The sequence below is a fragment of the Woeseia sp. D3-10 genome (assembly GCF_055809415.1).
On the sequence record NZ_JBVVTW010000007.1, the window covers coordinates 2,073,925 to 2,130,950 of the forward strand.

At 58.7% G+C, this 57,026-nt stretch carries 50 protein-coding genes (2 of these 50 only partly in view); 23 read left to right on the forward strand and 27 right to left on the reverse strand.

The features are described from left to right. Positions 1-1,907: the 5' portion of a M3 family metallopeptidase gene (locus tag AC0L8N_RS09740; RefSeq protein WP_473667448.1), read on the reverse strand. 121 nt of this gene lie to the left of the window's left edge; only the first 1,907 of its 2,028 coding nucleotides appear in the window; its start codon is at positions 1,905-1,907; its stop codon lies off the left edge, out of view. Between the two features lie 81 nt (positions 1,908-1,988). Here AC0L8N_RS09740 and gorA point away from each other — a divergent pair, with 81 nt between their 5' ends. Beyond that, complete coding sequence (gorA, locus tag AC0L8N_RS09745; RefSeq protein WP_473667449.1) at positions 1,989-3,335, forward strand: glutathione-disulfide reductase; 1,347 nt, start codon at positions 1,989-1,991, stop codon at positions 3,333-3,335. Here the strand turns inward: gorA and aroE are convergent. Then, positions 3,322-4,152, reverse strand: coding sequence for a shikimate dehydrogenase (gene aroE, locus AC0L8N_RS09750; RefSeq protein WP_473667450.1), 831 nt, complete (start codon positions 4,150-4,152; stop codon positions 3,322-3,324). The genes gorA and aroE overlap by 14 nt on opposite strands. A gap of 89 nt (positions 4,153-4,241) precedes the next feature. Beyond that, positions 4,242-5,273: a porphobilinogen synthase gene (hemB, locus tag AC0L8N_RS09755; protein ID WP_473667451.1), complete on the reverse strand. Its 1,032-nt coding sequence runs from the start codon at positions 5,271-5,273 to the stop codon at positions 4,242-4,244. A 121-nt stretch (positions 5,274-5,394) separates the two neighbouring features. On the opposite strand from hemB, the gene AC0L8N_RS09760 reads away from it, so the two are divergent. The 4 genes from AC0L8N_RS09760 (at position 5,395) to AC0L8N_RS09775 (ending at position 8,082) form a co-directional block, all read left to right on the forward strand. Further along, complete coding sequence (locus tag AC0L8N_RS09760) at positions 5,395-5,910, forward strand: sigma-70 family RNA polymerase sigma factor (protein WP_473667452.1); 516 nt, start codon at positions 5,395-5,397, stop codon at positions 5,908-5,910. Next, a complete protein-coding gene (locus tag AC0L8N_RS09765) occupies positions 5,907-6,641 on the forward strand; it encodes a DUF3379 family protein (RefSeq protein WP_473667453.1) in 735 nt (244 codons plus the stop codon). Before AC0L8N_RS09760 ends, AC0L8N_RS09765 begins: the two co-directional genes overlap by 4 nt. A 99-nt stretch (positions 6,642-6,740) precedes the next feature. Then, positions 6,741-7,232, forward strand: coding sequence for an HvfA family oxazolone/thioamide-modified RiPP metallophore (locus tag AC0L8N_RS09770; RefSeq protein ID WP_473667454.1), 492 nt, complete (start codon positions 6,741-6,743; stop codon positions 7,230-7,232). A gap of 256 nt (positions 7,233-7,488) precedes the next feature. Next, a complete protein-coding gene (locus AC0L8N_RS09775; RefSeq protein ID WP_473667455.1) occupies positions 7,489-8,082 on the forward strand; it encodes a DNA-3-methyladenine glycosylase I in 594 nt (197 codons plus the stop codon). 6 nt (positions 8,083-8,088) lie between these two features. On the opposite strand, the gene AC0L8N_RS09780 is transcribed toward AC0L8N_RS09775, so the two are convergent. The 9 genes from AC0L8N_RS09780 to AC0L8N_RS09820 form a co-directional block, all read right to left on the reverse strand. Beyond that, positions 8,089-9,015: a dihydrodipicolinate synthase family protein gene (locus AC0L8N_RS09780; protein WP_473667456.1), complete on the reverse strand. Its 927-nt coding sequence runs from the start codon at positions 9,013-9,015 to the stop codon at positions 8,089-8,091. Then, positions 9,015-12,182 carry a S8 family serine peptidase gene (locus AC0L8N_RS09785; protein ID WP_473667457.1) on the reverse strand — a complete coding sequence of 1,056 codons (3,168 nt, stop codon included), beginning with the start codon at positions 12,180-12,182 and terminating at the stop codon, positions 9,015-9,017. Before AC0L8N_RS09785 ends, AC0L8N_RS09780 begins: the two co-directional genes overlap by 1 nt. A gap of 166 nt (positions 12,183-12,348) precedes the next feature. Then, complete coding sequence (locus AC0L8N_RS09790) at positions 12,349-12,912, reverse strand: peroxidase-related enzyme (RefSeq protein ID WP_473667458.1); 564 nt, start codon at positions 12,910-12,912, stop codon at positions 12,349-12,351. A 1-nt stretch (position 12,913) separates the two neighbouring features. Continuing rightward, positions 12,914-13,852, reverse strand: coding sequence for an oxygen-dependent coproporphyrinogen oxidase (hemF, locus tag AC0L8N_RS09795; protein ID WP_473667459.1), 939 nt, complete (start codon positions 13,850-13,852; stop codon positions 12,914-12,916). Beyond that, the gene (locus AC0L8N_RS09800) at positions 13,852-14,400 is read right to left on the reverse strand and encodes an L-threonylcarbamoyladenylate synthase (protein ID WP_473667460.1); all 549 of its coding nucleotides are present in this window, start codon (positions 14,398-14,400) and stop codon (positions 13,852-13,854) included. Before AC0L8N_RS09800 ends, hemF begins: the two co-directional genes overlap by 1 nt. Positions 14,401-14,405: 5 nt before the next feature. Continuing rightward, complete coding sequence (locus AC0L8N_RS09805; RefSeq protein WP_473667461.1) at positions 14,406-16,907, reverse strand: DNA topoisomerase I; 2,502 nt, start codon at positions 16,905-16,907, stop codon at positions 14,406-14,408. Between the two features lie 129 nt (positions 16,908-17,036). Next, a complete protein-coding gene (locus AC0L8N_RS09810; RefSeq protein WP_473667462.1) occupies positions 17,037-17,513 on the reverse strand; it encodes a Smg family protein in 477 nt (158 codons plus the stop codon). A gap of 28 nt (positions 17,514-17,541) precedes the next feature. Further along, a complete protein-coding gene (gene dprA, locus AC0L8N_RS09815) occupies positions 17,542-18,648 on the reverse strand; it encodes a DNA-processing protein DprA (RefSeq protein ID WP_473667463.1) in 1,107 nt (368 codons plus the stop codon). A gap of 87 nt (positions 18,649-18,735) precedes the next feature. Continuing rightward, positions 18,736-19,944 (reverse strand): LysM peptidoglycan-binding domain-containing protein, encoded by a 1,209-nt coding sequence (locus tag AC0L8N_RS09820; protein ID WP_473667464.1) that lies wholly within the window; start codon positions 19,942-19,944, stop codon positions 18,736-18,738. Positions 19,945-20,167: 223 nt separating this feature from the next. On the opposite strand from AC0L8N_RS09820, the gene def reads away from it, so the two are divergent. The 6 genes from def to AC0L8N_RS09850 are packed head-to-tail and all read left to right on the forward strand — an operon-like array spanning position 20,168 to position 27,165. After that, positions 20,168-20,692, forward strand: coding sequence for a peptide deformylase (gene def / locus AC0L8N_RS09825; RefSeq protein WP_473667465.1), 525 nt, complete (start codon positions 20,168-20,170; stop codon positions 20,690-20,692). Between the two features lie 33 nt (positions 20,693-20,725). Next, positions 20,726-21,676 carry a methionyl-tRNA formyltransferase gene (gene fmt, locus AC0L8N_RS09830; protein ID WP_473667466.1) on the forward strand — a complete coding sequence of 317 codons (951 nt, stop codon included), beginning with the start codon at positions 20,726-20,728 and terminating at the stop codon, positions 21,674-21,676. After that, positions 21,676-23,001 (forward strand): 16S rRNA (cytosine(967)-C(5))-methyltransferase RsmB, encoded by a 1,326-nt coding sequence (rsmB, locus tag AC0L8N_RS09835; protein WP_473667467.1) that lies wholly within the window; start codon positions 21,676-21,678, stop codon positions 22,999-23,001. Before fmt ends, rsmB begins: the two co-directional genes overlap by 1 nt. After that, complete coding sequence (locus tag AC0L8N_RS09840) at positions 22,998-23,585, forward strand: DUF4390 domain-containing protein (RefSeq protein ID WP_473667468.1); 588 nt, start codon at positions 22,998-23,000, stop codon at positions 23,583-23,585. Before rsmB ends, AC0L8N_RS09840 begins: the two co-directional genes overlap by 4 nt. Then, on the forward strand, positions 23,567-25,798 hold the full coding sequence (locus AC0L8N_RS09845; RefSeq protein WP_473667469.1) for a sensor histidine kinase: 2,232 nt from the start codon (positions 23,567-23,569) through the stop codon (positions 25,796-25,798). Before AC0L8N_RS09840 ends, AC0L8N_RS09845 begins: the two co-directional genes overlap by 19 nt. Further along, positions 25,795-27,165 (forward strand): sigma-54-dependent transcriptional regulator, encoded by a 1,371-nt coding sequence (locus AC0L8N_RS09850; protein ID WP_473667470.1) that lies wholly within the window; start codon positions 25,795-25,797, stop codon positions 27,163-27,165. Before AC0L8N_RS09845 ends, AC0L8N_RS09850 begins: the two co-directional genes overlap by 4 nt. 18 nt (positions 27,166-27,183) lie before the next feature. Here the strand turns inward: AC0L8N_RS09850 and AC0L8N_RS09855 are convergent, their stop codons facing one another. The 5 genes from AC0L8N_RS09855 to AC0L8N_RS09875 all read right to left on the reverse strand — a co-directional run bounded on the left by AC0L8N_RS09855 (position 27,184) and on the right by AC0L8N_RS09875 (position 33,018). Then, positions 27,184-28,356, reverse strand: a complete 1,173-nt coding sequence (locus tag AC0L8N_RS09855; RefSeq protein ID WP_473667471.1) for a CapA family protein — start codon at positions 28,354-28,356, stop codon at positions 27,184-27,186. After that, positions 28,349-28,927 carry an SPOR domain-containing protein gene (locus AC0L8N_RS09860; protein ID WP_473667472.1) on the reverse strand — a complete coding sequence of 193 codons (579 nt, stop codon included), beginning with the start codon at positions 28,925-28,927 and terminating at the stop codon, positions 28,349-28,351. Before AC0L8N_RS09860 ends, AC0L8N_RS09855 begins: the two co-directional genes overlap by 8 nt. 4 nt (positions 28,928-28,931) lie before the next feature. After that, complete coding sequence (argS, locus tag AC0L8N_RS09865; protein ID WP_473667473.1) at positions 28,932-30,683, reverse strand: arginine--tRNA ligase; 1,752 nt, start codon at positions 30,681-30,683, stop codon at positions 28,932-28,934. Positions 30,684-30,812: 129 nt separating this feature from the next. Then, entirely contained in the window at positions 30,813-32,864 is a 2,052-nt protein-coding gene (locus tag AC0L8N_RS09870; RefSeq protein ID WP_473670115.1) for a primosomal protein N', read from the reverse strand. Beyond that, on the reverse strand, positions 32,842-33,018 hold the full coding sequence (locus AC0L8N_RS09875) for a hypothetical protein (protein ID WP_473667474.1): 177 nt from the start codon (positions 33,016-33,018) through the stop codon (positions 32,842-32,844). The genes AC0L8N_RS09870 and AC0L8N_RS09875 overlap by 23 nt, the downstream gene beginning before the upstream one ends. 214 nt (positions 33,019-33,232) lie before the next feature. On the opposite strand from AC0L8N_RS09875, the gene AC0L8N_RS09880 reads away from it, so the two are divergent. The 4 genes from AC0L8N_RS09880 to AC0L8N_RS09895 are packed head-to-tail and all read left to right on the forward strand — an operon-like array spanning position 33,233 to position 34,973. Further along, positions 33,233-33,847 carry an RNA polymerase sigma factor gene (locus tag AC0L8N_RS09880; RefSeq protein ID WP_473667475.1) on the forward strand — a complete coding sequence of 205 codons (615 nt, stop codon included), beginning with the start codon at positions 33,233-33,235 and terminating at the stop codon, positions 33,845-33,847. Beyond that, a complete protein-coding gene (locus tag AC0L8N_RS09885) occupies positions 33,844-34,227 on the forward strand; it encodes a DUF3619 family protein (protein WP_473667476.1) in 384 nt (127 codons plus the stop codon). Before AC0L8N_RS09880 ends, AC0L8N_RS09885 begins: the two co-directional genes overlap by 4 nt. Next, on the forward strand, positions 34,220-34,465 hold the full coding sequence (locus AC0L8N_RS09890; protein WP_473667477.1) for a hypothetical protein: 246 nt from the start codon (positions 34,220-34,222) through the stop codon (positions 34,463-34,465). The genes AC0L8N_RS09885 and AC0L8N_RS09890 overlap by 8 nt, the downstream gene beginning before the upstream one ends. Then, positions 34,455-34,973 (forward strand): DUF3106 domain-containing protein, encoded by a 519-nt coding sequence (locus AC0L8N_RS09895; protein WP_473667478.1) that lies wholly within the window; start codon positions 34,455-34,457, stop codon positions 34,971-34,973. Before AC0L8N_RS09890 ends, AC0L8N_RS09895 begins: the two co-directional genes overlap by 11 nt. A gap of 49 nt (positions 34,974-35,022) precedes the next feature. On the opposite strand, the gene AC0L8N_RS09900 is transcribed toward AC0L8N_RS09895, so the two are convergent. The 3 genes from AC0L8N_RS09900 to AC0L8N_RS09910 are packed head-to-tail and all read right to left on the reverse strand — an operon-like array spanning position 35,023 to position 37,831. Next, the gene (locus tag AC0L8N_RS09900; protein ID WP_473667479.1) at positions 35,023-36,411 is read right to left on the reverse strand and encodes an NAD(P)(+) transhydrogenase (Re/Si-specific) subunit beta; all 1,389 of its coding nucleotides are present in this window, start codon (positions 36,409-36,411) and stop codon (positions 35,023-35,025) included. After that, positions 36,408-36,701: an NAD(P) transhydrogenase subunit alpha part 2 gene (locus AC0L8N_RS09905; protein ID WP_473667480.1), complete on the reverse strand. Its 294-nt coding sequence runs from the start codon at positions 36,699-36,701 to the stop codon at positions 36,408-36,410. The genes AC0L8N_RS09900 and AC0L8N_RS09905 overlap by 4 nt, the downstream gene beginning before the upstream one ends. Further along, positions 36,701-37,831 (reverse strand): Re/Si-specific NAD(P)(+) transhydrogenase subunit alpha, encoded by a 1,131-nt coding sequence (locus AC0L8N_RS09910; protein WP_473667481.1) that lies wholly within the window; start codon positions 37,829-37,831, stop codon positions 36,701-36,703. The genes AC0L8N_RS09905 and AC0L8N_RS09910 overlap by 1 nt, the downstream gene beginning before the upstream one ends. Before the next feature lie 243 nt (positions 37,832-38,074). On the opposite strand from AC0L8N_RS09910, the gene AC0L8N_RS09915 reads away from it, so the two are divergent. Continuing rightward, positions 38,075-38,755: an HNH endonuclease gene (locus AC0L8N_RS09915; RefSeq protein ID WP_473667482.1), complete on the forward strand. Its 681-nt coding sequence runs from the start codon at positions 38,075-38,077 to the stop codon at positions 38,753-38,755. After that, positions 38,743-39,627 (forward strand): 5'-3' exonuclease, encoded by an 885-nt coding sequence (locus tag AC0L8N_RS09920; protein ID WP_473667483.1) that lies wholly within the window; start codon positions 38,743-38,745, stop codon positions 39,625-39,627. Before AC0L8N_RS09915 ends, AC0L8N_RS09920 begins: the two co-directional genes overlap by 13 nt. A 41-nt stretch (positions 39,628-39,668) precedes the next feature. Here the strand turns inward: AC0L8N_RS09920 and AC0L8N_RS09925 are convergent, their stop codons facing one another. Then, positions 39,669-40,421 carry a hypothetical protein gene (locus AC0L8N_RS09925; protein ID WP_473667484.1) on the reverse strand — a complete coding sequence of 251 codons (753 nt, stop codon included), beginning with the start codon at positions 40,419-40,421 and terminating at the stop codon, positions 39,669-39,671. 18 nt (positions 40,422-40,439) lie between these two features. Next, entirely contained in the window at positions 40,440-41,549 is a 1,110-nt protein-coding gene (hemH, locus tag AC0L8N_RS09930) for a ferrochelatase (protein ID WP_473667485.1), read from the reverse strand. A gap of 112 nt (positions 41,550-41,661) precedes the next feature. Here hemH and AC0L8N_RS09935 point away from each other — a divergent pair, with 112 nt between their 5' ends. Beyond that, the gene (locus tag AC0L8N_RS09935; protein ID WP_473667486.1) at positions 41,662-42,093 is read left to right on the forward strand and encodes a hypothetical protein; all 432 of its coding nucleotides are present in this window, start codon (positions 41,662-41,664) and stop codon (positions 42,091-42,093) included. Between the two features lie 7 nt (positions 42,094-42,100). Here AC0L8N_RS09935 and AC0L8N_RS09940 read toward each other — a convergent pair whose 3' ends face one another. Beyond that, on the reverse strand, positions 42,101-43,810 hold the full coding sequence (locus AC0L8N_RS09940; protein WP_473667487.1) for an alanine/glycine:cation symporter family protein: 1,710 nt from the start codon (positions 43,808-43,810) through the stop codon (positions 42,101-42,103). A 69-nt stretch (positions 43,811-43,879) separates the two neighbouring features. After that, a complete protein-coding gene (locus tag AC0L8N_RS09945; RefSeq protein WP_473667488.1) occupies positions 43,880-45,166 on the reverse strand; it encodes an acetyl-CoA C-acetyltransferase in 1,287 nt (428 codons plus the stop codon). A gap of 116 nt (positions 45,167-45,282) precedes the next feature. On the opposite strand from AC0L8N_RS09945, the gene AC0L8N_RS09950 reads away from it, so the two are divergent. Continuing rightward, positions 45,283-46,641, forward strand: coding sequence for an MATE family efflux transporter (locus AC0L8N_RS09950; protein WP_473667489.1), 1,359 nt, complete (start codon positions 45,283-45,285; stop codon positions 46,639-46,641). A gap of 5 nt (positions 46,642-46,646) precedes the next feature. On the opposite strand, the gene AC0L8N_RS09955 is transcribed toward AC0L8N_RS09950, so the two are convergent. Then, a complete protein-coding gene (locus tag AC0L8N_RS09955) occupies positions 46,647-47,312 on the reverse strand; it encodes a DUF924 family protein (protein ID WP_473667490.1) in 666 nt (221 codons plus the stop codon). A gap of 278 nt (positions 47,313-47,590) precedes the next feature. Here AC0L8N_RS09955 and AC0L8N_RS09960 point away from each other — a divergent pair, with 278 nt between their 5' ends. The 4 genes from AC0L8N_RS09960 to AC0L8N_RS09975 all read left to right on the forward strand — a co-directional run bounded on the left by AC0L8N_RS09960 (position 47,591) and on the right by AC0L8N_RS09975 (position 54,788). Beyond that, complete coding sequence (locus tag AC0L8N_RS09960; RefSeq protein WP_473667491.1) at positions 47,591-48,055, forward strand: hypothetical protein; 465 nt, start codon at positions 47,591-47,593, stop codon at positions 48,053-48,055. Between the two features lie 34 nt (positions 48,056-48,089). Further along, positions 48,090-48,566, forward strand: coding sequence for an LEA/WHy family protein (locus tag AC0L8N_RS09965; protein WP_473667492.1), 477 nt, complete (start codon positions 48,090-48,092; stop codon positions 48,564-48,566). Between the two features lie 325 nt (positions 48,567-48,891). Further along, positions 48,892-53,349: a glutamate synthase large subunit gene (gene gltB, locus AC0L8N_RS09970; protein ID WP_473667493.1), complete on the forward strand. Its 4,458-nt coding sequence runs from the start codon at positions 48,892-48,894 to the stop codon at positions 53,347-53,349. A 2-nt stretch (positions 53,350-53,351) separates the two neighbouring features. Beyond that, complete coding sequence (locus tag AC0L8N_RS09975; protein ID WP_473667494.1) at positions 53,352-54,788, forward strand: FAD-dependent oxidoreductase; 1,437 nt, start codon at positions 53,352-53,354, stop codon at positions 54,786-54,788. 42 nt (positions 54,789-54,830) lie between these two features. Here AC0L8N_RS09975 and AC0L8N_RS09980 read toward each other — a convergent pair whose 3' ends face one another. Both AC0L8N_RS09980 and AC0L8N_RS09985 read right to left on the reverse strand, forming a co-directional pair. Then, positions 54,831-55,124 carry an encapsulin-associated ferritin-like protein gene (locus tag AC0L8N_RS09980; protein WP_473667495.1) on the reverse strand — a complete coding sequence of 98 codons (294 nt, stop codon included), beginning with the start codon at positions 55,122-55,124 and terminating at the stop codon, positions 54,831-54,833. 28 nt (positions 55,125-55,152) lie between these two features. Beyond that, positions 55,153-57,026: the 3' portion of an ATP-binding protein gene (locus AC0L8N_RS09985; RefSeq protein WP_473667496.1), read on the reverse strand. The gene runs 148 nt beyond the window's last position; the window shows 1,874 of its 2,022 coding nt (coding positions 149-2,022); its start codon lies off the right edge, out of view — the gene reads right to left on this strand; the stop codon is at positions 55,153-55,155.

The following is a 57,026-nucleotide window of genomic DNA, read 5'->3' on the forward strand; positions in this document are numbered from 1 at the left end:
CGGAACCGCCTGGCAGTGCCAGCGTCGAAAACACCGGATTCTTCGAATGCCGAGAAAGCGTCAGCCGCGAGTACTTCCGCCCACTTGTAACTGTAGTAGCCAGCGGCGTAGCCACCCGCGAATATATGCGAGAAGCTTTGCGGAAACCGGTTGAACTCCGGGTGCCGGACCAATGCCACCTCGTCCCGAACCTCCGCGAGCATGTCCAGTGGATCCGTGAGTTGCTCCGGGTTGAATTCGGTGTGCAGGCGAAAATCAAACAAGGCGAATTCTATTTGCCGCAACATCGCCAGCGCGGCGCCGCAATGGCGGCTCTTGAGCAATCGGTTGAACATTTCGTCCGGCAGTGGCTTGCCGGTTTGATAGTGCCCGGATGCGCTGGTCAGCACGTCTTTATGCCAGGCGAAGTTCTCCATGAACTGGCTGGGCAATTCCACCGCGTCCCACGGCACGCCGTTAATCCCCGCTAGCGCCGGGTAATCCACCCGGGTCAGCAAGTGATGCAGCATGTGCCCAAACTCATGGAACAGCGTCACGACGTCGGTGTGTGTGAGTAAGGAGACGCCACCGTCATTCGGTGGTGAGAAATTACAGACCAGATAGCCAATAGGCCGGACATTTTCGCCGGCGAGATTCTTGCGCACTATGCATTCGTCGATCCACGCACCGTTGCGCTTGCCTGCGCGCGCGAACAGGTCGGTGTAGAAGCCACCGATGATGTCGCCGCTGTCGTCCTGCACTTCGTAGTAGCTAACCGAGGGATGCCAGGTCTGCACATTGTCATTTCGATTCAGCGAAACACCGTAGAGCCGGGTTGCGAGGGAAAATAGTCCGTCTTTGACGCGGTTTACCGGGAAATACTCGCGCAGCAATTCGTTGGACAGGGCAAATTTTTCCTGCTTGAGCTTTTCCAGCCAATAGCTGACGTCCCAGGCCTCGACGGTTCTTCCAGCCAGTGCTTCCAGTTCCTCGATTTCGCGCTCTGCTGCAGGCCGGGTCTTCTTCGCCAGCTCGCGCAGAAAACCAATGACTTCGCTGGTATCGCCCGCCATTTTCGTCGCCAGAGAAAACTGACCAAAATTATTGAAGCCCACGAGCTCCGCCAAGCGGTGTCGCAGTGCGAGGATGCGATTGATGTTGTCGCTGTTGTCCCATTGCGGATCTTTTGCCTGCTCGGACGCGCGGGTGGACCATGCCTCGTAAAAGGTTGCACGGAGTTCGCGGTCTGCCGCGTGAGTGGCCACCGCCTGCCAGGTTGGAAAGTCGAGTGACATGCGAAAGCCGGATTTGCCGAGATCGGCCGCGGCCTTGCGAGCCCGCGCAATTACCGATGCTGGCAGGCCGGTCAGCCGTTTCTCGTCTTCGATGTAAAGATGCCAGTTGTCGGTCGAGTCCTGAACGTTCTGCTCAAAGCCGGCTTGCAGGGAAGCCAGCTGCTGGCGAATGTCGCGATATTCCGCTTTCGCCTCGTCGTCCAGAGCGACCCCACCCAGGCGGAAATCCCGCAATGCGTGTTGAATCAACGTGCGCTGGGTGTTGCTGGCATCGGGCGGCAGGGCTGCGGCAACCTGACGATAAGCTTCGAACAACGCCTTGTTCTGGGAGATTTCGGCATCATGTTCGGTGAGTAACGGGAGTGCCGCGTTGTACGCGTCGCGCCAGCCCGGATCTTCCAGCACGCTCTGCAAATGGGTGACCGGCGAAAACGCGGAACGCAGTTCGTGCTGCATTTCCTCCAGCGGCTTGATCAAAGAATCAAAGTCCAGCGGCGTATCGGCGGCAAGGAGTGCGGCAAGCTTTTGTCGATGTGCGCTGATAAGCTCGCGAAGCGCAGGCAGGGCGTGCTCAGGCTGTAAATCTTGAAATCGCGGCAAGCCTTCAGTATCAAGCAATGGATTAAGCATCATTTCTTATATTCATTTTTCAGCTCAGGCGATGTTATCACAGCCATCTGTGGCATCTGCAAACCACTTGCAACAGGAGTTTTCGTGACAAAGCAATTTGACCTGGTCGTGATCGGTGGCGGCAGCGGCGGTTTGGCGCACGCGCAACGTGCGGCAGAATACGGCGCTCGTGCCGCCGTCGTTGAAAATGGACCCTTGGGCGGTACTTGCGTCAATGTCGGCTGTGTACCCAAGAAGGTTATGTGGTACGCCGCGCACCATCATCACCAAATTGAACAAGCGGCTGATTTCGGCTTCGATATCGAACTGAAAGGGCACGACTGGTCGACGCTGAAAACACGGCGCGATGCCTATATCAAACGCCTGAACGGCATTTACGAGAGCAACCTTGGGCGCCGCGAAGTGACCCTGTTGCGCGGTACCGCAAGTTTTGTCGACGATCATAGTGTTGCGATCGATGGCGAAGTCTTTACGGCAGAGCGCATTGTCATTGCGACTGGCGGATACCCGAGTGTGCCCGCTATCCCCGGCGCTGAACTCGGCATTACCTCCGATGGTTTCTTCGATCTGGACCAACGTCCTGACCGGGTTGCCGTAGTCGGTAGTGGCTATATCTCCGTTGAGTTGGCCGGTGTCCTGAATGGACTCGGTGCCAGGACTCAGGTGCTATTGCGCAAAGACGCGATCCTGCGCGGTTTTGACCCGATGCTCGGCAGCGAAGCACGTGCGGCGATGGAGGCCGACGGCGTGGTTTTTGAAACCGGCTTCGTACCCGTTTCGGTCGCGCAAACTGACTCCGGACTGGTCGTCACCGCAGCTGACGGGCGAACCGCGGGACCCGTCGATACCGTGTTGTGGGCTATTGGTCGATCTCCCAATGTTGAAGCACTGAATCTGCAGGCCGCGGGTGTGGCAACGGATGATGACGGCTTTATCCCTGTCGACGATTTCCAGGCGAGCAATGTTCCGCATATCTTTGCGCTGGGTGATGTCACCGGACGCGCTGCACTGACACCGGTCGCCATCGCCGCGGGTCGCCGGCTTGCCGATCGATTGTACGGCGGCATGACAGGTAGACACCTGGAGTACCGCTGTATACCAACGGTCGTCTTCACTCATCCACCCATTGGCACGGTCGGCCTCAGCGAACAGGAAGCACGCGCAGAGTATGGCGACGACGTGAAGGTGTACCAGTCACGCTTCAATCCCATGCAGTACGCACTGAGTGAAACGAAGGTGCCTGCAACAATGAAGCTGGTTACGGCCGGCAGCGATGAACGGGTCGTCGGTTGTCACATCATCGGCGATGGTTCGGATGAGATACTGCAAGGCTTCGCGGTGGCCATTCGTATGGGTGCAACCAAGCAACAGTTTGACGATACGATCGCGATCCACCCGACCAGTGCGGAAGAGCTCGTTACGATGCGTTGATGGTCATTTGCTTCAGAACAGTGATCGTATCCGGCCGGACTCCGCGCCAGAGCTGAAATGATTCTGCCGCCTGTTCAACGAGCATGCCCCAGCCCATAAGCGATCTCGCGGCACCTTGTGCGTTGGCCCACTGGCTGAACGGGGTAGCCGTGAGGCCATAGGACAGGTCGTAGCAAAGCGTTTCACTGCCAACGGCAGACTCCGGATAGGGCGGGTTCTCACCTTTGAACCCGGCCGAGGTCGCATTCAGAACGAGATCGTAGGGTTCATTGTCGGGCAGGTCATTAAAACGGCATGCACTGACTGCGCCGTGACTGGCGAAGTGGGTCGCAAGCGCTTCGGCTTTCGCCAGTGTGCGGTTGGCGATAACCAACGAGCCGGGCTCCAGCTCCAGCAAGGGTCCGGCGATGCCTCGGGTCGCACCGCCTGCGCCCAGAATCAGGATGCGTGCACCGCGCAATTTGAGCTGCAGATTTATTGTGAGGTCGCGAACCAGCCCGATGCCGTCGGTGTTATCACCGAATATGGTGTCGTCCTGAAGGATCAGTGTATTGACTGCTCCGGCAATACGAGCGCGGTCGCTCAGCTCATCGGCCAGCCGGGCAACTTCGCTTTTGTGCGGCACCGTGATGTTCAATCCGCGGCCACCGGTACGCTGAAACTGTTGCACGGCGGGTTCCAGTTTCTCGGGTGTTACCTGCAGCAGTTCGTACTGCATGTGCTGGCCGGACTGCAACGCGAACAGGCGGTGAATAACGGGCGAGCGGCTGTGCGAGACCGGGTAGCCCATTACGCCGTAGCGATCCGGTGCGCTCATTGAGCCAGTCCTGTTGCCGCCGAGACTCTGTTCACACTCATTGCAATCTCCCTGTATGTCGTTCTGTCGACCATACTTATGCAGCGAACCTAGAGGGTTCTCCTGGTGGTCTCGTCTTCGTTCAACCAGCGTGCGGCATCGAGTGCAAAGTAACTCAGTATGGCGCAGGCACCGGCACGCCGGATCGACAGCAGTGCTTCCAGCACCGCGCTTTTCTCATCGAGCCAACCGTTCGCGGCGGCGGCACGAATCATCGCGTATTCACCGCTTACCTGATAGGCGAACGTCGGTACCGAAAACGTGTCGTGTACCCGACGCACGATATCGAGATAAGGCAGTGCGGGTTTTACCATGATGAAATCGGCACCTTCGTCCAGATCAAGAGCGACTTCGCGCAGTGCTTCGTCAGAGTTCGACGAGGCCATCTGGTAGTTATGCTTGTCACTCGCACCCAGGTTGGCGGCAGAGCCGACGGCATCCCGGAACGGTCCGTAGAAACACGATGCGTACTTGGCCGCATAGGCGAGGATCGCGGTATTCGGGTGCCCGGCGGCTTCCAGAGCGTCGCGTATGGCACCGACGCGACCGTCCATCATGTCCGATGGGGCAACAATGTCCGCGCCGGCGTCGGCATGGGTTACGGCCTGGCGTGCGAGTGTTTCAACGGTTTCATCATTCAGCACGTAGCCATTGTCATCAATAATGCCGTCCTGCCCGTGGGTTGTGTACGGGTCGAGTGCGACGTCAGTGATAATTGCCAGAGCGGGATGCGCGGCCTTTAACGCGCGAACGGTAGTCGGAACCAGGCCTTCCGGGTTGGCTGATTCCTCGCCGCGCAAGGATTTTTGTTCCGGCTCAATGACGGGAAAAATAGCCAGCGACGGAATACCCAGAGCTTCAGCCTCCGCGGCTTTCGCCAGAATGCCGTCAATGCTGAGCCTCTCGATGCCGGGCATCGAAGCAACAACCTCGCGGCGACCTTCGCCGGGTAACACGAACATCGGGTATACGAGATCGGCTGAACTCAGTGTAGTCTCCGCCACCAGGCGGCGGAGCGCCGGACTCTTGCGGGCGCGGCGCAGGCGTGCAGATGGAAATCCAGCGTGTAGGTGGTTGCTCATAGAAGGGTCGCAAGGGCTCGTAAAACTTGGATTTTCCACGTATTCCGATAAGGTTTCTACGCCCCGGCGAGAAAAACATCGTTTCCGGGTAATAAAGACGAAACTCAACAGGTCTCTTGGTATGACAGAAAGTACGGCGACAATTGCGAGGAAAAGGCGCTTCGAGCAGCTGGTCGCGGTATTGCACAGAGACATGTACCGCTACGCAGTGTGGCTCAATCGCGATCCCGGTATTGCTGAGGACGTTGTGCAGGAGGCTTTGTTGCGGGCCTGGAAGTCGCTGGATTCATTGCGCGATGACAGTTCCGCGAAACAATGGGTACTGACGATAGTCAGGCGCGAAAATGCGCGGTATTTCGAACGCAAGCGTTTGGAGACCGTCGACGTCGATAACCTGACGCCGGCACAGTCTTTGATAATCGCCGAAGGCGAAGACACGGATACTGAGGATATGCGCCGGGCGTTGTTCGAACTTCCGGACGATTACCGGGAGCCGCTGGTACTGCAGGTATTGCTTGGTTATACAACTGACGAGATTGCGGCCTTGATGGGCATTAAAGCCGGCGCGGTGCTGACGCGCTTGCACCGCGCACGACACAAGCTGAAAGCACAGTTCGATACGGGTGCCACCTCATGAACGAGACGAGCATGAATTGCGAAAGCTACAGACAGGCGATTGCGGAAGATCCGTCGGAGTCATTCGACGGTGGCGCATTGCATGCTGAGTCATGTGCGTCTTGCCGCGCTGCCCGCGATGAATTCCAAGCACTCGATCGGCGCATAGCGGCGGCCTTCAGTATCCCTGTCCCGGCTTTCGAATTACCGGAATTACCGGAGCTTGACGTCAGCGCCAGCGTAACGACATTGACGCCGCGCCGTCGCATGAGCACCCCGGCATGGTTCGGCATGGCCGCCGGAATAGCCCTGGCGGCCTATTTTGGCCTGCAGTCACTCGCGCCGGATGTCCCGGCGCTGTCTTTGGCCGAACAGGTAGTGGCACATTTGGATCACGAGGCCGGCTCGCGCGTCGTTAGCAGCGATGCCGTGTCGGAACGAACCCTGCAGAGCGTGGTCAGTAAAGATGTGGCACAAATGAGCCCGGGGATTGGGCTGATTACTTACGCGCGCAGCTGCGAAATCAATGGGAGAATAATTCCTCACCTGGTTATTCAGGGGGAGCGCGGCCCGGTAACCTTGTTGTTGCTGCCGGACGAGCCGATTGACGGCCCGATTCCGCTTGAAGGGAACGCCATCAACGGCGTGATTCTCCCGTTGGGGGAAGGCAGCATCGCTATAATTGGTGTCAGTGAAGAATCAATAGACGACATCAGCCATCGTGTTATCGACTCAGTGAAGTGGTCAACCTGAAGAAACCGGCTCGCTGAGTACCAATCAAAGTATGGCCCGATAGTGGGCTTAAGTGAGATGCCCGGCCTGGGCATGTAAACCAGAGGTAGGAGATTAGAAATGTCGAACAAGCAAATAGCGAAACCTGTTGCACTGGCCGTTGGTGCGGCTTTGGCCGGAACGTTCGCATTCGCCAGCGTTGCCAATGCTGAAACCGGCGCAAGCCCGTTCGCGATGCAAACGCTGAGCGCCGGTTACATGCTGGGCGCCGGTGAAGGCAGTTGTGGCGAAGGCAAATGTGGCGGCGACAAGGGCGATAAGAATGCTGAAGGCAGCTGTGGCGGTGACAAAGGCGACAAGCAAGCCGAAGGTAGCTGTGGCGGTGACAAAGAGAAAGGCGCTGAAGGCAGTTGCGGCGGCGACAAAGAGAAAGGCGCCGAGGGCAGTTGCGGCGGCGACAAAGAGAAAGGCGCCGAGGGCAGTTGCGGCGGTGACAAGGAAAAAGGCGCCGAGGGCAGTTGTGGCGGTGACAAAGAGAAAGGCGCCGAGGGCAGTTGTGGCGGCGACAAAGAGAAAGGCGCTGAAGGCAGCTGCGGCGGCAAGAAAGAATAAGCAGCTAAAGGCAGATATAGCGGATTGGTCTAACAGCCTGATTGCCGCATGAAGCCAAAAGAACCCGCGGTTTGCCGCGGGTTTTTTTTATCCGCCGTGTGGTCGCGAGTGATCGTTCCCGATTCGTTGCCTGGCTGGGTCGACACGGTTGAAATCGGTGAAACTGCGCAACTTGTGCGTATATGCCGCATGTGTGATTGAACCGGGCGCTGCTAGAATTCACCGTCCATGTGGTCCTGATGAGTGTCTGAGCCCAATGAGCAAACAAGTCAAACGTTGCAAGTGGTCGGAGGGCGTCGGCCTTGCGTACATCGAGTACCACGATACCGAGTGGGGAGTGCCGGTTACCGATGACCGGACGCAGTTCGAGTTTTTGCTCCTCGAAGGTGCCCAGGCTGGCTTGAGCTGGTCGACCATACTCAACAAGCGCGAAGGCTATCGCAAAAACTTTGCTGATTTCGATCCTGAGAAAGTTGCCCGTTTCACTGAAAAGCGCATCGAAAAAATTCTGCTCGACCCGGGTATCGTGCGCAATCGTCTGAAAGTGCGGTCTGCGGTTAGTAACGCCAGGGCTTTTCTGTCCGTGCAGGAAGAATTCGACGGCTTCTGCAACTATATTTGGGGTTTCGTCGGTGGCAAGCCGATTCAAAACCGCCTTCGTCGGGACGGCGATTTCCCGGCCACGTCAACGGAGTCCGACGCGCTGAGCAAGGATATGCGAAAGCGCGGCTTCAAGTTCGTCGGCAGCACAATACTCTACGCGCACATGCAGGCAACCGGTTTGGTCAACGATCACCTGACCGATTGTTTTCGCTACAAGGAATGCGCTGCGCTCGCGAAGAAACTCTGACGCCGTTCAGGCGCTTGCCGCCAGACCAGGCATGGTGAAATCCTGCGCATCAAGAGCGGCGATCAGTTCGCGGCAATCCTCAGCACTGAGACTCAACAGAGGTGGACGAACCGTACGCCACTTCGCCGTGCCGCTGTAGTGCGCCACGATAGCCTTCAGTGCCGGGATCATCGCCTTCTGCTGAACGATGCCACGCAGGTCGATCAGCGCTTGTTGCTTCGCTTCGGCGTTCGGCGATTGCCAGTTGTGGTACAGATCGACGATGGCCGCGGGATTCACATTGGCGGTCGCCGATATGCAGCCTGCACCGCCCGCCCGCATGTTCTTTAGTAACAGGGCTTCTGTGCCGACAAAGATCTGAAAATCATCCCACTGCCGTTCGTGCATTGCCGCTGCATTGGTCCAGTCACCTGAACTGTCTTTGATGCCGGCAATAGTGCCCGGGTAATCGCGCAACAGGCGTTCAATGAGGTTTATGCTGATGCCAACCTGCGCCACAGGCGGAATGTGATAGAGGTACACGCGCAGTTTTTCATCGCCAACTCGTTGAATAATCTCGGCATAACTTCTGTACAGCGCATCGTCGCTGACGCCCTTGTAATAAAACGGCGGCAACATCAGGGTGCCGGCGCAGCCGAGCCTGACTGCGGCACGGGTCAGCGCCACGGAATCCGGCAAGGCGCAGCAACCGGTCCCTGGCATTAGCCTTGTGGTGTCGATACCGGCATCGACCAATGTTTCCAACAGCTCAATTTTCTCGGCGACTGACAGCGAGTTTGCTTCGCTGTTGGTACCGAACACGGCAAGGCCGGTGTCCTGCGACAGCAGCCAGCGGCATTGCTGCACGAGACCATCAGCATCGACGCTTAAGTCGTCGCGAAAGGGGGTGATTACCGGCGAGAGTACGCCGGACATTCTGATTGCTGGGTTCATCAGTTCCGAACGCTGATTACAGTAATGCCAACAAGCCCCTCCGGCGTGTTGTGCGAGATGCCGCCGAGATAAATTGTGCCGGACAGCAAGTTGCTCCAGTCGACCTGTACTGTTTCGGTCGATCCGGAGGAAACCACGGCGGGTGCGGTTACGCTCATGTTGCCGGCGTTGTCGTTCAGGCCGAATTGCCACGCGACGATGTCGTACTCGGTACCGGGGCCACCCGTGACCTCATCGGTTTCAAAGCCGTGCACAAATACGACGTAGGTTCCTGCGCCGGGCAGCATCAGGTTGAATTGTTCGCGTGACGTGTCGTTGCCGCTTTCGCCGATCTTGTTGCAGTTAATGTTGTCCGGGCAATAGTAGACGTACATATCGAGATCGTCGTTGCCGTCGGTCAGCTCATCGAACAAGGCAAAGCGCAAATAGGCCTGATCGGGCGGCACGATGTAGGTGTGTGCGGTGGCGCCGGTGCCTTCGTCGCTGAACTGGAAGGTTTTGTCGGGATCAGCTTGCACGCTGCTGCTGAGCACCAGCGGCAAGTTAAGACCGTGGACCCGCGCTTCATAGGCGCCGTCGTAGCCGAACTCAACCGGAAAACTTAATGAGCCGGTTCCGCCGACCGAGCTGTATTCAGTAGGTGCAGTGAGTGACACAGGTCGGACGGCAAGTGCGCTGCGAACCGCATGATCATCGCTGTTCCAGGTCAAACTGCCAAAGCGCCAACTGTTCAGTGGGCCGCTGGCATAGGTGTAGGTGACTTCGAACTGGGCGGTTTCACCGGGAGCAAGACTCAACGCCTGTGGCGCTACGACAGTTTCGATGCCGGAGGGCGACACAATGCTGGCTGTGTAGTTGCCAGCGACGTCACTGACATTGGTGACCCGGCGAACCACGGTTTGCGAATTTGCCAGACGGCCAACTGCGATTGACGGCTGATTCATGTCGCTGGGATCCAGCGATACGCCGGCCGCAGCCAGCTCGGAACAGCGCGACGCCAATACGGCTGACGAGCGTATCGCGCAGGCGAATGCGTCATAGTCATCGTCGCCCGCGTCGTAGACCAGGCCCGGGTTCAGCGCACTGTTTGGATCAATGTGGCCAGCGCCGAAATCAAACGGGTTGGCCTGGGTCGTGCCCGTTGCCTGATTTACGTCCTGGTACGCCGAAGTCATCAAGGCCGACTTGATCGCTGCGGGGCTCCACTCCGGATGGGCTTCGTGCAACAGGGCTGCGATGCCCGTGACGTGTGGTGCTGACATCGAAGTGCCGGTCAGAAACGCGAAGTTTTCACCGTGCACCGAGTTGACTGCGTCCGGGGTGAAGCCCGCCAGAATATTGATCCCGGGCGCTGTCACGTCTGGTTTGAGTATGTCCTGTGACGGGCCGGGGCCTCGCGAAGAAAACGAACCCATGACATTGCCGTCGTCGCTGACGGCAAGAAACAATCCTTTATCCAGCACGACTTCGACTGTTTCGCCGGCGTTAATCTCATCGAGTATGCGATTGCCGTCAGCCTGACCAATCATCAGAACCGGAATGTTCACGGCATTCGCTTCGCCCGTCATTACCGTTGGGTCGCCGGCAATATTGGCGACCAGCATGGCGATGGCACCCGCATCTTCGACATGCGTTGCCTTCACCGTGAAGTCGCAGCCGCCACGCTGGACCAGTGCAACCTTGCCGCTGACCTCACTGCTGTTCACTAAAGGTTCACACGCATCGAAGGTCGTGCCGCTAACACCGCCGTCCAGCGTGTTGTCGTCGTCATCAACCAGCACGAGTTCTTCTTCGATAGGGTCGTTGTCGCCAAGCGGTGCGCCGAAATTGCCCTCTTTGACGGCGTACTTACCCGCCAGTGATACCGGCGCATCGATCTGCAGGGCCTCGAGTGAATGTTCACCGTCGCGACTGGATGCCGCGACCGTCATGACCCACGGTGCGCCGGCAGGTGAGCCCACGGTGCCAAAATTGGGCCCTTCGTTGCCGGCCGCAACGACAGCGAGCACGCCCGCTTTGGTCGCCGCCATGAGAGCGAGATCATCGGGCGCGGTCGTTTCCTGCAGAGAATTACCAACCGAATAGTTGATGATGTCGACGCCATCGGCGACAGCGGTGTCGATCGCCAGAGCGAGATCAGAGGTATTGCAGCTGGAACGGGTTGCGCCCGGTCGCAGCCAGCAGGCCTTGTAGGCCGCAACCCGTGCTCGTGGTGCCATGCCTTCGACGCGACCGAGCACCGTACCGAATATCGCAGCATCCACTCGTTTGCCGGCGGCGGTGGTCGCGGTATGGGTTCCGTGTCCATCGACGTCACGCGCTGAATAGACTTCGCCATCGTCAATCGGACCAGCATTCTGTGCGCCAGCGTAGAAATAACGCGCACCGATCAGCTTGTTGTTGCACAGGCTGGCGTCGAACTCCGGGCCGGCTTCGCAATGCCCGTTCCAGTCCTCCGGAGGGTCATAGACCACGACGTCGGGTAGTCGGCTGAAACGCCCGCACAGCCAGCGACCGAGCAGGCTGTTCCTGGCCCAGGTGGATTCGCAGAGTCTGGGGCGCGGCGCCTCGCGGGTATCTGCCAGCATTGGGTGTTCCGGCGCGATGCCGCTGTCGATAACACCTATCACCACACCTTCGCCATCGAGACCGAGATCGCCGCGCAATCCGCCGTCTGAGTCGAACAAGCCGAGAAACTCGGCGCTGTAGTTAGTCGACAACGGCCGGATTTCATCTTCCCAGACCTGCTGCACTTCGGGGAGATTGCCCAGCTTGTTGGCCTGCGCTGGCGTCATGCGCGCGGCAAAGCCGTTCAGACTGTAACGATAACTGTATAGCTGCACGGCCCCCGGGCCGGCCTTGGCCAGCACGGACTGTTGTTCATTGCCGAGGCGTTGCGCGTAGTTTTGTACGGCGGCACTGTTCTTGTCGAAGCGGCTGGGCGCCGACAGTTTTCCTGAGCCTGTAAAGCGTTGCTTGGCATGATAAACAGCTGCTGCGGGCTCGCGGAGCTGCACGATGTACACCTTCGCGGATTCGGTGTCTTCATCGGCAAAACGAAACGCGGCGACGGGTCCGGCTTCGCGCAGTTCGCTGGCCTCGACCGCGAAACCGGCGGTCAGCAATACGCCGCACAAAACGGCGGCCATGGTTCGAAATTCGCTCACGTGAGTTCCTGTTACCCGCCGCGTCGACCGACGGGGCACCAGTCTGCATGAAATGCATTGTGTAACCGCTTATTCTGCAAAGAAGTTACCACAGTCCTAAAGGAGTGGACAGATGGCCCGCTGTTCCGCCAACCGCGACCGGCGGTCGTCGATCCGTGCATTTTGACTACGCGTTGTCGCGGTAACCGGAAAGCTCGTCCGTGGAGTAGGTGACGCCCAGTCCGAGCGCAATGCGATTGACGAAATTGAAATAGCCCACAATCAGGGTGAGATCGAGAATGTCACGGTCGCTAAGGCCCACTGACCGCAGGTCATGAAGGTCGCTGTCGGTCATGGCGCCAGGTGCGGTCGTGAGCTTTTCGGCATGCATGACGATGTTGCCCAGTCGCGGCTCCAGCGAGTCCAGATTGTCGGCCGAGCACAAGGTTTGCACGGTGTCGTCATCTTTCACGTAACGTCGTAATGCCTCGGCATGATGCTGTACGCAGTACGCGCATTCGTTGCTTGCGGACACGACGACCGCAACGGCTTCGCGCTCCGCTCGGGACAACCCGGACTTGCCGAACATGACTGTCATGTAAAGATCGAGGTGGTTTTGCATGGCCTCCGGGTTGAGGCTTTGCACCTGCATGATGTTCGATACTTTGCCACGCTGTTCGAGTAATGCAGCGTAGATTCTGCCGAGTTTGTCGTCGGCGTCGTCAATTTTGACCTCGTCGATCCATGCCATATCAGCGCTCCTTCTGGTCGTCTTCCGCAAGCCAGTCACGTGGCCGCAGATAATCCGCGTACAAACGCTCTTCAACCGAGCCGCTCGCCGGGGACCAGTCGTACTCCCAGCGTACCCGCGGTGGCAGGGACATCAGGATAGACTCCGTGCGCCCACCCGACTGTAAGCCAAACAGTGTCCCACGGTCATAAATCAGGTTGAATTCAACGTACCGACCTCGCCGGTACAATTGAAATTCACGTTCGCGCTCGCCGAATACCGTGTCTTTGCGTGCTGCGACTATGGGCAGGTAGGCAGCAAGAAACTGATCCGCAATCGCCCGCACGAATTGGAACGAACGTTCGAAACCCGGTTCATTCAGGTCATCGAAGAATAGCCCACCCACGCCACGGGTTTCATTGCGGTGCTTCAGGAAAAAGTACTCATCGCACCAATTCTTATAGCGTGGATAGTAATCGTCGCCGAACGGCTGGCAGGCGTCTCGAGCCGTCCGGTGCCAGTGCAGCACGTCCTCGTGAAACGGGTAATAAGGTGTCAGATCGAAGCCACCGCCAAACCACCAGACAGGCGGTCCGTCATCAGCAACCGTCGTAAAGAAGCGGAAGTTGGCATGCGTGGTCGGGACGTAGGGGTTGCCCGGATGCAAAACCAGTGACACGCCCATGGCAGTGAAAGCGCGGCCAGCCAGTTCCGGCCGGCTCTTGGTTGCCGACGGCGGCATCGTGTCGCCATAGACGTGCGAGAAACCAACGCCGGCCTGCTCAAATACCTCGCCATGGGTCATCACCCGGCTTTCGCCGCCGCCGCCGCCTTCGCGCTGCCAGCTGTCGTGCTGAAACCGGCCGCTGCCGTCGGCTTTTTCAAGTGCGTGGCAGATATTCTGTTGCAAGCCCTGCAGGTACTCTTTTACGGCGTCTTGGTCTGGGACTGTCTGCTTCATTAGGTGGCTGCTCTGACGATGCGACCGCTGCAGAGGTCGCGGATTTCCGACGATCCGTTTGCAGGACCGCAGCGCCCGGGCACGATGGCGTCGACCAGTGGGCCAAATTGCTTGTGAAGGACGTACGAGGTGCGTGCTGGCGGTCTGCCGCTGATATTGGCGCTGGTTGATACTATTGGCATGCCGGCGATCTGGCAGAGTGTCGCTGCCACGGGGTGCGCTGTAACTCTGATGGCCACGCTCTCGTGCCGCCCTCTTATCCAGGCAGGTACTGCGTCCGTTGCGGGAACAATCCAGGTTACCGGTCGTTCTGCGCTGCAACGCAGATCCGGCGCGTTCGCCGGCAAGTCGATCCAGCCGTCGAACTGCTCCAATGAGGCACCGATCAGCAACAGGCCGAGAAGTGGGTCGCGTTGTTTGATCTCGAGGATACGCATGACAGCACCCGCATCATCCGGTCGACAGCCTAAGCCGAAGACTCCTTCGGTCGGGTAAGCAACGACGCCGCCTGCGCGGACGAGACGGCCGGCCCAGCGCAGCGGCATCATTTGGCTTAACCTTCTGCGCCGTCAGTCGACTTGCCAGCCGAGCTCTTTTTCCTGGCGGCCGGGGCCTTCTTCTTCGCGACTTTTTTCTTGGCAGTTTTTTTCTTTGCCTTTTTCTTCGCTTTCTTCTTGGCCTTCTTTTTGGCTTTTTTCTTTGCTGTCTTTTTACTGCTGGCTTCTGATGCGCTGACTTTCTTCTTCTTGCCGCGTCGACCGCGCTCGGGCGCTGCCGCCAGCAATTCCTTGCACTCGTCGAGAGTCAGGGTCTTTGGCTCGCGGTCCTTCGGCACCCGTGCATTCTTCTTCTTGTCCGTGATGTACGGACCGTAACGACCGTTCAGTACCTGAATGCCTTCCTCTTCGAAATCAAGGATGAGGCGCTCGGCGTCGATGCGCTTTTTCTCTTCTATCAACTCGAGTGCGCGCGGCAGTTCGATGGTGTACGGATCGTCTTCGCCCTTGATAGAGACGAATTTGTCGCCGTAACGCACATAGGGCCCGAACCGGCCAACACTCGCGGATACTGAGAGACCGTCAGCTGTCTCGCCGAGCTTTCTCGGCAGTTTGAACAGCTCCATCGCCTCGTCAAGCGTGATGTCGTTCATCTTCTGGCCCGGGCGCAGGCCAGCAAACTTCGGCTTTTCTTCGTCGTCTTTGGTGCCGATCTGTACGAACGGACCGAAGCGGCCCATACGAACAGTGATCGGTTTGCCGGTCTTTTTGTCGGTGCCCAGCTCGCGAGCCATTGCGACTTGTTCGCGGGTTACGTTTTCGTCTTTGTGCAGGACCAGCTTGGAGAACGGCGCCCAAAATTCTTTAAGCAGTGGTATCCATTCTTTCTTGCCGAGAGAGACTTCATCGAGATCGTCCTCGAGTCTTGCGGTGAAGTCGTAGTCGACGTACTGCGTGAAATGTTCGGTCAAAAAGCCGTTCACAATCCGGCCGATATCGGTCGGCAGGAAGCGTTTGCCGTCCATCTCGACGTATTCGCGGTTCTTCAGCGTTACGATAATGCTGGCGTAAGTCGACGGCCGGCCAATGCCGTATTCTTCCAGAGTCTTTACCAGGCTGGCCTCGGTAAAACGGGGCGGTGGCTCGGTGAAATGCTGTTCGGGGCGCAACTTGTCGAGAGAAATCGTGTCGCCCTGACTGATTTCAGGCAGCAATCGATCGCCATCGTCGGTTTCGTTGTCGTCTTTGCCTTCCTGGTAAACCGCCATGAAACCCGGTTCAACCAATACCGAGCCATTGGCGCGCATCAGGTGACCCTTGTCGCTGTGCGGTCCGGCGGACAGGTCCAGTGCTACCGTGTCGAATATTGCAGGCACCATCTGACACGCCATCGTGCGCTGCCAGATCAGTGTATAGAGTTTCAGCTGTTCTTCGTCCAGCTTGCCCTTGAGCGACTCCGGCGTAATGGAAACGGAGGTTGGACGAATAGCTTCGTGCGCTTCCTGAGCATTCTTCGCCTTCGTTTTGAAGACGCGTGCTTCGGCAGGCACATTCTGAGCACCGTAGCGCTCGCCAATCAAAGCGCGAACTTCATCAAGCGCGGATTGAGCTAACGTGACCGAGTCGGTACGCATATAAGTAATAAGGCCAACGTTACCCTCGCCAGGCAATTCAATACCCTCGTAGAGACGTTGTGCTACGCGCATCGTCCATTGGGTATTGAAGCCAAGCTTGCGGGACGCTTCCTGTTGCAAGGTCGAGGTCGTAAACGGCGCGGATGGGTTGCGGCGACGTTGCTTCTTGTCGACCTTTACAGCAGTAAGCACGCCGTTGGCGGCAGCCAGCAGGGTGCTTTCGACCTCGCGCGCGGCCGTTTCATTCTCAAAGCTGAACTGCTCGACTTTCTCGCCGCGGTAGCGAATGAGCCGGGAAACAAAGGGTTGCGACTCTTTGCTGACGTCGGCTTCGATCGTCCAGTATTCCCGGGCCTTGAACGCTTCGATCTCGAGTTCGCGCTCGACAATCATGCGCAATGCAGGACTTTGGACGCGACCGGCCGACAGGCCACGCTGTACCTTCTTCCACAACAGCGGCGACAGATTGAAGCCGACGAGGTAATCCAGTGCACGGCGTGCTTGTTGTGCGCAAACCAGTTCGTCCGAGATCAGACGCGGATGTTCGATCGCTTCTTGGATCGCGCCCTTGGTGATTTCATGAAAAACCACGCGATGGACCGGCTTGTCCTTGATGACGCCTTTTTCTTTCAGAAGCTCGACCAGATGCCATGAAATGGCTTCACCTTCGCGATCAGGGTCAGTCGCGAGGTACAGGGCGTCAGCCTTCTTCAACGCCTTGATGATCGCGTTAACGTGTTTTTCGTTACGCTCGATGATCTGGTATTTCATCGCGAAGTCGGCGTCGGTATCGACAGCGCCTTCCTTGGGCACCAAATCGCGTACGTGGCCGTACGATGCCAATACATCGAAGTCCTTGCCCAGGTACTTGCTGATGGTTTTGGCTTTAGCCGGTGATTCGACGATTACAAGATTTCGCGACATGCTGCTTCCGTAAGTAAAAGAACTTTGTGACGGCCTGAAGCAAAAAACCGCAGACTGTGCCGCGGTTCAATTACCTGCAGATTGTGAGCGTGTCAAGGATACGGACCGACAACGCCCCTAAACCGGCTCTCAGTGGATAAGCCCGGTGTTCTCCTCAAACACCAGATCTTCCATTCGCGCATAGGCCATTTCCTGACCGGGTTGGCTGAACAACACCATCAAGACTACCCACTTGATCTGCTCAACATCAATGTCAGGAGACTCCAGCGCAAGCAGTCGGTCAACGAGAATTTCGCGTTGTGTCGGCGAAAGAATGCCGATCTGCTCCAGATAGAGGATAAAACCGCGCGCATGGCTGTCGAGCCGTTCGCGTTCCACATCGCTGTAGATGCGGGTGGACGAATCAGTTTGCGGATGGAAGGCGAGACTGTCGTGGTTCTCAGTCAAACCATCGAGCCAGTCCAGCGCCCGATCAATCTCGGTACTGCCAAATCCCGCGCGGACCAATTCTCCGCGCAACACGTTTTGGTTTGGCTCGGGCTCCTCATCCGCATCGATGTAGGTCTCGAAGAGATACATCAATACGTCGAGTACGTTCTCTTTCATGCCTGGAGCGGCTCCTTAAAAATCCGTATTAGCAGTGTTTCAGTCTCGAGTAATTCCCGCCCGGAAGCATTTCGACCTGTCCCTCGAGCTCCAGAATAAGGAGCATGGAGCAAACCTGATCGATCGTCAATGCGCATTTGGCCGCGAGTTCGTCGGTACTTACGGGGTCGAAGCCCATCGTTGTCAGCAGCAATTCATGCTCTGGATTCCGCACAACGGCGCCATTTTCAACCTTGCTGACATCGTCCTTATGTTGCACCAGGTGACCAACGAGTGGCTGTAATTCATCGATGATATCGGCGGCGCTCTCGACGAGTTTGGCGCCGTCACGAATGAGTCGGTGACAACCTCGCGCCAGCGCATTGTGTATTGAACCGGGGATGGCAAAGACTTCACGGCCCTGCTCGGAGGCCAGTCTTGCCGTAATCAGAGAGCCGCTGCGGTAAGCGGCTTCGATCACCAGTGTGCCCAGCGACAAGCCACTGATAAGGCGATTGCGTGCCGGAAAATGTTCCCGGCGTGGCGGAGTACCGAGCGGGTATTCAGACAGCAATGCGCCATTGCTCGCGACTGCATGCGCCAGATCATGGTTGCTTGCCGGGTAAACGCGATCGATGCCGTGGCCAAGCACAGCAATCGTGGTAGCGCCGGCGCTGAGTGCGCCGCGGTGTGCGGCGCTATCAATTCCTTGCGCCAGGCCGCTGACAATTGTGAAGCCGCATTCGCCCAGGTGCTTCGCGAACTGCTGGCTGTTGTTCTCGCCACCGCGGGTTGGGTTGCGGCTGCCGACTATGGCAATGGCCGGCAAATGCAGAGCATCAACCGCGCCCTTTAAATAAAGGAGTGGTGGCCAACCATTGATCTGCCGCAGCAGCTCGGGGTAGTCGTCGCTGGTTACGGGAATCAAGTGGTTGCCGGCCTCGTCCGACCAGCGCAAGGCCGTTTCGAGTCGGTTCTGGTCCGGCTGCAGCAAGGCGTCGGCAGCGCCCTCGCTCAGGCCGAATCTAACCAGTGTCGCGCGCTTTTCTCGCAGAATACCGGCGGCGTCGCCGAACTCGGCGAGCAGAGCTTCCAGCACGGCCGTGGGCACTCTGGCCTCGGAAAGCGCGAGCCAGGCTCGTCGTTCATCGCTCATAGGGTTCCTGCACTCCGCTTTCGGGCATAAAAAAAGCCGGCGTTCGTGATTCGAACGCCGGCCCGCTTGAGCGGAGTTAATGCGCCTCTAGGGGCTGCGCACAGCGTCGAATACGCGAATTTCGCTGGTGGCCTGCATGACCAGGCCGTAACCGATCCGATCGTAGACTTTGAATATCATCACCGTACCGGCTTGTTCATCCGGCAGGCGAATTTTTTCGCCGCCAAAGCTGGGCAGGAAGCCGTCCGAACCGCGGGCAAACCGATCGTGCACTTCTTCGCCGGACTGGAAAACAGTCAACACGTCACCCGGTGCTATACCGTCGCGCGCACCCCGGTTCAGCACCACCACCTGATACTGGCCAATCAGCGATACACCATCTACCACCGAAATAATTTTGCCGTCGACGTCCGTATCCGGCGCTTTCGGGAAGAAATTCAGCGGGATGTCCACCGACTCCGGAATCAGTCGGTCGCCGGTCAATGCTTCACGATTGGTATCGGTCAGGCTGACTGTTGCGGGATCGCCGCCACGACTCAGCGCGCCTTCGCCAACGAATATGCCCTGATAGCCCACGACCTTGTTGTCGTCCGGGTCAACCAGCTCATCGCCAACATGAATGACACTGTAGCGGGTGCCGGGAGCCGCGGGTTCGCCGCCGCGCACGTACACGTCGTTACCAGCGGCCGCAATCATTCGTTGGCCGCGAGTCGCGAGTATGTAGGGGAGGCTGTCAATCTGAGAGCGCTCCAGCACCATTCCTCGCGACAGAAAAGACGCAATCTGTTCGTAAGGAATGCTGGTAATCGCCGCGTCGAGTGGCGTAATGCGTGCTTGCGGTGACAGGCGATAAGCAGAGCCGCGCAATGTGATGCGTGGCTGACCATCGATCATGACCAAAGCGAGCACATCACCGGGATAAATAAGGTGTGGGTTTTCAACCTGCGGATTGACGTACCAGACTTCCGGCCAGTGCCAGGGATCCTGCAGGAACTGACCCGCGATGTCCCACAGGGTATCGCCGCGTTTGACGACGTACTCATCCGGATGGCCGGACGCGAGCGGGACGCGGTTCAGCGGTTGAATATTCTGTTGTGGAGCGTTCTGGGTCGAGGCCCGGTTTGCGTTCGGATCCAGAGATGTAGAACGTTCTGGTGCAGGCGCCGGTCGCTCGCTACGCACCGGTGCTTCTTCACGGTCGGCAAACGGATTCAGGGAGCAGCCGGCCAGCGCCGCCGTCAAAACTATAGACGACAGGCAGATGCCGGTTTTCGTACGTGGATGGCTAAAGGACATGATCGACGGCGGCTCCATTGTGAAATCTGACCTGTCGGCGGACAGGCGTTGCTATAATATGTCGTGTCGACGCCTTGCAAGCTGCCAAACGCGTCACAATTCCACCCCCGAGGGGCCTTTGGCGGCGCTTAATTAAGGCGGCATTGTCCGCTATCTTATTCAATAAAGTCAAAAATTTAGCATTAGTTTGTAGTAACTTACGCGAGTTTTGACCGTACCTGTTATGGCTATACTGAAAATACTTGAGTTTCCCGATCCGCGCCTGCGTACCAAGGCGGCACCCGTCGATGCTGTGGATGACGCCCTGCGCACCCTGATCGATGACATGTTTGAGACTATGTATCAGGCCCCCGGGATTGGTCTGGCCGCGACTCAGGTGGATGTGCACAAGCGATTGCTGGTGGCCGACGTTTCCGCTGAAAAGACGGACCCCTACGTTTTGATCAACCCGCAGATTCTGGAAAGGGACGGCGTCGCCGTGGCCGAGGAAGGCTGCTTGTCCGTACCGGGGTACTACGAAGAGGTTGAACGCGCCGAGCACATCCGCGTGATTTACCTCGATCGTGACGGCAAAACCGTTGAGCAAGACATGCAGGGTCTGCTCGCTGTTTGTGTCCAGCACGAAATGGACCACCTTGAAGGCAAACTGTTCGTCGACTACTTGTCCGAAGCCAAGCGTCAGCGAATCCGGAAGCGTCTGGATAAAGACCGCCGCAGCCGCACGCCTGCCGCTGCCTCAGTGCTCTGACAGCTGCCGCACCCGCGTCAGCCGGACACGATTATGACCGACCCAAGAGTGGTGTTTGCCGGTACGCCGGAATTTGCCCGAGCGTCCCTTGCAGCATTGGTCAACTTGGGCCTGCGGCCACAGGCAGTCTACACACAGCCGGATCGCCCCAAAGGCCGTGGCCGTGGAGTTGCCGCATCCGCGGTTAAAGAATTCGCGCTGGAACACGGCTTGCCTGTCCGGCAACCGGTCTCACTCAAATCGGCCGCCGCTCAGCAAGAACTCGCAGACTTCGAGCCGGACCTGATTATCGTCGCGGCTTACGGGCTGATCTTTCCGCAAGCGGTGCTCGATATTCCGCGGCTCGGCTGCCTCAACGTGCACGCATCCTTGTTACCTCGCTGGCGCGGTGCAGCACCCATTCAGGCGGCAATCCTGGCCGGGGATGCGCACACCGGAATCAGTCTCATGCAAATGGAAGCCGGGCTGGACACGGGACCCGTGTTTGCTACGTCAGCTATTCCTATCGGCGCCGATGAGACCGCCGGTGAATTGCACGACCGCCTCGCGGCCCTTGGTGGCGAGCTATTGGCCGCACGACTGGACAGCATTCTTGCCGGGCGTCTGCCTGCGCTTGCACAGGACGAGGCGCTTGCCAATTATGCGGGCAAGATTGAGACCAGCGACAGCGTGCTCGACTGGCGTCGTCCGGCGACGGATCTCGCTCGCGCAGTTCGCGCTTATTCGCCGGTACCTGGAGCGCGCTTCATGCTCGGCGATGAACTCGTCAAGTGCTGGGCGGCGAGCGCGCAGGATTCGGTAACAGCACCCGCGGGTGAGATCATTGCTGCGGGCCGGGACGGTATCGATGTCGCTTGCGGTGCCGGTGTCCTGCGACTGCACGACGTGCAGCGCGCCGGTCGCCGCCGGGTGAGCGCGGCTGAATTCGCTGCACAGCAACCGCTGGTAGGCCTGTCACTGCTTCCCGTAAGCGACTCCAACTGATGGCGGGCAGCAAGAGCGGAGTTCTGTTGCGCGCTGAGGCGGCGAGAGCCGTCAACGCAGTTCGATGCAACGGCCGTTCGCTTGACGAAGCGCTGGCGACCGCAGAGAAACGGGTGGCAAGTACGGATCATCCCTTGTTGCGCCACCTGTGCTACGAGACGTTGCGCCACCATTGGCAACTGCGGGCGCAGATTGCTGCTTTGTTGTCGAAGCCTCTCGCACGGCGAGACGCACTGATCGAAGACCTGATCGCCGTCGGTCTCGCACAACTTCAGCACACCCGTGTCGCATCCCATGCCGCTGTTTCACAGACCGTCGAAGCGGTAAGGCTGCTGCGTCTGCCGAAATTTGCCGGCCTGGTGAACGCGGTCCTGCGCCGTTATCAGCGCGAAACGCCGGTTGGCGACGGCGACGAAGCGCAGCACAACCATCCGCTTTGGTTGTTGCAGCGCTTGCAAACGGACTGGCCGGAGCAGTGGCAGGCTGTTGTTGCCGCCAATAATGAGCGCGCACCCATGTGGTTGCGTCTAAAGCCCGGCCCCATAGATCCTGAAACCTACGCGGTTGGCCTGGACGTGCCGGCCAGTACGACGACAGGACTGGATTCAGCCCTGTGTCTTGCCGAGGCGCTGGCGGTTGAGGATCTGCCTGGCTTCACCAGTGGTACGGTCTCAGTGCAGGACGGTGCCGCCCAGCTTGCAGCGCCGTGGTTGCTTCACGGCTACCGCAATGGCCGAATTCTTGATGCCTGCGCGGCACCCGGCGGAAAAACTGCACACATTTTGGAACTGACAGGGCCCAAGGCGGCTCTAACAGCGATCGACAGCGATGCTGCGCGCCTCGAGCGGGTGCGCGAAACGCTCGAGCGGACAGGCGGGAATGCAACCTTGCTCTGCGCTGACGCATCTAAGCCAGAGGCGTGGTGGGATGGGGCCCCGTTCGAACGCATCCTGCTTGATGCACCGTGCTCGGCAAGCGGCGTAATAAGAAGGCACCCGGATATAAGACTGCTGCGTCGAGACTCGGATATTGCAGCGCTGGCCGGCCGGCAGCTCGACATGCTGTCGGCGTTGTGGCCGCTGCTCGAGCCAGGTGGGCGCCTGCTGTATGTCACTTGTTCAGTGTTCGCCGAAGAAAACGACGTGGTCGTGTCAACGTTCCTCGAGGGGCAGGCCGATGCGCAAGAGGAAACTTTGTTGCCAAATAACAACGTCCGCGCTCTAATGTGCCGCAAGGCTGCCGGCTGGCAGATATTGCCCGGCACAGAGCGCCTTGATGGTTTCTACATCGCCTGTCTTACAAAAACATCAGTAACCCACGAATGAGCCGAGCACTGAATACCCGCTTCGCCGCTTTGCTGACCCTGCTATTTATGCTGGGTCTGGCAACTGCGCTCGCGCAAACTCGCGGCGATCGGCAAGGGTATTTTCAGGTTCGGTCGGCGAGCACCCACCTGGTCGAGGGTGTGCAGGTGCTGGACGCGCGTCTGCAACTGGTCTTGAGTGATGAAGCGCTGAACGCGCTGAACAACGGCGTGCCACTGACCATAGAATTGAACCTTGAGGTCATCCGCATACGCCGGTTTATGCCGGATGCGGTCGACGCCGAACTCGATCTTCGCTACGAACTTGAATACCGACCGCTCAGCCAGCGCTATATCGTGCGCAACCTTAACAGTTCCAATCAGGATTCCTTCGCCACCCTGTATTCAGCGTTGAACAGCCTCGGCCGGCTGGAGAATCTGCCGGTCGTCGACGATGCCATTCTCGATCCTGACAGCCGCTATCGAATGCGACTGCAGGCCTTGCTCAGTACTCAACAATACCCCGCACCGCTACGCATGCTGTTCTTCTGGCGCGACCAATGGCAATTGAAGAGTGACTGGTTCGAATGGCAACTCGAACGCTAAAGCGTTTCTTGTACGGAACGCTCGGGGCGCTGGGCTTCGGGTTGGCGTTGGGCGCGCTCTATTTGCTGAGCCGAACTGCGCAAAACTCGCAGGAGTTTGATCGCCTCTATGTCTACATCCTGCTGATCAACGTTGCAGGTGTGCTGGTGTTGTTCGTGCTGATGGTCGGCAACCTGGCGCGATTGTTCCGCGACTACCGGGCCCATGTCCCTGGTTCGAAACTAAAAGCGCGCATGGTGGCAATGTTTGTGGGTCTCGCTGCTGTGCCGCTGCTGGTCGTGTTCTACTTTTCGATGCAGTTCATCAATCGGGGTATCGATACCTGGTTTAACGTCGAAGTTGAAGCAGGGCTCGACGACGCGCTTGCGCTCAGCAGGGCCGCATTGGAAATGCAGATGCGCGATCAACTCGAAAGTACGACGCGCATCGCCGAGCATCTGGAACAGGTCAACTTCAATCAGGTCATTTTCGAGCTCAGCAACCTGCGTCGGCAAAGCGGGGCCAATGAAATTACCTTGTTCGGCCGCAACCGGCAGATTCTGGCAACGAGTTCTGACCTCGCGGCCGGCGCAGTCCCGGTGGCGCCTACCGACGAGGTATTGTTGCAGATTCAGCAGAACCGACCTTACGTCCGGCTCTATCCTTTGCAGGAAGGACGTTACGAAATACGCACGGCAGTGCCGATAGGCAGTCGCAATCGCCCGGAGCTGATCGGCTTGTTGCAGGCGCGCTACCCTGTATCAGAACGCATCAGTCGTATGGCTGACAGCGTCGACTCGTCCTACAGTGATTACAAACTTGCGGAATACCTGCGAGAGCCGCTGAAACGCAGTTTCACGATGACCTTGACGGTTGTATTGATGCTGTCGCTGCTCGCCTCCATCTACGGCGCATTTGTGTTTTCCCGGCGCATCATCGCGCCGATTCAGGACCTTGTCGCTGGCACCCGGGCCGTTGCCAAAGGTGATTTTGATACCCGGTTGCCAACCCCGTCCCGCGATGAGATCGGCTTTCTGATCAGTTCGTTCAATGACATGACGCAGCGTTTGTCGACGGCGCGTCGCCAGGCCAGCCTCAGTCAGGCGCAGGTGGAAGCGGAGCGGGCAAACCTGGAAGTCATCCTCGCGCGCCTGTCCACTGGAGTGGTTTCGCTGGAGTCCGACCTCAGGATCAGAACGGCAAATCAGGCAGCTGGCGCCATTCTCAACGTCAATCTGGAAACGCGCGTTGGTGAATTCTTGCCGGAAGTTGCACGCGGTGAACCCTTGCTGGAGCAGTTTGTTGACGTCGCACGCGTGCGCCTCAACGCGGGTGAGCGGGAGTGGCGTGAACAGATTGTGCTGCGCGGCGAAGTCGGCCGACGGGTACTGACCTGCGCGTGCACGGCGTTGCCAGGCGACGAGGATCACGATCCGGGTTTCGTGGTCGTGTTCGATGACATCACTGCTCTGTTGCAAGCGCAACGCGATGCTGCGTGGGGCGAAGTGGCGAGACGGCTGGCACACGAGATCAAGAACCCGTTGACGCCGATACAGTTGTCGGCGGAGCGACTGCGCCGCAAATACCTGAAAACCATGTCGCCGGATGAGGCGCAGATTCTCGATCGCGCTACTCACACCATTGTGCAGCAAGTGGAAGCGATGAAAGAGATGGTCAACGCTTTCAGCGAATACGCGCGTGCGCCCGACATGGACATTAATAAATTCAGTATCAGCCGGCTGGCGCATGAAGTTGTCGATCTGTACCGGGCGCAGGAAAGCAGTGTGGAAATTGTGCTCGACATCGAGGGCGAATTACCGGACGTCGAGGCCGACATGGGTCGCATGCGACAGATACTGCACAATCTGTTGCGCAATTCGATTGAAGCTCTCGAGAATGGCGATGACGGCCGCATCGACGTAAGCTTCCGCACGACTGAGCACATGGGCGTACAAGTAATAGAAATAGTCGTCGAAGACAATGGACCCGGATTCAAGCTTGGCCCGCTAAGCCAGATATTCGATCCGTATGTCACAACGAAGCCCAAGGGCACCGGACTCGGCCTCGCCATTGTCAAGAAACTGGTTGAGGAACACGCCGGCGTCATCGAAGCAGAAAACAGGGAACAGGGGGGTGCGATCATTCGCATACTCCTGCCAGTCAGTGAATCCGCACGCGAAGCAATGATTGCAATGATGCCGGGCCGCGCAGAGAAACGGAGGGAAAGAGCATGAGCACGTCACATGTGCTGGTTGTGGACGATGAGTCCGACATACGCGCGTTGATATCGGAAATTCTTACTGATGAGGGCTACCAGGTGACGGTCGCCCAGGATGCCGCCGCCGCACGCGCTGCGCGCGCCGCTGACCGTTTCAGCCTGGTGTTACTCGATATCTGGATGCCGGACACCGACGGCATCAGTTTGCTGCGTGAATGGTCCGAGCAGGGTGCGCTTGATTGCCCGGTCGTGATCATGTCCGGGCATGGCACGGTCGACACGGCGGTAGAGGCCACGCGCCTCGGTGCTTTCGACTTCGTGGAAAAGCCACTGTCGATTGCGAAGTTGCTACGCACGGTTGAACGGGCGCTGGAAGACGCGCGGCGTAAAGCGGGAACGTCGCGGCACACGCTACCCTCTTTGCTGGCACCGGTCGGTCGCAGCAAAATGATGATGAGCCTGCGTGAGACGGTTCAGCAATACGCAGGCCACGAGTCGCCGGTATTGCTGTTTGGCGAACCGGGTACCGGCCGCGGTGCTTTCGCCCGCTATATCCATGCGATGAGCAATCGCTCGGATGGCGAGTTCGAAATATTGCTGGCGGCTTCATTGACCGAGAGCAATGCGGAAGAACAACTGCTTGGCAGTGAAGATCAAACCGGCATCAACCCCGGCTACTTTGAGCGTGCTGCCGGCGGCACGTTGATTATCGAAGAGCTCACAGACCTCAGCGACGCGGCGCAAAAGCTGATTATCGGCGTTCTGGAACAGGGACGGTTTATGCGCAAAGGTGGCAATCAGCCGATCGAGTTGCGGACCCGGGTACTGGCCACCGTTGGTGCGGATTTCGAAGCCGCTCTGGACGCCGGTCGCCTGCGACGCGAGTTATTCGCAAACCTGAACGTGCTGAGTCTGCGGGTCCCGCCGTTGCGGGAATATTCGGAAGATGTGCCGGAGCTGTTGTCCTATTACGTCGACAAACTTGTGGACAGTGAAGACCTGCGCTTCCGTCGCTTCAGCGTGGCAGCGCAAAACCGGCTGAGAAATTATCCATGGCCGGACAACGTTCGAGAGCTTAAGAATCTGGTGCGGCGCCTGTTAATGACCGGCACCGAAGAAGAAATTACGCTGGATGAAATCGAGCGGGAAGTCAGCGCGGTAGCCCGTGCCGATGAACCGTTGGTGAAGCAGGACCTGCTGGCGTTACCACTACGTGAAGCACGTGAGCAGTTTGAACGAGCCTATTTGCAGCAGCAACTGGTGTTGTGTGACGGCAAGGTCGGCAAGCTGGCCAAACGCGTCGGTATGGAGCGTACGCACCTGTACCGCAAGCTGCGTTCACTCGGTGTTGATTTTCGCGCGGTCAGTGGCGCTGACGATTGAGTGTCCGCACGTCAAGTGTCATTGACCGTTCAGCAGGCGGCCGTCGTCGGTAAAGATCAGCCCGGAGTCGGCCAGATCGGCAGCGCTTAGGTCGCGTATTACCTGCAAGGCTTTTTGCCTCGGGTCCGGACGCGGTCCGCCCGGGCGAACCTGCACGGTCGAATGAATGCGCCCTTCGATAAAGCGACCCTGATAGTTCAGGACTGCTTCCAGGATCGGCGCCACGCCTTTCAATTCGCTGACGCTGATGCCGTAGTAAGTCGCAAAATTACCCAGGCTGTACGCGATCAACCGGTCCTTGTAGAGTTCCATGCCGCGCACGACGTGCGGTCCGTGACCAAACACCAGGTCGGCACCGGAGTCGACAGCCAGCCGCGCAAAGCGCACGACGTCACCACGCGGTTCGCCGTAGTACTCTTCCTCGCGAAACGGCACATGCAGTACGTCACGGCCTTCGGCGCCGCCATGAAAACTGACGATCACAATGTCATGACTTCGGGAAAATCCGGCGATGGTCGCCGCCGCTTGTTCATAGTCGTGCAGCAGGTTCGATTCCTGGGTGACGGCAAACGCGAGTACAGCGACGGACAAGCGATGCACGCTCAAGCTCGCAAAATCACCTTCCCGACCGGAATGCAGGATGCCGTACTGTTGCAGCGTGCGCATCGTCTCCGTGCGCCCGTCCTCGCCGAAATCCCGGGCATGGTTGTTGGCAAGACTCAGGACGTCGAAGCCGGCATCAACGAAGTGTTGCGCGTACCGCGGCGGTGAACGAAACAAGTAGCACGCCGCAGGGTTGTCGCAATCCTTGGCGGGCGTACCGCCGTCGACCAGCACGCCTTCAAGGTTACCGATCGCAATGTCGGCGGCGCTGATTATCGGTGCTACGGCCGAAAGAAAGGTCTTGCCGTCATCATCGGGCAGGTGATTCTCGGGAAAATCGGTACCGAGCATCATGTCCCCGACCATCGCAATCGACAGGCGCCGGATATCGGGCTTTGAACGAGTCGCCGTCGTGGCAACCGGCGGCAGACTTGCAGCAGATTCAGCTACAGCCGCATCACGAGTCGTGGCTGGCTCGCTGCTTGTTTCAGTCGGTGGGACATCGCGCGTCGCTTGTGGCCCGGCGGCGCAGCCAGCGAGTAACAGGCCGGCGACCAGCGGTGCTGCAACGCTGCGGACGCTAATCACCCAGCCGGATCCGCAACACATCAATGTTTGCCTGCCGCAGGCGGCTACGCAGCAGGTTCAGCTGATCGAGATCTTTGATTGGGCCGATGCGCACGCGATGGTACGTTCGTTCGTCAATCGCGACACGCTGAATCGTGGATTCGATTCCCTGCAAGGCGAGTTGCGCACGTCGCCGATCGGCATCTTCATAGCGGGAAAACGAGCCGGCCTGCAAAACATAGATGCCAGGGTCGACAACCGCCTGCGGTTGCCGGTCCGGCGTTGCATCAGCTTCCTGCTCGGGAATCACGACTTCGAAACTCGGCAGCATGTTGTAAAACTCAAAACGCTGGGCTGGTGCTTCTTCGCTGTCTTCGCCATTGCGATCCAGCACTGCTGCCGTCGGTGCAGCGGCAGGCGCCGCTTTTACTGCCGCCGGTCGGTTCGTGGCCTGGACCGGCGTAACCGGTGGCACGGTATCACGCAGGTACAGGGCGAGCGCTACCGAAAGACCGACGCCCAGCCCAAACAGCATCCATACCCAGCCCGGGTAGGCATCGTTGCTGGCGCGTCTCTTGCGTTTGCGGGCCATACGCTTACATCGAATCGGGCGAGTTGACGCCCAGAATGCCGAGGCCGCTGGCAATGACTACACGGGTTGCGCTAATCAGTGCGAGCCGGGCATCGCGCAGCGCCGCATCGTCGACAATGAAGACATGCGCGTTGTAGTAGGTATGGAATTCATTGGCCAGGTCGCGGAGGTAGTGCACCAGGTGTTGTGGCGCTCTGTTGCTGGCGGCGAGTTCAATGATCTCGGGGTAACGCGACAGCGTGAACATCAGCGCCTTTTCCTGCGGTTCGGTGAGCTGCGCGAGATTGCCGAGGCCGTTGGCCTCGTCGTAACCAAGGCTGCGCTCGTCGAGCTGGCGGAACACACTCGCTACCCGCGCATGCGCGTACTGGATGTAATACACCGGATTGTCGTTCGAGCGGCTCTTGGCGAGTTCCATGTCAAAGTCGAGGTGCTGCTCATTCGAGCGCATGACGTAGAAAAACCGTGCCGCATCGTTGCCGACTTCTTCGCGTAGCTGGCGCAAGGTCACGAACTCGCCGGAGCGGGTGGACATTTGCATCTTTTCGCCGCCGCGGTACAGGGTAACGAACTGCACGAGCTGCACTTCGAGATCATCGCCGCCATAGCCCATGGCTTCGAGTCCGGCGCGCACCCGCGCAATGTAGCCGTGATGGTCGGCGCCGAGCACATCCAGCAAGTGATCGAAGCCGCGCTTGCGCTTGTCAAAGTGGTAGGCGATGTCCGACGCGAAATAGGTTTTCTTGCCGTTCTCGCGCACGACTACCCGGTCTTTTTCATCGCCGAAATCGGTTGCACGAAACCACCATGCGCCGTCTTTCTGATAAAGCATGCGACGGGTCTTGAGGACTTCGAGCGCTTCATCAATGCGGCCGTCGTCAGTCAGGCTGCGTTCCGAAAACCAACGGTCAAACTCAACCCCAAATTCGCTGAGGTCGTCACGGATATCGACGAGTATGGATTCCAGTGATTGCTGACGCAGCGCAAGGAACGCCTCTTCACCGAGCAGCTCCGTGGCGCGTTCAATCAATGCGCCAATCCGGGCCTCTTTGTCGCCGTCCGGGCCATCGTCCGGCAGACCGTCAAGCACAGCTGCTGCGGTAATCGACGGCATTGCACCGGTGTCGATAGCCGCCGCGATGTCATTGATGTAGTCGCCCTTGTAGCCGGCGGTTGGGAACGGAATTTCCAGACCCTGACTTTCCAGCACTCGTAACCAGACGCTGACGCCCAGAATATCCATCTGCCGGCCAGCGTCGTTGACGTAATACTCGGTCGAAACTTTGTATCCGGCCGCTTTGAGCAGGTTGCCGAGCGTCGCGCCGTACGCTGCGTGCCGACCGTGGCCCACGTGCAGGGGGCCTGTCGGGTTGGCGGAGACAAATTCCAGCAGCACATTCGGCGTCTCGCGCGCCGTTTGCCGGCCGTAATCGCTGCCGACGCGCAGGACTTCGCGGACTTCACGATGAAACGCGGCCGGCCCTACGTGGAAATTGATGAAGCCCGGCCCGGCGATTTCGGCCTTGGCAATCAGCTCGCTCGCAGGCAGACGCTCTATGATCGTCGCGGCCAGTTCGCGCGGGTTTCGTCCCGCAGCTTTCGCCAGGCGCATCGCGATGTTGCTCGCGAAGTCGCCGTGGCGCGGGTCGCGAGTGCGTTCCACGGTTGTACTGAGAGAGGCGAATTCAGGCGCATCGTCAAGTTCAGGCATGGCCGCCAGTGCCTGCTCAAGTAGTTCTGCAATACTGCTTTTCAAGGTGTGAGTCCGAACAGAGAAAGGGTCGCGAGATCGCGGCGAGGCAGCGATTCTAACGCGGCTGGCTCGAAAAGTGACGCTGGCGAATGAAATTCCGCAATCGCTGCATGGCCGCGGTTGGCCGAGATTCTAGAATAGCTCCACCGGGTCCACGTCCACCGACCAGCGAACGCGACGCCCCGATTTACTGGACTCCAGTGCTACGACCAGGGCATCGAGCAGGCCGTGCAACGCCTGGCGGCTGCCACTTTGCAACAGCAACTGAGCGCGGTAGCGACCGGCGCGACGTTCCATCGGTGCGCTGACCGGCCCCAACAGCCGAACCTGATCAAAGCCCAGTTGCTCCGCCTGGCCGCGGGCTGCATTGAGAAACTCGTGCGTGTGTTCGCGTTTCACGGCCGACGCACGGATCAACGCCAGGCGTGAGTACGGTGGCCAGGCGGCGGCTTCCCGCTCCGCCAGGGAGTACTCGGCCACGTCGGCGTAACCACCGGTTAACAGGCGGTTCCAGAACGGGTGGCTGGCAAAGGCGGTCTGAATGATGACTTCGCCCTGGCGGCGTTCCCGCCCCGCACGCCCGGCGACCTGGATCAGGCTTTGCGCCAGGCGCTCGCCGCCCCGAAAGTCGGTGCTGAACAGGCCCTGGTCCGCGTTGATGACGCCCACCAATGTCAGTTTCGGAAAGTGATGGCCTTTCGAGAGCATTTGCGTGCCGACCAGAATGCGGGCTTCGCCACTGGTCGCGCGAGCAAGTGCTTTATCCATTGTGCCTTTCAGCCGGGTACTGTCGCTGTCAATGCGCGTGACTGACTCGTCGCCGTAGCGCGAGGCCAGTACGCCTTCGATGCGTTCCGTTCCCTGGCCAAGCGGACGGCAGGCGCTGCCGCAATCGCTGCAGCTGGCGTCCAGCGGCCGGTTCGCACCGCAGTGGTGGCAATGCAGTGCATTGCGTGCGGCGTGCACGGTCATGCGCGCGTCACAGCGGTTGCACTCGGCAATCTTGCCGCAGCCTCCGCAAATCAAGGTTGGTGCGAAACCGCGACGGTTGAGAAAGATCAGTGCCTGTCCTTCTTCACCCAGGTGTTTGTCGAGCGCGCGCACCAGCGGATCGGAGAGTCCGTCGTTACTGGGGTAGCGCGCAAGATCCACGAGCCGCAACAGCGGTGGTGCAGCGTTGCCGGCGCGCTGCGACAGTACCTGGTGCCGGTACGCTTGCTGGCGACAGCGTTGCAAGGTTTCCAGTGAGGGCGTGGCACTGCCGAGGATGACGGGAATATTCAATTGCTTGGCTCGGGCAACGGCAAGGTCGCGCGCGGAATAGCGCAAGCCTTCCTGTTGCTTGTAGGAGCTGTCGTGTTCTTCGTCAACGACGATCAGGCCGGGACGGGCGAGCGGTGTGAAGATCGCGGAGCGAGTGCCCAGCAATAACGGGGCACTGCCGTCGCGAGCCATGCGCCAGGCGTTGAGCCGTTCATTGTCAGTCAACGAGGAATGCAGCAGCAGGGGCTCGATACCCAGCCGGCGGCGCAGCCGGCGCACGAATTGTGGCGTCAGGCCTATTTCAGGGACCAGGACCAACACCTGCAGGTCCTGCGCAAGCACGTCCAGCATACGGTGCAAATAGACTTCGGTTTTGCCGCTGCCGGTAACGCCATCCAGCACAGTGACCCGAAAGTCGCCGTGACTGCGCATGTCAGCGAGGACAGCACGCTGCTCGCGATTCAGCTCCGGGCCCGGTTCGGCCGTTTCCCGGCTGGGCGAGGGCGGCACATCAGCAATCTCGTCGATCTGTATCCAGCCCTTGTCGAGCAGGGCTTTGCGGCTGCGTCGCCACTGCGGCAGGCGTTCGTCCAACTCGGTCACATTGGCCTTGCCACGCCGTACCAGCGCATCGAGCAATTCGGCTTGCTTAGGTGCCCGCCGCGCCAATGCAGCGTCACTCGCGTTGCGGCCCTCCGGAGTAAGCACGACCTGCTCTATCGTTGGGATCAGGGGGCGTGCCTGACGCAAATGGGTTGGCAGTGCCGCCGCGACCACCTCGCCGATAGGGTGATGGTAATACTCGCTGGTAAAGCGAATCAGCCACAAGTCGTCTGCTGCCAGCAGCGTTTCTTCATCCGGCAGTGCGAGGGCCCGCTTCAGTTTCGAGCGCGGCAGCTCACTGCTGTCGGTGACGTCCATCACGACCGCCGACTGCTGCTGCCGACCAAACGGTACGGTAGACCCGGACACCCGCCTGCAACCGCGCGGGGTCCACGCCCTTGGGCGGCAGGTAGTCAAACAGTCGGGACAGCGGCACGTTGACCGCGACTTTGAGGACCGGTTGCCGGCTCATTACTGGCTCCGTCTGGCTGTGCTGGCGATTGTCGTGGCGTAAGTCATTGATGGAGCAACCGCTTATGGAGTCAGCTCTGGAGGGGAAGAAAAGTCGCATCGTGTGTCAACCGCGCGCAGCAAAGTGCGTTAGTAGTTGCAAGCCGACGTATTAGACATCATCACGGAGTGTTGATGAAAGTAACAGGGACGAGCTCCGGGAGACAGCCCGCGCCATGGCGGTCATGTGCACCGGCACGCGCCGTTGTGCGGTATCGTCCACAGCCATAACGCTTAGCGGAGGCGAGTCGCTGTCACACGAGCGCGAATTGAACGGTTTCCTCAAAGACGTCGAAGGGCGTGCGCTGCGTATTGCCGAAATTTCGTTGCGCGATCGCGACGACGCGCTCGATCTGGTGCAGGACGCGATGATCCGCTTGGCGCGGAAGTACTCCAGTCGTCCCACCGCGGAATGGCCGCCCTTGTTCTACCGGATATTGCAAAACGGTATCCGCGATTGGCATCGGCGCAGGATGGTGAAGCAACGGGTAATGGTGTTCTTCGGTCGTAGGGGCCTTGATGACGAGTTTGATCCCGTGTCCACGGCACCGGATCCGGCAGGTCGAACCCCGGAAGAGCAACTCGACAACCACGCGGCAATGCAGACATTGGAAGCCGCGTTGCATGACCTGCCAGCGAGGCAGAGAGAAGCTTTTATGCTGCGTACCTTCGAAGGTTTGGACGTGGCCGCTACCGCACTCGCCATGGGCTGCGGCGAGGGCAGCGTAAAGACACACTATTCGCGCGCTGTGCACGCATTGCGCGCGCGACTGGGAGAGCACTGGCAATGAAGACACACGATCACCAGGTAACGGACGAGAGTGATGAGCCGTTCAGCAAGCGGGCCGCGACTCTTTTTGACGACAGTGTGCAGACGCTGGACGCACAGACCCGTTCGCGGCTGAATCGGGCTCGCCGGAACGCCGTGTCACAAACGATATCAACCAAGCCACGGACATACTGGGTATCGGTGGCGGCGACCGTCGCGGTTGTAGCCGTTTCCGGGGCAATGTTCTGGTCCGCACAGGAGCTGGGCACGGAGTACGTTCCAGCGGCGGTGACCTCGGATTTCGAAATACTGCTGGACTCGGACAGTCTGGAATTGCTGGAAGACCTTGAGTTCTACAGCTGGATGGACGAAACCGTGATTACCGGTGGCGACGTTGGCTGAGCCACGTCGAACCACGGTACTCGCGCTTTGCTGCGGCTTGCTCATCAATGCACCCACAGTGTGTGCGGAGGAATTACCGGACGCGGAGTTGCTGGATTATCTCGGTAGCTGGGCGGAGTCGGATGAAGATTGGATTCTGCTGCAGAACAGAAGTACGACGCCGGCAGAACCGGAAAGTGAACAAAGCGAATCCGAACGGCAGGATGACGAATCGCGGGAGTCGGTAAATGAACATTAGAAGTATTTCGGCAGTGCTGTTGTGCGGCCTCGTTGTGGGTCTGTTGCAATTGCCAGCGCAAGCACAGGAGCTCGCACCCGCCTGGGAAGACCTGAGTGAACAACAGCAATCAGTGCTGGCAACCTTTGCTGATGAGTGGGACACGCTGGACGAAGAGCGGCGCACGCGGTTGGCGACGGGCGCGGCGCGCTGGTCACGGATGTCGACGGAAGAGCGGGACGCGGCACGCGATCGCTTCAGCCAGTGGCAAGACCTGAGTGATGAACAGCGCGCGACTATTCGAGATCGCTATCTGGAATTTTCGAGCCTGCCACCGAACGAAAAGGCGCGGATCCGCAAAAACTTTCAACGCTTTCGCGACATGGACCCTGAGCGGCGGGCCGAATTGCGCGAGCGTTTCAAGAACATGACGCCAGAGCAACGTGCGGCGGTTCGGGAGCGTATGCGCCAGCGCGCGGAACGTCGACAGAAGGCACGGGAGCGCCGGGAGCGGCAAGAACCGCAGTAGCCTGAACCATGACGGGAACCTTTCGGTTCCCGTCATGTATTTCATTGCCTTAGAGCGACTTGACGGAGCTGATCAGTTCCGAGGTCATCGCCTGACCGTCGCCGTACAACATGCGGGTTTGATCCAGGAAGAACAGCGCGTTCTCAATGCCGGAGAAACCCGCGCCCTGACCACGTTTGATGACGATAACGTTCTTGGCTTTGTCGGCATTCAGAATAGGCATGCCGTAGATCGGGCTGGACGGGTCCGTGCGAGCGACCGGATTTACGACGTCATTCGCGCCGATAACCAGAGCGACATCTGCTGTTGCAAACTCCGCATTGATCTCGGTTTCATCGTAAATGATGTCGTACGGCACGCCAGCTTCGGCGAGCAGCACGTTCATGTGCCCCGGCATGCGGCCGGCGACAGGGTGGATGGCAAATTTCACATCAACGCCGCGGTCGATCAGGAGTTGCGTCAGTTCCCACACCTTGTGCTGCGCCTGTGCTACGGCCATGCCGTATCCCGGCACGATCAGCACCTTGTTGGCAAAAGCCATCATCACGCCGACGTCGGACGCTTCGATCGGCTTCATGCTGCCGCCGGCAGCATCGTCACCGGCAGCGGCCGCGGCCGTGTCACCGAAGCCGGAGAACAGCACGTTCGCCAGCGAGCGGTTCATTGCCTTGGCCATCAGCTGCGTTAGCAGACTGCCGGCTGCACCGACCACGGTTCCGGCAATAATCATGGCGGCGTTCTGCAGCACGAAGCCTTCGAAGGCAACCGCGAGACCGGTCAGAGCGTTGTACAGTGAAATGACCACCGGCATGTCTGCGCCGCCAATCGGCAGCGTCATCGTGACGCCAAGGATCAGAGCAAGCACAAAGAACACGGTTACGATACTAATGCCCGCATGCGCGACTGCTATGTAGCCGGCCACGGCCAACGTGCCGATCAGCAACAGCAGATTGAAGACTTGCTGCCCTTTGAAGCGCACGGTGCTCTTCATCAGCCCCTGCAGTTTGGCGAACGCGATGAGACTGCCGCTGAACGATACAGCACCGATCAGGCCGCCGAGTACGGCCAGGATGCCAAATGTCATGCCATGATCTTCGCCGCCGAACAATTCTACGGCCGCGATTGCCGCGGCAGCGCCGCCACCCATGCCGTTATAGAGAGCGATCATCTGCGGCATATCGGTCATCTCGACCCGTTTGCCGCTAACCCATGCGAGGATGCCACCGAGTGCGATAGCCACGGTCATGAGGCCGTAATTTTGCATTCCCGGGTACAGGAAGGTGATGAGCGTCGCAACCATCATGCCCGCACCGGCCCAGACGATACCGGTTCGAGCGGTCATCGGTGAGCTCATCCGCTTCAGGCCGAAAATGAACAGAATAGCTGCAAGGAAATAACTAGCCTCAATCAGGCCGCGCACAGAAATAACATCTGTCATTTCTTCTCTCCCTTACTGCTCTTGAACATTTCGAGCATGCGCTCCGTGACGACGTAGCCGCCGACCGCATTACCGGCTGCCAGAGCGACGCCGATAAAGCCGATGCTGAGTTCGAGCGTTGTGTCCGCCCGGCCGAGTGCCACCATGGCGCCTACCAGCACGATGCCATGCACGAAATTCGAGCCGGACATCAGTGGTGTATGCAGGATCACGGGAACGCGTCCGATGACTTCGTGGCCGACAAACGCGGCCAGCATGAATATATAGAGTGCGATAAATCCGTCGATCATCAGGCCGCTCCCCCTTCAATTTGTGCGCGCGTCGGTTCGTGAGCAATTTTTCCGTCACGGGTCAGCGCTGACTTCGCAAACACTTCATCGTCCCAGTCTATGTTCAATTCGCCGTCCTTGATTGCAGGTGAAATGAAGTTGAACAGGTTACGGGCGTACATTTCGCTGGCGTGGCGTCCGAGTTTCGCTGCCAGGTTGGTCGGGCCGACTATTTTCACCTTGTGCTTGACGACAGTCTCGCCGGCGACGGTCAGTTCACAGTTGCCGCCGGTCTCTGCCGCCAGATCGACAATGACGGCACCCGGCTTCATTGCGGCGACAGCGGCGGCCGAAATAATGCGTGGTGCTGGTCGGCCGGGAATTGCGGCGGTCGATATAACAACATCCGAGACGGATATTTCCTTCTCGAGTGCTGCCTGCTGTTGTGCCTTTTCCTCGTCAGTCAGTTCGCGTGCATAGCCGCCTTCGCCGTCGGCGGATACGCCGGTTTCCACGAACTTCGCACCGAGCGATTGAATCTGCTCTTTAGTTGCGCTGCGTACGTCGTACGCTTTAACAACAGCACCGAGGCGTTTCGCGGTTGCGATCGCCTGCAAGCCGGCGACGCCCGCGCCGATAATCAATACCTGCGCCGGGCGAATGGTGCCAGCGGCGGTGGTGAGCATCGGGAAGAATTTGTCCAGTGTCATGGCGGCAATCAGCACCGATTGGTAGCCGGCGGCGGCAGCCTGAGACGACAACACGTCCATACTCTGCGCCCGGGAAATGCGCGGTATGAGTTCCATGGCAAAACCGGTGAGGTTCTTGCGGGTCAACGCCGCAACGAGTTCACGATTGTTGTGCCCGTGCATGATGCCGGTCACGGTGCCGCCATCCTTGAGTTTGTCGACGATCGCTGCGCTAGGCGGTTGCACCGTGAACAACAGCTCACAGCCCGCGAGCACCTGATCGGCATCGCCAAGTGTCACGCCTGCGTATTCTTCATCCAGGAGTTGCGAGCCTTCACCCGCGCCACGCTCCATGATCACCGAAACGCCAAGCTTTTGCAGTTTGGCCGTTATCTCCGGCGTCAGGGCGACGCGGGTTTCTCCCTCAAGCGCTTCTTTCAGCACGCCAACGGTTAGCGGCATCATTAATCTCCAGCGGGTGTTTGTCCATGAATTATCGAGGATTTATTCGAGTTGTCAGCTCTGCTACAGAGTTTATCAATTGGCTGCACGAACTACGGAGTAGCACGCCAATTAACCCGAAAAACCGGGCCCGCATAATGACATAGCGGTCAACAATCGCAAACTATGTACAAAGGTTTGATTTTTGTTCGTCGTACTGCAAACTAGGCCAAGCCCCGTGCGGGGCCAACGAGGTTCCATTTGATGTTGTCAGGTGCTGCGTCAGATATTTCCCAGCAGGTTCTGCGAACCGATGTGTCGGGAATGCCACTCGAGTGGATAGACTACCGCGAGGCGGTCAGGTTATATCACACCGAGCAGGTGGCCTATGCCTGCGGAATCCACCTTTACACTGTCTGCGGTGGCTGCAGTGCCCTGACCGGACGGCAGAGCCGCGTCGATGTCAGCTCGATTATTGCGACTCACGGTACAAGTCAGGGGCATGCCTATGTGCACGAACAGTACACGCCGCCGTTGAATAACCGCACGCTGTTCAAACGCGATGCGAATCTGTGCCTGTATTGCGCATTGCGGTTTCCGACCCGCGAATTGACCCGCGATCACATTACGCCCTTGTCGCAAGGCGGCCTGGATGTCTGGAACAACGTCGCTACGGCGTGCCGGCGGTGCAACAACCACAAAGGCGGCAATACGCCGGAGCAGGTCGGCATGCAGCTCATCGCGGTACCGTTTACACCGACCTATGCCGAGTACATCTATTTGAAGGGTCGCCGTGTGCTTGCTGATCAGATGCAATACCTGCTGGCACACATTCCGCGATCCAGTCCGCTGCACGCACGTCTCTCCGGCCACTTGTCCGAGGGTGTCACTATTTTCGATGAGCCGGATCACGTCGAATACTCGGAGATCGAATGCAGTACCTGATCGACGGCAGCGTGTACGTGTTTCGTGCGTGGTTCTCCATGCCGGATGACATGCTGGACGACGAGGGCAACCCGGTAAACGCGTTCTACGGTTTTTGCCGGTTTCTCGGCGATTTTATGGAGCGAGTACGCCCGGAATACGTTGCCGTACTGTTTGATGAAAGGCTCAGCGGCTCTTTTCGTACCGACATTTACCCCGACTACAAAGCCAATCGCGATCCCGCGCCTCCGGAGTTAAAGCGCCAGTTCGATTTGTGCCGGCAGTACGCCCGCGCATTGGGCCTTCTTGAATGCGCTCACCCCGGCTACGAGGCTGATGATCTGATTGGTACGCTGGTGACGAGCGGCCGCAAACAGGGTATTCCGTCGACAATCGTCAGCCGCGACAAGGATCTGGCACAGCTTATTTCCAGACAGGATGTTTTCTGGGACTTCGCAGGTAAAGGTCAGTTGAGTTACGACCAGATTCCCGAGGTGTTCGGGGTCTGGCCGGAACAGATTGCCGATTTTCTGGCGCTGGCCGGTGACCCCGTCGATAACATTCCGGGCGTGCCCGGTGTCGGCAAGAAAACCGCGGCCGCGTTGTTGCAGCATTTCGGTTCGTTGCAGGGAATCTATGCAAATCTAGACAGTGTGCACGAGGTGACCGTTCGCGGCGCCAAAACCTTAGGCGCCAAGCTCGAATTACACCGTCCGGCCGCCATGCTGGCGCGACAGCTTACCGGTATTGCCTGTGATGCACCTGTGACCAATCCGGCTTACGGATTACGCCCACAGGTACCGAAACTCGGTGCGATCAATGCGTTGTTTGACAGCGCCAACTTCGGCATGGCCCTGCGCCGTCAGGCCGAGCGAGTCGCCGACCTGCACTGAGCTTGTGCAGTGCTGCTGGGTATGAGCGCCGGACGGGTTGGTCAGACAGGGACGGCTTCTTCCTCTGAAACGAGGTAAGGCTCGCCCAGAAAGTCTTCAGCGAACAGGTACAAGCGCGTGCCTTCAGGCGCGACGAGTACCCCGAACGCACCTTCAAACCCCGGAAACTTCTGCCAGCGGAAACCAAAGCGTTCGACGATGTCGGCAACAGCCTGTGGGTCTGGGCACTTGAAGCAAATCGCTGCTTTGTCGAGGGCAATACTCTCGCTAAGCCCGAGCGGGAGTCCGCCGGCATCAAAGCGCATGTGCGTGGTCGGCTCTTCGCGCAAGCGTTCGAGGTGCGGAGCGAGCGGTGCCCAGAAACGCCCGGCATGCAGGGCGTCACGGGTTGGCAGAGTCAGTTCGAAAAAGCGACCGCAAACAGAATCATTGCCGCTTTCTTCAGGTGGCGAAAAAGTACGGGCCTCAATCAGTGCAACGTTGTGCCCGTCACTGTCAACGAACTGCAATTCATTGAAGACGTCTTCATCGAGGCGCATGAACGAGAATTCGAAACCGTGATCGCTCATTGCCCGCGCATGCCGGCTGAGGTCAGGCTGGACAAAAGTTAAGGTCGGCGAATCAAACACACGATCGTGCAAACCGATGACCAGATCGCCGTCGCTGACGACGGCGTAAGCGTGTGGCCAGACGTCGCCGGACTGCAATTCGGAAAAACCGAGTGCTCTGTAAAAACTTAGCGACGCCAGAATGTCGCTGGAATGAACACTGATTTCGAGCCAGCGCTCAAGCATAACCGTAGCCAGTGGCGTTCACGTCGCTGCTCCCATTTCGCGTGCGAGCCTGCGGCTGGTTTCAGGGTCATCAGCGTTGGAAATCGTGTTCCCGGGTGATAATTCGGGCCAGCCGCTCATGGTGTTTTGCAGCAAGGTGCTCAGGAACTCAACGTGATCCTCACTGGCATTGAGCGCCGGAATGTAGCGCAGCTTGCCGCCGCCGGCATCGGCGTACAGTTCGGCATTCTGCAGCGTTATTTCTTCCAGCGTCTCCAGACAGTCAGCGGAGAAGCCGGGGCAGACTACATCGATATCGCCATACCCGTCCCGGCCCCAACGTTTGAGTAATTCATCCGTGTAAGGCTGCAACCAGGGTTCGCGACCTACTCTGGACTGAAATCCAAGCGTCCATTCCGAATCTGCCAGTCCGAGTGCGTTGGCAACCAGCCGGGCCGTCTTCTGGCACTGGCAATGATAAGGATCACCGTCCAGCAGCATGCGTTGCGGCAGGCCGTGAAAGGAAAACAGCAGGTGCTGGCCCGCCCCCTTGCGCTCGCGAAAAGTGCGAATACTGTCGGTGAGCGCGGCGATATAGCCCTTGGCGTCATGGTAGTGATTGATGAAGCGCAACTCGGGAACCCAGCGGCGGCGAGACAGCAACGCGCTGACGTCCGCGAATACCGAGCCCGTGGTCGTGTTTGAGTACTGCGGGTAGAGTGGCAGCACAACAATGCGGCGCACGTGCTGTTCGTGCAGGCGCTCGAGGGCCGACTCAATGGACGGCTCTCCGTAGGACATGGCGAGTTCAACGGGTACGGGTTGCGACAGGCTGGTTGCCAATTGCTCCGCCACCCCGGCCGCAATGTCCTGACAATGCCAGAGCAAAGGTGAACCCCGATCCGTCCAGATCTGTCGGTATGCCGCAGCGGATTTGGCAGGCCGGGTACGCAGGATGTAGCCATTGAGTATGAGCCACCAAAGCGCGCGCGGTACTTCAACTACTCTTGGGTCGGATAGAAACTGCTTGAGGTAGCGACGAACGGCGGCCGTGGTCGGCGCGTCCGGCGTGCCGAGATTGACGAGCAGTACGCCCGAAGTATTCGGTGCGCCATGCGCGTAAGCGGGTGTAGCCAGGTATCTCGACATCGTGCTGTTCTTCCGGTGCGTGCCAACGCAAGTCGTTGACGGACAATACTAAAATGCTGCATTCGACGCCACCGATGGCTTACCATGCTGGGCCAGTTGGCAGGGGAACATTATGAGCGAAAACAACCCGGTGGCGCTTGAGGCGCGTAAACCCGGCAAGGTGGACTTGCTGCGCGACATTGGCCTTCTGCAATTGAAACTGATCGTTGACGGTCTTCGCGACTTCGCTCTGGTGCCGCTGTCGCTGGTCGCCGGTGCAATCAGCCTGATGTCGGGTCGTCGCGAGCCTGGTTCGGAGTTTTACGATTTACTGCGTTACGGCAAACGCAGCGAGCGCTGGATCAACCTGTTCGGCGCTATTGATCGTCTGGATGAGCCGAAAAAGCCGGACGAGACGGAAGCCGACCTTGATCGCATGATGGACCGGATCGAAACCTTCGTCGTCAAAGAGTATCGCGACGGCAATCTCACCAGTCAGGCCAAGGAAAAACTCGATAGCGCTATCGAGCGCTTGCAGCAGGCCACCCGGCGCACTGGCAAGTGAGGCGCTGTCAGCGCACGTCGCGACCGCTTAGTAATTCGTCCAGCGACGGCGGCGGGTGGTCGGGGCCCATTTCGCCGCGTTGCAAGCGGTCGTTGTATTCGCGGTAGGCGCGCATGGCCTGGTAGCCGAAAATCCACAGGATCGGCAGGTTCGCGTAAATAATGACGCCGAGGCCGATGCCGGTCAGGTTGTCGAGATCCGCGCTGGTCTGGATGTGGCCGAGTGTTGCAATAAACACGAGTGAGCAATAGAACAGGCGAAACGGCAGTACGCCGCGGCGACCGGCAAGGTGCACGGCTCCCTGTTCGCCGTAATAACCCCACGCGATGATTGTGGACACCGCAAACAGCCACGAGCTGATAGTGATCAGCCACTTGCCGAGTCCCGGTGTCACTGTATCGAAGGCTTTGGCGGTCAATGTCGCGCCGACGTAGTCGCGGTACAGGCCGTTTTCCACCACCTGGGGCTCGGTCGTGCTTGCAAGGGGGGCCCAGTTTGCGACGTAACCGGTCGTCGTTTGTTGGACCGTACCGGACAAGCGGTGCCGGTTGTGACCGGTCGCATCGTTCGCATCCGCTTCGACCACCAGCATCACCGGTTCGCCGTCACGCCAGTCAGTGCCTTGCAATTTAGTTGCGCTGAACACCCAGCCTGAATCGCTCAGTTGTGGCACAGGTCGGCTATCGAACGTCGCATCCGGCGCCCGGTTCCAGACGCCGGTGGAGAGAATGATGAGCGCGGTAAACGTGCACACGACGAGCGTGTCGATGAACGGTTCGAGACCGGCGACGATGCCCTCGCGCACGGGTTCGTTGGTCTTGGCTGCAGAGTGCGCGATAGCGGAGCCGCCCTGGCCGGCTTCGTTCGAGAAGATGGCGCGTTTCATACCGAACAGGAAGGCCGAGGCGACGGTACCACCGATGAACGCACCGCCAGCCTCGGTTGGGGTAAACGCGGAGGTGATAATCAACAGCAACATGCCCGGCACTTCAGCGATGTTGACCGCCAGTACCCATATGCCAGCGACGATATAGAAGAACACCATGACAGGGACCAGCACCCCGGTGACCTTGCCTATGCGCCGGATTCCGCCAAGCAGCACGGCGGCGACGATGACCGTCAGAATTGCGCCGCTGATCCAGCCGGCGACACCGAAGTATTGGCCGGTAACGTCAGCGACATTCCATGCCTGGAACATATTGCCGCCGGTGGATGCTGACATCATGACGCAGATAGAAAACATCACCGCGAGAAATTTACCGAGCCAGGCAAGCTCCGGCTTCATGCGTTTCAACGCGCGGTCCGCGACCCACATTGGTCCGCCGTGCGGGTTATCCGGGTCGTCGGTATTGCGGTAGAGCATCGACAGCGTGACTTCCGTCAGCTTGATTGCCATACCGAGGATCGCGACGACCCACATCCAGAAAATCGCGCCGGGCCCACCCAGTGCTATCGCGAGCGCAACACCGCCGATGTTACCGAGGCCTACCGTGCCGGAAAGTGCGGCAGACAGTGCCTGGAAATGATTGATCGCACCCGGGTCTTGCGGGTCGTCATAGACGCCGCGCACCACGGCGGGTGCGTGTCGCAGCACCCGGTACTGGCAAAAGCCGCTCCACACGGTAAACAGGACACCGGTGCCGGCAATGATGAACAGCCAGGTTTCGTTCCAGAGCACCGCATTTATCGATGCCAGTATCTGGCTGAGATCACCCATCCGCGCCTCTTCAGGTCATGCAAAGCTGCTTGGTTTCGTGCTGCCCAGCTCGGCGCAGCCGGTCAGGTTTCAGCTGGCTTCCAGGATCGCTGTGACGCCCATGCCGCCCGCGGTGCAAACTGAAACAAGGCCGCGGCCCGAGCCTTTCTCGCTCAGCAATTTGGCCATGGTGCTGATAACGCGCGCACCGGTTGCAGCAAACGGATGGCCAATGGCAAGGCTGCCGCCTTTGACATTGAGTTTGTCCAGCGGAACGGCGCCCATCGGTTCCTGCCGGCCGAGTTTGTCCCGGCAAAAATCGGCTGATTGCCAGGCCTTCATGGTCGCGAGCGTTTGTGCGGCAAAGGCTTCATGGATTTCGTAGAAATCAAAGTCCTGCAAGGTCAGCCCTGCGACCTTGAGCATGTCTGAAACGGCATAGGCCGGTGCCAGCAGCAGGCCGTCGGTGTTGATGAAATCGACCGCCGAGACCTTGCAAAAGGTCAGCCACGCGCTGACCGGCAGATTCTTCAACCGCGCCCAGTCTTCCGACGCGAGCAAGACCGCGCCGGCGCCATCAGTGAGCGGTGTGCTGTTGCCGGCTGTCATGGTGCCTGCACTGGACCGGTCAAACACCGGCTTCAGTTTGGCGAGCTTGTCGTAGGTTGTGTCACGACGAATATTGTTGTCTTCCCTGGTACCCCGAAACGGCACGATGAGATCTTTGTAGAAGCCCGCATCGTAAGCAGCAGCTGCTTTCAGATGACTCGCGAGAGCGAGCTGATCCTGATGCTCGCGGGTGATTCCAAACTCCTTGGCCGTAATCTCGGTGCTCTCGCCCATCGATAAATTCGTGCGTGGTTCAACGACCCCCGGCAGCTGAGGTTTAAAATGCCGCGGCCGCAGTTTGAGCCAGGGTTTGAGGCGGCCACCGAGGCTGCGTGCACGAAACACTTCCATCAGAATCGCGCGATAGTCGTCCGGGTACACGATCGGTGCGTCGCTGATGGAGTCGGTACCGCCGGCAATGCCGGCTTCAATCTGGCCAAGCGATATCTTATTGGCTATCTGGATGCATGCTTCGATACTGGTGCCGCAGGCGCGTTGCAGATCGACGCCCGGTGTACGCAAGGACAGACCCGAGCCGATGACGCACTCGCGTGCAAGATTCCAGTCTTTCGAGTGTTTGATAACCGCGCCGAGCGCGACGTCTCCAAGCACCTGGCCCTTCAAATCGAATTTCTTAACGAGTGCGGCGAGTGTCGCCGTCATCATGTCCTGATTGGAGCACGAGGAATACGCGGTGTGCGCACGGCAAAAGGGGATTCGTAGTCCACCGATAATAGCAACGCGTCTGGCTTGTCCGTCGTGAAGCATCATCCTTCTCCGTTCATGTAGGCACAGTGGTCGCGAACACTGGCACTTTACACCATGGACCATGGAATCGGCAGCGACGCGTGCTAGAGTCGCCGCAAAACAAGCAACTGATCACGATGATTATTTTTACCTCCGGCAAGAACTGGTGTACTGAGGCGACTGGGCTATTTCGCTTCGCCGGTCCGTTAATAGTCAATAATCTGGCTGTTGCCGGCATGCAGTTCGCCGATGCCATCATGGCCGGCCAGATCGGGGCAAAGGCGCTGGCGGCAGTGGCCGTCGGGGCCAGTGTCTGGTTTCTCGGCATGACGCTGATGCTTGGGCTCATGATGGCGATCTCTCCCATTGCCGCCCGCTATTTTGGTTCCGGCCAGCCGGCACTGATCGGCCGTTACACTCGTCATGGCCTCTGGCTTTCATTGCTGATGGGCTCGACCTTGATCCTGCTTGCGCATTTTCTTGCGGCTCCGGTGCTGGCGTTCGTTGGCATCGATCTCGAGTTTCGCGGGCTGACCCTCGACTACCTGCTGGCGATTATCTGGGGTGCGCCGGCAATCAGCGCGTTTTTTGCCTTCCGGTTTACAACCGAAGGTGTTGGTCGAACGCGTCCCATCATGTACACATCTTTACTGGCGCTCGTCTGCAACGTGTTCCTGAACTGGGTATTCATGTTCGGGCATCTGGGCGTTCCGGCGATGGGGGCGGCAGGTGCCGGTGTCGCGAGTGCGGTCACGATGTGGTTGATCATGCTAGTGCTTGGCTCTTACATGTTGCTGCACCCGATCTACCGCTCACTGGAAATACATCAACGCTTTTATCGACTGCGGCCGGAAGTGTTTCGCGAGATCATTGGATTGGGCTGGCCTATCGCCATTACGATTGCCGCGGAAGCCGGATTATTTTCCGTCGTGTCGATACTGATGGGGACGCGTGGCGTCGCGATTACTGCGGCGCATCAGATCGCCCTGAACTTCGCATCAACGATGTTTATGGTGCCGCTGGCATTGAGTTCGGCCCTGACGATACGAATCGGCCATGCCATCGGCGGCGGGAACATGGCAGCAGCGCGCTTCACCGGTGTGGTTGGCATCGTCATGTGCGGTGCGTTTATGGCTTTGTCTGCCAGTTTTTTGCTGATCTTTCGCGAGCAGGTGGTTGGCCTCTATACCAACGATGAGGCCGTGCGTGCCATTGCCATCAGTTTGTTGCTAATGGCGGCCGCCTTCCAGATAGCAGACGGCCTGCAAATCGGCGCGGCGGCAGCGTTGCGCGGCTACAAAGACACGCGCACCCCGATGCTGATCAACATGTTTAGCTATTGGGTGTTGGCATTTCCGCTGGCCTACGTAGCGGCTATCCCCTTACAGGCAGCACCGAACTGGATTTGGGCCGGATTTGTACTGGGCCTGACTGTTGCGGCCGTGTTGCTTGGGATACGTTACAACCGGGTGTCGCTGCGTGGTTTGCAAGCCTAGCGCGGTCAGGACTGGCCGAAATCCGGTGTGTCGTCGCCTGACAGGTATTCATCTTCTTCTTTGGTGTTGGGCCGGCCCAGCAACTGGTTGCGGTGCGGGAAGCGTCCGTACTGTGCAACGATATCGCGGTGCAGTTCGGCAAACTGAAGAACGGTTTCGAAGGTTTCGCGGTAAGTAGCGGATACCGCTTTGGCCAGGCGCTCGTAAATCTGAATCGATTTTTCCTGCACCCGTCGCGATTCGGCATGCTGCAACGGCATGTAGAAAAAAACCCGTTCGATCGGTGTCAGGCTCTTGTCCATGTTTTGCATGGCACCTTCAACACATAACTTGAGTGCCCGCTTGTCCATGTCGAACGCTTTCTCGGTGCCTCGATAAATATTGCGACGAAACTGGTCAAGCAGAATTATCAGCGCGAGTCGGCCGCGCGCTTGATCGGCCCAGTGCTGGAGCTTGCCGTTGGAGGCACGTTCGATATCGCCCGAAAACTCTTTCTCTATTTCTTGATCGAAGTCGGGATTCTCGCCGAACCAGGTGTCCATACGTGCATCAATCTGCGGCGCACTGAGTTCTTGCTCCTGAAACCAGAATGACAGCACACGATCGATGCGCAATTGATCGTCATCCGTCATCGTTGCATCCATGCTTTCGCTGAGAAGTTTTACCGACATAGTTTTTTCCGGGGTTGCTCGACCGCGCCGTCGCGGGTTCGTTTACCAAAACTGATGCGATCTGCGAATTGCGTCACGAATCTCGCCTTTACCCCACGCAAATAGTCGGGTATGGATGAAGTCTAGCCTACCTTATTCGTCGCGGCGTCACCGGGAGTGGTTAACGGTATGAGTATCGAAACAGCGAAAATTCTAAGCCGTGACACCAACCGCCGGCTGCGCGGAGCCACACCGTTTATATTGCGGCTGACACCGATTAGAGCGGAGCGTCCCTACGAATGTTGAGTTCGAAGCGGCAACTTTGGGTCATCGGCGGCCTGGTTCTGCTGCTTGCGGGCCTGTTCGGCTGCGGCGACCCGCCACCCCCGCCGGAACAGGCAGTGCGTGCGTGGCTCGGCGAGGCAGAAGAAGAGGCAGAACGGAAAGACCGGGTAGCACTAATGACCAGAATAGCGGCGTCATACACTGATGCGCGCGGCTATGAACGATCCGATCTGGATCGCATGTTCAGGATCATGTTCCTGCGTCAGAACGCGATTGTCCTGTTAGTCGATATCGAAAGTATCGTGATTCATCAGGAAACGGCGGCCGATGTTGTGCTTAAAGTTGGAATGGCCGGCTCGAACAACAGTGTGTTGGGTTTCAGTGCCGACGCCTACCGTTTCGAACTGGAACTCCAGCTTGAGGGCAACGACTGGTTGCTGACTGGCGCCCGCTGGGGTGAGCTGAATGAGTTACGCTGATTGCTATACACTGCGAAACAGCAGGAGACAGGCTATGGACAGGCGGATAAGGAAGGCTCGATCAGGATTCGTTGTGGTGTGTGCAACGATGCTACTCAATGCCTGTGCGAGTCAGGGGCCGGTCATAGAAAGCCCGGTCGTAGAGCTCAGTTCAATAGAGTTGCTCGAGTTGAATTTGCGACGGCAGACGTTTCGCCTGCATTTTGACGTGGCCAACCCGAACCCGTTTCCGCTCCCGATCAAGAGCGTGCAATACGCCGTATTTCTCGAGGCGCGGCAGTTTGCGAGCGGCGAAACTGCCAGCCGCTTCACGGTGCCGGCCCGAGGTGAAAGCAGCTTCGGCATCAGCGTCGATCTCGATCTGATGAGTACCGCATCGAGTTTTGCCTCATTGCTGCGCTCGGGTACGTCGCGGCCAATTCCTTACCAGGTGAGCGGCAGTGTCGCGGTCGGCATTCCATTCGCGCCACCGCTGCGTTTTTCGCAGGACGGCACCATCTTGGTGCAGTGATAGCAGGCAGGTGACTGGCCCCGCCGCTTGCGCATTGCGCGGCTATTCGCCGGCCGAGGATGCTTGCCGGCCTGCTATACAAGGCTCAAACGCCCGTCGCGTGTGGTCAGGCGCGGTGGAATTCGACTGCCACTGGCCGAAAGCAAACCCACTGTCATATACTGGCCGGCGTTAGGCGCTCTATAAACTATCCAGGAAGTACCAGCCGCGGTTCACCATCGTAGGCTCAAACGCCGTACTACGGCCTCTCGGAATAACTGGGCGTCATTTCATATCGCTGGTTGCGTATTAGGGGAGTCGCTGTTGCAGACTCTCCGGGGTAGACATGACTGAGAATTCTGCAAACGGCTTGTACGACAAAGCCTTCGACCGCGACAGCTGCGGCTTCGGCTTGATTGCGAACATTGATGATCAACCCAGTCACTGGGTTATTGCCACCGCGATCAGCTCCCTTGCTCGTCTCACTCATCGTGGCGCTGTAGCCGCCGACGGAAAAACCGGCGACGGCTGCGGGCTGTTGATCAAGTTTCCGGAAACCTTTTTGCGTACGGTCGCCAGTGAGGCCGGTATTTCCGTCGCTGATCGTTTTGCGGCCGGTACTGTTTTTCTCAGCACGGATCCTGAGATTGCAGCCGCGACCCGGCAAACCATCGACAATGCATTGCGCGCGAGCGGACTCGAGCTTGCCGGTTGGCGGGTAGTACCTACCGATCCTTCCGTCTGTGGTGATCTGGCATTGCGTACTCTGCCGCGCATCGAGCAGGTGTTCGTCAATGCGCCGGACGGTCTGCAGCGCGGCACCTTGAATCGCGCCCTGTTTCTGGCGCGACGTCGTGCCGAAAATCAGATGAGTGCAATTGATCCGACGGCGTACATTGCCAGTCTGTCCTCGGCAACGATCAGCTACAAAGGCATGGTGATGCCGGATGTGCTGCCAAGCTTCTATCGCGATCTTCAGGATCCGCGCCTGGAAACTTCGGTTTGCCTGTTCCACCAGCGTTTCTCAACCAACACCTTGCCGGAATGGCGGCTCGCGCAACCGTTTCGCTTCATCGCACATAACGGCGAAATCAACACGATTTCCGGCAACCGCAACTGGGCGCTCGCGCGCGCTGAAAATTTTGTGTCCGATAAGTTGGAAAGCGTTGCGGATCTGCAGCCGATTGTGTCGCTGACGGGATCCGATTCCTCCAGCCTCGACAATATGCTCGAAGTAATGCGCGCGGGCGGCATGGACGTGCTGCAGGCGATGCGCATACTGATTCCTCCCGCATGGCACACCGTCGACACCATAGACGCCGATGTGCGCGCGTTCTACGAGTTCTACGACTGCCACATGGAACCGTGGGACGGTCCCGCCGGTATCGTGCTGACGGACGGCCGCTACGCGGCCTGCTGTCTCGATCGCAACGGTTTGCGGCCCGCACGCTACGTCATAACGAAAGACCGGCATATTACGATCGCCTCGGAAATCGGCGTTTACGACTACGACGACAAAGACGTCGTTAGCAAGGGTCGCCTTGGGCCGGGTGAAATGCTGGCGGTGGATTTGCGTCAGGGCCGCTTACTCTTCAATGACGATATTCACGACATTCTGAAAGCGCGGGCGCCGTACAAGAAATGGTTGAAGCAAGGTGTACGTTACCTTGATTCGGAGTTGGTCGATCGGCACATGGCCGCCGAGCCGATGAACGAAGAAACGCTCGCGACTTACCAGAAGATGTTCAATCTCAGCCGCGAAGAGCTGGTGGAGATTGTTGCCGTACTCGCTCAGGCAGAGCAGGAAGCGGTGGGTTCCATGGGCGACGATACGCCGATGCCGGTATTGTCGAAGCAAGTGCGGCCGCTGTTCGATTACTTCCGTCAGCAGTTTGCGCAGGTTACCAATCCGCCGATTGACTCCTTGCGCGAGCGCATCGTCATGTCGCTGCAAACGAATATCGGACGCGAAGGTTCCTTGTTTGATATCGGTCCTGAGAGTGCACGCCAGGTCATCATGAACTCACCGGTACTCTCGCAGCGCAAACTGCGACAATTGCTTGGGCCGGACATGTTCGCGGACGAACACTCGTTCATCGATCTGAATGCGCCGGAAACCGAATCGCTGCAGGATTCGCTCACGCGCATTTGTAATGAGGCGGAGCAAGCCGTCGATGACGGCAAAGTCATCATTATGCTCAGCGACCGCTATCTGAAACCCGGCCAGTTACCGGTGCATGCGTTGTTGGCTACAGGTGCGGTCCACCATCGGCTTATCGAGATCGGCAAGCGCTGCAAAATCAACATCCTGGTAGAGACCGGCATGGCCCGCGATCCGCACCACATCGCTTGTCTGATTGGCTACGGGGCGACCGCGGTTTATCCCTATCTCGTATACCAAAGCCTGTATGACCTGGCCCGACGCGGTAATGTGGATGATCAGCAGCAGCTGGGCCGTAGCTACCGCCGTGGTGTGCGTAAAGGTCTGTTCAAGATCATGTCGAAGATGGGCATATCTTCCATCTCGAGTTACCGCGGGTCGCAGCTGTTTGAGATCGTCGGCTTGCATAAAGACGTTGTTGATCGGTGCTTTCGCGGCACCGTCAGCCGGGTACAGGGCGCAAATTACAAAGACTTGCAGGATGATCAACGTCAACTCGCCGCCTGTGCGTGGGAGCCGCGTACACCGCTCAATCAGGGTGGCTTGCTGAAATACGTGCACGGCGGCGAATACCACTGCTACAACCCCGACGTGATCGCGACCCTGCAGGCGGCCGTACGCAGTGGTGACAAAGATCGCTACAACGATTACGCGAAGCTGGTTAACGAACGACCGGTCGCGACTTTCCGCGACCTGATGGCGGAGCAGCCGTTAGGCGCGCCGGTGCCGATTGACGAAGTCGAGTCGGTGGAAGACATTCTCAAACGTTTCGACAGTGCAGGCATGTCATTGGGCGCGTTATCGCCCGAAGCACATGAAGCACTGGCCATCGCGATGAACCGCATCGGCGCGCGTTCGAATTCGGGCGAAGGTGGCGAAGATCGTTCGCGTTACGGCACTGAGCGTATGTCGAAAATCAAGCAGGTAGCGTCCGGCCGTTTCGGCGTAACCGCCGAATACCTCGTGAATGCCGAGGTTATCCAGATCAAGATTGCGCAAGGCGCGAAGCCCGGTGAAGGCGGCCAGTTGCCGGGGCACAAGGTTAACGAGATGATCGCGACGCTGCGTTATGCGCGGCCAGGTGTAGGGCTGATTTCGCCACCGCCGCATCACGATATCTATTCCATCGAAGACTTGGCCCAGCTCATCTTCGACCTGAAACAGGTCAATCCCGAAGCGCTGGTTTCTGTGAAGCTGGTGTCGGAGCCCGGTGTCGGTACGATCGCCGCTGGGGTAGTGAAAGCCTACGCCGACCTGGTCACCATCTCCGGGTACGACGGTGGTACCGGCGCGAGTCCGCTGAGCTCGGTCAAGTACGCGGGCAGTCCGTGGGAACTGGGTTTGTCCGAAGCACAGCAGGTGTTACGCGCGAACGGTCTGCGGCACCGGGTTCGCTTGCAGACGGACGGAGGCCTCAAGACCGGTCTCGATGTCATCAAGGCGGCGATGCTGGGCGCGGAAAGTTTCGGTTTCGGAACCGCACCGATGGTTGCGCTGGGCTGCAAGTATTTGCGTATTTGCCACCTAAACAACTGTGCCACGGGTGTCGCGACGCAGAACAACATCCTGCGCAGCGATTTCTTCGTCGGTTTGCCGGAGATGGTCGTCAATTTCTTTACGTTCGTGGCCGAAGACGTTCGTCAGCGGCTCGCCGATCTCGGCGTGCGCAGGCTTGATGAGATTATCGGTCGCGCCGATTTGCTGCAGGCGAAAGCCGGCGATACGGCCCGGCAACAGCAACTCGATATCAGTCCTATTCTGTCGCTGGGTGGCGTTGCGGATGACGTGCCACGCTTCTGCGGCAGTGAGCGCAATCAACCGTTCGATCGGGGCGAGTTGGCCGAACAAATGCTGGCCGAAGTGCTGCCGGCCATCGAGGGCAAGACCGGCGGCGACTTCGAATTCACGGTACGCAATTTCAATCGATCAATCGGCGCCCGCCTGTCAGGCGAGATAGCCCGACGCTACGGCAATCACGGCATGCTTGAAGCACCGCTCAACATTACTCTGAACGGTACTGCCGGCCAGAGTTTCGCGGCGTGGAATGTTGACGGCCTGAACATGGAGTTAACCGGCGATGCCAACGATTACGTAGGCAAAGGCATGACCGGCGGTCGTATCGTTGTGCGGCCTCCGGCGACTGCTGCCTACGTTGCGCGCGAGACCAGCATTATCGGCAACACCTGTCTGTACGGTGCGACCGGCGGGCAGTTATTCGCGGCAGGCCTGGCGGGCGAGCGCTTCGCGGTCCGAAATTCCGGTGCGACCACCGTCGTTGAGGGTGCTGGCGACCATTGTTGCGAATACATGACGGGCGGCGTCGTGGTAGTACTGGGCCGCACTGGCGTTAATTTTGGCGCCGGACTTACCGGTGGTTTTGCCTACGTGCTCGATATCGATCGCAATTTCGTGGATCGCTATAACCACGAGCTGATCGATATCCACCGGATTACGCCCGAGAGCATGGAAGCGCATTTGCACCATTTGCGCACCCTGATTGCCGCGCACGCCGACTACACAGGTAGCGCCTGGGCTGAGGAAATTCTGGAAGATTTCCGCAGTTACCTGCCGAAGTTCTGGGTCGTGAAACCCAAGGCAGCAGAACTTGGCTCGCTCATAGAATCATTAAGGCAGGCGGCGTAACCATGTCAAAGCACCCATTACAGTTTCTCGAATTGCCGCGCCGCGACCCGGAAAAAGTGCCGGCCGAAATTCGCATCAAACACTACTCGGAAATTTACGGGCAGTATGACGGTGCCGATGCAGCGAGTCAGGCCGGGCGTTGTTTGTCTTGTGGCAATCCTTACTGTGAGTGGAAGTGCCCGGTCCACAACTACATACCGAACTGGTTGCGCTTGATTGAAGAAGGCCGTTTGTTCGAAGCGGCGGAGTTATCGCACCAAACCAACTCTTTGCCGGAAGTTTGCGGACGGGTGTGTCCGCAGGATCGCTTGTGCGAAGGGGCTTGTACACTGAATGACGGTCTTGGCGCCGTCAGTATTGGCAACATCGAAAAATACATCACGGACGAAGCACTGAAGCTCGGCTGGCGACCCGACATGTCGCAGGTGATAGATACCGGCAAACGTGTCGCTATCGTCGGTGCAGGTCCCGCAGGATTGGCGGCTGCTGACGTACTCGCGCGCAACGGTATTCGCGCCGTCGTGTTTGATGCGTACTCCGAGATTGGTGGCCTGCTGACGTTCGGCATTCCTCCGTTCAAACTGGAGAAGAGTGTCATCCGTACGCGTCGCGAAATTCTGGAAGGCATGGGCGTGACATTCCAGCTCAATACTCGGGTCGGAGAAGACCTGCCATTTGAAACGTTGCTGAATGACTACGATGCGGTGTTCCTGGGTATGGGTACGTACACCTCTGTGCGTGGCGGTTTTGCCGGCGAAGACCTTGATGGTGTACACGAGGCGTTGCCGTACCTGATTTCAAACATCAATCGACAACTCGGCATCGCGGATTCGGCAACGCCGTACATCGATCTGGCCGACAAGAACGTCGTGGTGCTGGGTGGTGGCGATACCGGCATGGATTGTAATCGCACGGCTATCCGCCAGGGTGCTGCTTCCGTTTCCTGCGCCTACCGACGCGATGAAGCGAATATGCCCGGTTCGCGCCGCGAGGTGATGAACAGCCGCGAGGAAGGTGTGAATTTCCTGTTCAACATGCAGCCTCTGGAAATTGTCGGAAGCGACCGGGTAACCGGCGTGAAAGTAATAGAAACCCAGTTAGGTGAAGCGGATGCCGGTGGTCGGCGACGTCCGGAGCCCAAGCCCGGAACGGAGCAGATCTTGCCAGCGGATGCAGTCGTGATTGCGTTTGGTTTCCGGCCCAGCCCGGCAGACTGGTTTGCGGAGCAGCAAATCGACGTTCAGCCGAATGGCCGGGTTCGGGTCGACAAGCTGGGCGAGTATCCCTACCAGACCAGCAATCCGAAAGTATTCGCGGGCGGTGACATGGTGCGCGGTTCCGACCTCGTGGTCACGGCCGTGTTCGAGGGCCGTGAAGCGGCAAAAGGCATCGCCAGCTGGCTGGGTGTTGAAGCCGCAGCGCACGCTGCCATCGACTGACGGCAACGGCGCTGGCTTGGTCGCGCAGTGTGTACTGCGGGGTCAGTCGTGGTGACCGCCGATTTCACCTTCTGTAAACAAAGAGTCTCGCAGTTCTTTGTCCAGCGTTGGGTCGCGGCGACGTATCCATTCCAGCACCATCGCTGCGTGTTCCTTTTCCTCGTCCCGGTTGTGCGCCAGTATTTTCGCGAGCTCAGGGTCTTTGCAGGCATCGACACGCTGGTTGTACCAATCGACCGCTTCCAGTTCTTCCATTAACGACGTGATCGCGCGATGCATATCGCGAGTCTCGTCCGTCAGCTCCTCAATTGGCTCGTGATAGCCTTCGTTTGACATGGCTTGCTCTCCTTGGGTCTTCGATATTTCATGATGACACCGTTCGCGCGAAATCGCGCACAAGTGAAAAACTGAAACGCACGCCGTCATCGGTATTGTCTGCCGTGATATGGCCGCCGTGGCCCTCAGCGATGACGCGGGCGATGAACAGGCCGAGGCCAAGGTGCTGACTCGCGCTGCCGGCGCGCACCGAGACCATCGAATCGAACAGTTGGCCGCGCATTTTTTCTGGCAACGGCGGGCCGGAATTGACGATATCAACGTGCAACATGCCATTGTCTTCGCGCAGCGTCGTTCGTATGTCAGCGCCGCTGTGACTGAAGTCCACGGCGTTGTCGATGAGTTTATCCAGCAACTGGAGGACTAACTCAGGTGCACCCTGCATGAGCGTATTGTGTGCCGTTTTTTTGTAGGGGAACGCGTGTTGCGGCCACGCTGTTGCATAAGCCGAGAGCGCCGAACGCAGCACGTGATCAAGGTCAAACGTTTCAACCTCGGCCTGAGTAACCAGTTCCTCAATGCGATTTGCCTCGCTCATGGCACTGAGAATGCCTTTCAGACGATCAACGCCGTCGCGTGCCCGGTCCGTGTAACGCCGGCCTTCCGTGGAAAGAGGTTCGTGTTCCAGGTTGTCGAGTGATGAACGCACGATGGTCAGCGGTGTGCGCAGTTCGTGCGACAGTTTTGACGCCAGTGAACGCAGGTATTCGTTGTAGTCACCCAACTGACGCAGCACGCTGGAAAAACTGCGTGAGAGATCGCCTATCTCATCGTGCGCATTCAGACTGGGCAGCTCCGCGTGGGCGCGATCATCATCCAGCGCACGGCGCGCGCCGTGGCTGAGACGCCGCACACGCTGCGACAGCCAGCTGGCGTAACCCAGCAAAGCACCCGCCGCTACCAAGGTGGCAATCAGGGTAAACGTCATTAATCGGGTTAAGGCATCGCTTGTCAGGCTAAGTATTGCGTCCGTACCTTGTTGCAGTACCACCACGCCCGTCTGTACGTTGCCGGACCAAACCGGTTGGGCAACAGCGACGACCGCGCGGCCGGTCTGAGCCGAGCGGAACCAGCTGTCCTGCATGGAGCCATTCAATGCTGCTTCAATGTAACGTTGTTGTTCGCGCCCGGATGGATCGGGTTCTGCAAGCTGGGCTTCTTCGCCAGGTTCAAGAATGGCGTCGTAGGCGAGCCGCAGCCAACCCGATCGCTCCTGACCGCCGCGTCGGCTGCCGCCGGAAATACTGCCGGCACTGGCCAGTCGCCAGCCGTCACGGTCGGTGACGATCAGGCGCAACCCCGCCTGAACATAGCCACCGAGCACGCTTTGCAGCAGGGGCGAGGGCATGACCAGTCGACCCGGCTGCGGACCACTGTAGCTGCTGCTGCGTACGCTGCTGCCGGAACGCCGGGCGTTGTTGACGACCAGTCCCACGGCCGGGCCGAGAACCTGGCGCGGCACACGACCTTCCAGCTGATAGCCGTTTGGCGTGTCCTGCCAGTGGGCAACAATGCGTTGATCGGAATCGTTGTCAGCACGTCGCGCAACGATTCTTCCCGGCGCTTCCGGCGCGAACCGCAACTCAATGGCCTCGTCTTGGCCGCCGACGCCGGTCAGAGAAATACTGTCGACGTCGCTGCTGTTGTCCGGGCTGGCGTACACCACGCTCTGGTCAGGCACTTCGACGTAGAACCACAGTTGCTGACGCCAGGTGCCGAACAAATAGCGAATGCCGCCATCAACGCCACGCATTTCGCGCAGAGAGTCTTGCGAGATCGTCCAGTCGTCGAGGTAGCCATCCAGCAGCGGTTCGCGTTCGAGCGGGTGCGCGTAGATCTGACCAGCACCAAAAGCCGTGTTGTTCCGCGGCGTCAGGAATTCGTCGGGAAACTGCGCCAGAG

What these genes read in the sequence shown, in the direction of transcription:
- AC0L8N_RS09850 (WP_473667470.1), top strand. Translation starts at nt 25,795, where the DNA reads ATGAGCACGTCACATGTGCTGGTTGTGGACGATGAGTCCGACATACGC.
- hemF (WP_473667459.1), bottom strand. Translation starts at nt 13,852, where the DNA reads ATGAAGCAGACAGTCCCAGACCAAGACGCCGTAAAAGAGTACCTGCAG.
- AC0L8N_RS09810 (WP_473667462.1), bottom strand. Translation starts at nt 17,513, where the DNA reads ATGAAAGAGAACGTACTCGACGTATTGATGTATCTCTTCGAGACCTAC.
- AC0L8N_RS09965 (WP_473667492.1), top strand. Translation starts at nt 48,090, where the DNA reads ATGGACAGGCGGATAAGGAAGGCTCGATCAGGATTCGTTGTGGTGTGT.
- dprA (WP_473667463.1), bottom strand. Translation starts at nt 18,648, where the DNA reads ATGAGCGATGAACGACGAGCCTGGCTCGCGCTTTCCGAGGCCAGAGTG.
- AC0L8N_RS09790 (WP_473667458.1), bottom strand. Translation starts at nt 12,912, where the DNA reads ATGGCATGGATCGACGAGGTCAAAATTGACGACGCCGACGACAAACTC.
- gltB (WP_473667493.1), top strand. Translation starts at nt 48,892, where the DNA reads ATGACTGAGAATTCTGCAAACGGCTTGTACGACAAAGCCTTCGACCGC.
- aroE (WP_473667450.1), bottom strand. Translation starts at nt 4,152, where the DNA reads ATGAGCGCACCGGATCGCTACGGCGTAATGGGCTACCCGGTCTCGCAC.
- AC0L8N_RS09770 (WP_473667454.1), top strand. Translation starts at nt 6,741, where the DNA reads ATGTCGAACAAGCAAATAGCGAAACCTGTTGCACTGGCCGTTGGTGCG.
- AC0L8N_RS09860 (WP_473667472.1), bottom strand. Translation starts at nt 28,927, where the DNA reads ATGGCCCGCAAACGCAAGAGACGCGCCAGCAACGATGCCTACCCGGGC.
- AC0L8N_RS09840 (WP_473667468.1), top strand. Translation starts at nt 22,998, where the DNA reads ATGAGCCGAGCACTGAATACCCGCTTCGCCGCTTTGCTGACCCTGCTA.
- AC0L8N_RS09885 (WP_473667476.1), top strand. Translation starts at nt 33,844, where the DNA reads ATGAAGACACACGATCACCAGGTAACGGACGAGAGTGATGAGCCGTTC.
- def (WP_473667465.1), top strand. Translation starts at nt 20,168, where the DNA reads ATGGCTATACTGAAAATACTTGAGTTTCCCGATCCGCGCCTGCGTACC.
- hemB (WP_473667451.1), bottom strand. Translation starts at nt 5,273, where the DNA reads ATGAGCAACCACCTACACGCTGGATTTCCATCTGCACGCCTGCGCCGC.
- AC0L8N_RS09880 (WP_473667475.1), top strand. Translation starts at nt 33,233, where the DNA reads ATGGCGGTCATGTGCACCGGCACGCGCCGTTGTGCGGTATCGTCCACA.
- AC0L8N_RS09845 (WP_473667469.1), top strand. Translation starts at nt 23,567, where the DNA reads ATGGCAACTCGAACGCTAAAGCGTTTCTTGTACGGAACGCTCGGGGCG.
- AC0L8N_RS09915 (WP_473667482.1), top strand. Translation starts at nt 38,075, where the DNA reads ATGTTGTCAGGTGCTGCGTCAGATATTTCCCAGCAGGTTCTGCGAACC.
- hemH (WP_473667485.1), bottom strand. Translation starts at nt 41,549, where the DNA reads ATGTCGAGATACCTGGCTACACCCGCTTACGCGCATGGCGCACCGAAT.
- AC0L8N_RS09895 (WP_473667478.1), top strand. Translation starts at nt 34,455, where the DNA reads ATGAACATTAGAAGTATTTCGGCAGTGCTGTTGTGCGGCCTCGTTGTG.
- AC0L8N_RS09775 (WP_473667455.1), top strand. Translation starts at nt 7,489, where the DNA reads ATGAGCAAACAAGTCAAACGTTGCAAGTGGTCGGAGGGCGTCGGCCTT.
- AC0L8N_RS09820 (WP_473667464.1), bottom strand. Translation starts at nt 19,944, where the DNA reads ATGTCCTTTAGCCATCCACGTACGAAAACCGGCATCTGCCTGTCGTCT.
- AC0L8N_RS09905 (WP_473667480.1), bottom strand. Translation starts at nt 36,701, where the DNA reads ATGATCGACGGATTTATCGCACTCTATATATTCATGCTGGCCGCGTTT.
- AC0L8N_RS09780 (WP_473667456.1), bottom strand. Translation starts at nt 9,015, where the DNA reads ATGAACCCAGCAATCAGAATGTCCGGCGTACTCTCGCCGGTAATCACC.
- AC0L8N_RS09950 (WP_473667489.1), top strand. Translation starts at nt 45,283, where the DNA reads ATGATTATTTTTACCTCCGGCAAGAACTGGTGTACTGAGGCGACTGGG.
- AC0L8N_RS09870 (WP_473670115.1), bottom strand. Translation starts at nt 32,864, where the DNA reads ATGGACGTCACCGACAGCAGTGAGCTGCCGCGCTCGAAACTGAAGCGG.
- AC0L8N_RS09945 (WP_473667488.1), bottom strand. Translation starts at nt 45,166, where the DNA reads ATGCTTCACGACGGACAAGCCAGACGCGTTGCTATTATCGGTGGACTA.
- AC0L8N_RS09760 (WP_473667452.1), top strand. Translation starts at nt 5,395, where the DNA reads ATGACAGAAAGTACGGCGACAATTGCGAGGAAAAGGCGCTTCGAGCAG.
- AC0L8N_RS09800 (WP_473667460.1), bottom strand. Translation starts at nt 14,400, where the DNA reads ATGATGCCGCTGCGCTGGGCCGGCCGTCTCGTCCGCGCAGGCGGCGTC.
- AC0L8N_RS09960 (WP_473667491.1), top strand. Translation starts at nt 47,591, where the DNA reads ATGTTGAGTTCGAAGCGGCAACTTTGGGTCATCGGCGGCCTGGTTCTG.
- AC0L8N_RS09935 (WP_473667486.1), top strand. Translation starts at nt 41,662, where the DNA reads ATGAGCGAAAACAACCCGGTGGCGCTTGAGGCGCGTAAACCCGGCAAG.
- AC0L8N_RS09900 (WP_473667479.1), bottom strand. Translation starts at nt 36,411, where the DNA reads ATGACAGATGTTATTTCTGTGCGCGGCCTGATTGAGGCTAGTTATTTC.
- AC0L8N_RS09975 (WP_473667494.1), top strand. Translation starts at nt 53,352, where the DNA reads ATGTCAAAGCACCCATTACAGTTTCTCGAATTGCCGCGCCGCGACCCG.
- AC0L8N_RS09925 (WP_473667484.1), bottom strand. Translation starts at nt 40,421, where the DNA reads ATGCTTGAGCGCTGGCTCGAAATCAGTGTTCATTCCAGCGACATTCTG.
- AC0L8N_RS09955 (WP_473667490.1), bottom strand. Translation starts at nt 47,312, where the DNA reads ATGTCGGTAAAACTTCTCAGCGAAAGCATGGATGCAACGATGACGGAT.
- AC0L8N_RS09940 (WP_473667487.1), bottom strand. Translation starts at nt 43,810, where the DNA reads ATGGGTGATCTCAGCCAGATACTGGCATCGATAAATGCGGTGCTCTGG.
- AC0L8N_RS09765 (WP_473667453.1), top strand. Translation starts at nt 5,907, where the DNA reads ATGAACGAGACGAGCATGAATTGCGAAAGCTACAGACAGGCGATTGCG.
- AC0L8N_RS09980 (WP_473667495.1), bottom strand. Translation starts at nt 55,124, where the DNA reads ATGTCAAACGAAGGCTATCACGAGCCAATTGAGGAGCTGACGGACGAG.
- AC0L8N_RS09805 (WP_473667461.1), bottom strand. Translation starts at nt 16,907, where the DNA reads ATGTCGCGAAATCTTGTAATCGTCGAATCACCGGCTAAAGCCAAAACC.
- AC0L8N_RS09910 (WP_473667481.1), bottom strand. Translation starts at nt 37,831, where the DNA reads ATGCCGCTAACCGTTGGCGTGCTGAAAGAAGCGCTTGAGGGAGAAACC.
- AC0L8N_RS09920 (WP_473667483.1), top strand. Translation starts at nt 38,743, where the DNA reads ATGCAGTACCTGATCGACGGCAGCGTGTACGTGTTTCGTGCGTGGTTC.
- rsmB (WP_473667467.1), top strand. Translation starts at nt 21,676, where the DNA reads ATGGCGGGCAGCAAGAGCGGAGTTCTGTTGCGCGCTGAGGCGGCGAGA.
- AC0L8N_RS09875 (WP_473667474.1), bottom strand. Translation starts at nt 33,018, where the DNA reads ATGAGCCGGCAACCGGTCCTCAAAGTCGCGGTCAACGTGCCGCTGTCC.
- fmt (WP_473667466.1), top strand. Translation starts at nt 20,726, where the DNA reads ATGACCGACCCAAGAGTGGTGTTTGCCGGTACGCCGGAATTTGCCCGA.